24 protein-coding genes, 3 pseudogenes and 1 riboswitch are annotated in these 48020 nt (G+C 41.9%); of the genes and pseudogenes, 17 read left to right on the forward strand and 10 right to left on the reverse strand.

The window, feature by feature from the left end; genetic code table 11:
• The 4 genes and pseudogenes from I3254_RS04325 to I3254_RS04340 all read right to left on the reverse strand — a co-directional run.
• Positions 1 to 91 (reverse strand): annotated as a pseudogene (locus I3254_RS04325) (IS1595 family transposase); the annotation flags it as partial.
• A 207-nt stretch (positions 92 to 298) separates the two neighbouring features.
• Positions 299 to 1186 (reverse strand): annotated as a pseudogene (yghU, locus tag I3254_RS04330) (glutathione-dependent disulfide-bond oxidoreductase).
• Positions 1187 to 1256: 70 nt separating this feature from the next.
• On the reverse strand, positions 1257 to 1910 hold the full coding sequence (locus I3254_RS04335; protein ID WP_238051578.1) for a DsbA family oxidoreductase: 654 nt from the start codon (positions 1908 to 1910) through the stop codon (positions 1257 to 1259).
• 111 nt (positions 1911 to 2021) lie between these two features.
• Entirely contained in the window at positions 2022 to 2576 is a 555-nt protein-coding gene (locus I3254_RS04340; protein WP_179799683.1) for a carboxymuconolactone decarboxylase family protein, read from the reverse strand.
• Between the two features lie 595 nt (positions 2577 to 3171).
• Between I3254_RS04340 and I3254_RS04345 the strand changes: the two genes are divergently transcribed.
• The 3 genes from I3254_RS04345 (at position 3172) to I3254_RS04355 (ending at position 5895) form a co-directional block, all read left to right on the forward strand.
• Positions 3172 to 3852 carry a glutathione S-transferase N-terminal domain-containing protein gene (locus I3254_RS04345; RefSeq protein WP_238051580.1) on the forward strand — a complete coding sequence of 227 codons (681 nt, stop codon included), beginning with the start codon at positions 3172 to 3174 and terminating at the stop codon, positions 3850 to 3852.
• A gap of 186 nt (positions 3853 to 4038) precedes the next feature.
• On the forward strand, positions 4039 to 5193 hold the full coding sequence (tnpB, locus tag I3254_RS04350) for an IS200/IS605 family element RNA-guided endonuclease TnpB (RefSeq protein WP_269117501.1): 1155 nt from the start codon (positions 4039 to 4041) through the stop codon (positions 5191 to 5193).
• A 117-nt stretch (positions 5194 to 5310) separates the two neighbouring features.
• A complete protein-coding gene (locus I3254_RS04355; protein ID WP_238051592.1) occupies positions 5311 to 5895 on the forward strand; it encodes a TetR/AcrR family transcriptional regulator in 585 nt (194 codons plus the stop codon).
• A 116-nt stretch (positions 5896 to 6011) separates the two neighbouring features.
• Here I3254_RS04355 and I3254_RS04360 read toward each other — a convergent pair.
• Together I3254_RS04360 and I3254_RS04365 are read right to left on the reverse strand one after the other, a co-directional pair.
• Positions 6012 to 6928, reverse strand: a pseudogene (locus I3254_RS04360) (haloalkane dehalogenase).
• A 262-nt stretch (positions 6929 to 7190) separates the two neighbouring features.
• On the reverse strand, positions 7191 to 8486 hold the full coding sequence (locus I3254_RS04365; protein ID WP_238051593.1) for a siderophore-interacting protein: 1296 nt from the start codon (positions 8484 to 8486) through the stop codon (positions 7191 to 7193).
• 193 nt (positions 8487 to 8679) lie between these two features.
• Here I3254_RS04365 and I3254_RS04370 point away from each other — a divergent pair, with 193 nt between their 5' ends.
• The 6 genes from I3254_RS04370 (at position 8680) to I3254_RS04395 (ending at position 18329) form a co-directional block, all read left to right on the forward strand.
• Complete coding sequence (locus I3254_RS04370; RefSeq protein ID WP_238051595.1) at positions 8680 to 9444, forward strand: ABC transporter ATP-binding protein; 765 nt, start codon at positions 8680 to 8682, stop codon at positions 9442 to 9444.
• A gap of 113 nt (positions 9445 to 9557) precedes the next feature.
• Positions 9558 to 10469 (forward strand): ABC transporter substrate-binding protein, encoded by a 912-nt coding sequence (locus tag I3254_RS04375; protein WP_238051597.1) that lies wholly within the window; start codon positions 9558 to 9560, stop codon positions 10467 to 10469.
• Positions 10466 to 12661, forward strand: a complete 2196-nt coding sequence (fhuB, locus tag I3254_RS04380) for a Fe(3+)-hydroxamate ABC transporter permease FhuB (RefSeq protein WP_238051600.1) — start codon at positions 10466 to 10468, stop codon at positions 12659 to 12661. The genes I3254_RS04375 and fhuB overlap by 4 nt, the downstream gene beginning before the upstream one ends.
• A gap of 207 nt (positions 12662 to 12868) precedes the next feature.
• Positions 12869 to 14353, forward strand: a complete 1485-nt coding sequence (locus I3254_RS04385; protein ID WP_238051601.1) for an MFS transporter — start codon at positions 12869 to 12871, stop codon at positions 14351 to 14353.
• 639 nt (positions 14354 to 14992) lie between these two features.
• Positions 14993 to 17386: a TonB-dependent receptor gene (locus tag I3254_RS04390; protein WP_238051602.1), complete on the forward strand. Its 2394-nt coding sequence runs from the start codon at positions 14993 to 14995 to the stop codon at positions 17384 to 17386.
• A gap of 192 nt (positions 17387 to 17578) precedes the next feature.
• A riboswitch (yybP-ykoY riboswitch) is annotated at positions 17579 to 17746 on the forward strand.
• A gap of 7 nt (positions 17747 to 17753) precedes the next feature.
• Complete coding sequence (locus I3254_RS04395) at positions 17754 to 18329, forward strand: manganese efflux pump MntP family protein (protein WP_238051603.1); 576 nt, start codon at positions 17754 to 17756, stop codon at positions 18327 to 18329.
• Positions 18330 to 19014: 685 nt separating this feature from the next.
• On the opposite strand, the gene I3254_RS04400 is transcribed toward I3254_RS04395, so the two are convergent.
• From I3254_RS04400 to I3254_RS04410, 3 genes are all read right to left on the reverse strand, one after another.
• The gene (locus tag I3254_RS04400) at positions 19015 to 19881 is read right to left on the reverse strand and encodes a hypothetical protein (RefSeq protein WP_238051604.1); all 867 of its coding nucleotides are present in this window, start codon (positions 19879 to 19881) and stop codon (positions 19015 to 19017) included.
• A complete protein-coding gene (locus I3254_RS04405; RefSeq protein WP_238051605.1) occupies positions 19874 to 24619 on the reverse strand; it encodes an ATP-binding protein in 4746 nt (1581 codons plus the stop codon). Before I3254_RS04405 ends, I3254_RS04400 begins: the two co-directional genes overlap by 8 nt.
• A 489-nt stretch (positions 24620 to 25108) precedes the next feature.
• Positions 25109 to 25825, reverse strand: a complete 717-nt coding sequence (locus tag I3254_RS04410; RefSeq protein ID WP_238051606.1) for a 3'-5' exonuclease — start codon at positions 25823 to 25825, stop codon at positions 25109 to 25111.
• A 198-nt stretch (positions 25826 to 26023) separates the two neighbouring features.
• Here I3254_RS04410 and I3254_RS04415 point away from each other — a divergent pair, with 198 nt between their 5' ends.
• Positions 26024 to 26275: an AlpA family phage regulatory protein gene (locus I3254_RS04415; protein ID WP_238051607.1), complete on the forward strand. Its 252-nt coding sequence runs from the start codon at positions 26024 to 26026 to the stop codon at positions 26273 to 26275.
• A 229-nt stretch (positions 26276 to 26504) separates the two neighbouring features.
• Here I3254_RS04415 and I3254_RS04420 read toward each other — a convergent pair whose 3' ends face one another.
• Complete coding sequence (locus I3254_RS04420; RefSeq protein ID WP_238051608.1) at positions 26505 to 27206, reverse strand: IS1 family transposase; 702 nt, start codon at positions 27204 to 27206, stop codon at positions 26505 to 26507.
• Between the two features lie 126 nt (positions 27207 to 27332).
• Here I3254_RS04420 and I3254_RS14370 point away from each other — a divergent pair, with 126 nt between their 5' ends.
• The 7 genes from I3254_RS14370 (at position 27333) to I3254_RS04455 (ending at position 47769) form a co-directional block, all read left to right on the forward strand.
• Positions 27333 to 28394 carry an HNH endonuclease gene (locus I3254_RS14370; protein WP_238051611.1) on the forward strand — a complete coding sequence of 354 codons (1062 nt, stop codon included), beginning with the start codon at positions 27333 to 27335 and terminating at the stop codon, positions 28392 to 28394.
• A 407-nt stretch (positions 28395 to 28801) separates the two neighbouring features.
• Positions 28802 to 31699, forward strand: a complete 2898-nt coding sequence (locus tag I3254_RS04430; RefSeq protein ID WP_238051614.1) for a DEAD/DEAH box helicase — start codon at positions 28802 to 28804, stop codon at positions 31697 to 31699.
• Entirely contained in the window at positions 31696 to 36681 is a 4986-nt protein-coding gene (locus I3254_RS04435) for a hypothetical protein (RefSeq protein WP_238051617.1), read from the forward strand. The genes I3254_RS04430 and I3254_RS04435 overlap by 4 nt, the downstream gene beginning before the upstream one ends.
• Positions 36682 to 36707: 26 nt before the next feature.
• Positions 36708 to 37559, forward strand: a complete 852-nt coding sequence (locus tag I3254_RS04440) for a hypothetical protein (RefSeq protein ID WP_238051620.1) — start codon at positions 36708 to 36710, stop codon at positions 37557 to 37559.
• A 1-nt stretch (position 37560) separates the two neighbouring features.
• Complete coding sequence (locus I3254_RS04445) at positions 37561 to 38988, forward strand: DUF3482 domain-containing protein (RefSeq protein WP_238051622.1); 1428 nt, start codon at positions 37561 to 37563, stop codon at positions 38986 to 38988.
• A gap of 98 nt (positions 38989 to 39086) precedes the next feature.
• The gene (locus I3254_RS04450) at positions 39087 to 45572 is read left to right on the forward strand and encodes a DEAD/DEAH box helicase (protein ID WP_238051624.1); all 6486 of its coding nucleotides are present in this window, start codon (positions 39087 to 39089) and stop codon (positions 45570 to 45572) included.
• A 10-nt stretch (positions 45573 to 45582) separates the two neighbouring features.
• Positions 45583 to 47769, forward strand: coding sequence for a 3'-5' exonuclease (locus tag I3254_RS04455; protein ID WP_238051626.1), 2187 nt, complete (start codon positions 45583 to 45585; stop codon positions 47767 to 47769).
• Positions 47770 to 48020: the final 251 nt, after the last annotated feature.

Genomic DNA, 48020 nt, shown 5'->3' on the forward strand with positions numbered 1-48020 from the left:
CCGCGGCTGTTCTAGCAGTCACTTCAGCCGTAAAAAACTCTAACAGCCTTCGCTGTACTTTTTTACTTAGTTTACAACGGGTTATCTTCATAAAAGTAGTCTAGCATAGTGCTTATCTACTACAGCCCCTAATATTTTTATGGTTAGTTGGTATTTAACAGCCTTACATCAGCAGTCTTAAGTGCAAAAGTATTGGATGTTTACAGTCGTCCCAAGTAGTAACAGGAAAAGTTAACATTACCTTTAAAATCAATTAATAAGACTACTTAAGTAAGCTAGTAAGTCATAGACAAAGCGTCTATTTTTTTGCTTCTTCAGTTGTCTGAGCGTCTACTTTATCTTGAGTTTTTAACTCAAAATCTGACGCATCATGACGTTCGTGTAATTGCTCAGCAGGTTCACCCCAAGTGCGGTTTACCTTGCGACCACGTTGCACAGCAGGACGCTCTAAAATCTCAGTTGCTCAGCGGCGTACATTTGGATAGCTCTCAACTTGTAGGAACTCTCCTGCATTATATGCTTCGCCTAGTATTAAGTTGCCATACCAAGGCCAAGTGGCGATATCTGCAATCGTATACTCATCGCCACCTAGATAGCGATTTTCTGCAAGCTCACGTTCTAGTACATCTAATTGACGTTTTACTTTCATCGTGAATCGATTGATAGGGTACTCAAACTTTTCTGGCGCATAAAAGTAGAAATGTCCAAAACCGCCGCCTAAGTAAGGGGCAGAGCCTTGTAACCAGAAGAGCCAATTCATGACTTCAGTGCGTGCTGCTGCATCTTTAGGCAGTAGTTTTCCGAATTTTTCAGCAAGATAGAATAAAATGGCGCTACTCTCAAACACACGGCTACCAGTCTCTGTATCCAAAAGTACAGGGATTTTTGAGTTTGGATTTAGCTCAACGAAACCTGATGAGAACTGTCCGCCTTCACCAATTTGAATAAGGTGCGCGTCGTACTCAGCGTCTGTCACACCTAATGCCAATAACTCTTCAACCATAATGGTGACTTTTTGGCCATTAGGGGTGCCCATTGAGTAGATCTGTAACGGATGTTTGCCGCGAGGTAGATCCGCTTCATGTGTTGGGCCAGCGATAGGGCGGTTGACACTTGCCCACTTACCACCGCTTTCTGCATCCCATGTCCAGACGCTGGGTGGCTCGTAATGATTAGAGTTTGACATAATGATGATACCTTTTTATATACTGTGCTCAGTAGGGTGTAATTGGTAAATCAGATCCAGTTTATTGTTTTTATTCTGGCATGTCTGCTAGTTGCTTTAAGATGTTTTTGTAGTTTTCTACACCTTGTGCGCCGCTCACCAGATGACGACCATTAAAGATAACCGATGGTACGCTTTGAACACCTTGCTGCTTTGAATGCTGTACGGCTTCACGCATCACATTGGCAAAGCGTTGATCTGCGATAACGGCGAGTGCTTCGGTACGATCTAGTCCGATATCTGCTGCGACATCTGCCAGTACGGTACTATCAGCCACATTTTTATTATCGACGAAATGTGCAACGAACAATGCTTGTTTTAGGTCGTGCATACGTCCTTGCTGATCAGCCCAATGCAGTAACTGATGCGCATTAAAAGTATTGTAAGTACGAAAATCATCGGTAAACTGAAAATTAAATCCAGCTTCTGCACCTGCTGCTGTCATTCTAGCTCGGCTCTCTTTAACGTCCTCAGCAGTTGTACCGTACTTCTCCATAATATGCTCACGATAGTTTCGTCCTCCGTGCGGCGTATTAGGATTTAGTTCAAATGGATGCCAATGAATCTCATGCGGCGTGTTGGTTTGTTTTAATGCCTCGGCCAATTGACTATAACCGATAGCGCACCAAGGGCATACAATGTCTGACACGATGTCTATTTGTAAGGGTTTTTTTACCTGTTCCATAGGATCTCTCATTAGCGATGAATTAAAATGAAAAACTGCTGCCCGAAGATGTTTCGAACAACAGTATGAAAACATCAAATGGACGGTGTCAGCGCTAGGCTAGTGCTGCTATTAACCAGCTTTATGCCACTCAAACTTTTGGAATGGTTTGTCTACAGGTGTATCAGCCAAGTGGTTCGTGTAGTTGCTCATGACTTTTTGAGCTGCACCTAGAATAATTTCTAGGATTTGACGCTTGGTGTAACCTGCGTCCAAGAATGCTTGGACTGCGCTATCATCCACATTACCACGACCACGTACAACAGAAAGTGTAAAGTCGCGTAGCGCTTCTAGACGTGCGGTTGGTAGTGGCGTCTCATCACGTAGTGCATCAGTGATAGCATCATCTACCTTCATGCTTTTGGCGATACCAGTGTGAGCAGGAACGCAATAATGGCAGGCGTGCTCGACGTTGATAGTTTGCCATACGACAGTGGTTTCTTCATCATCAAAGCTGCTGTTCAAGAATAGTTCATGAAGACGTTGGTAGCCTTCTAGTAATCCTGGTGCTTCAGCCATAACAGCATGTAGATTTGGAACCATACCAAAAGCCTTGATAGAGGTATCAAGCAATGCTTTGCTGTCTGCTGGCGCGCTGTCTTTATCGTGTAGTGTAAATTCGGTCATAATATAATTCCTAGTAGTCGGTTTAAACTTAACTTGTTTTAGGGTTTTGAAATAGCCTAAAAGTAATCGTTGATTTGTTATCAATCATTATTTTGAATGGTTACTCAAAATTGACGATTTTGCTTAGTAAGCGATTCAATAGAGACCACTATAAATAATTATTGAGCAATCGCTCAATAATTATTTGAGTAATCGTTCAATTAAATTGTAATGGCTCAATTACATTTCTCTGCGTAATTCATACTACTCTATTAATATCAGTATCTTAAGAAGGTAACACTGTGTAAGTAGTAAGAGAAAATAACGGTAAAAAATATTTTTTAGCTTTAGTTCTTCTGATGATACGAACAAGACTTATCGAAATGAAGCTGATCGACTTTATCCATCGCATGTAGAGAAAATAGTATTGATATGATGTTTGTTATATCAATGTATAACATTACTTGAACGACCGTTCATTTGCGTCTATAGTGTATGTCAGACAATAAAAATGTGCTTCAAATCAGATGCTTGTTTTTGTTATCTCATTACAATTTTTATAGTTGTCAGCTTTTATAGTCATTAGACGACTGTCTTCATATAATAGGATAAAGTTATGCTTAAATTTTATTTTCATCAAACGCCAAACCCAATGAAAGTAGCATTGTTTCTTGAAGAAACTGGGCTACCTTATGAGCTTGTGGCAGTAGATACGCTAAAAGGTGAGCAGCATACACCTGAGTACCGTGCTATCAACCCAAACGGTAAAACACCTGCGCTAGAAGATGATGGCAAACGCGTGTTTGATTCTACGGCTATCTTGATGTATCTTTCTGAAAAAACAGGCAAGTTGGCAGGACAACCAGAAGATCGTAGTGAGATGCTGTCTTGGCTTATGTTTGTGGCATCTGGACTGGGACCTTTTTCTGGTCAGTCTGTTCACTTTAGACATAAAGCGCCAGAGAAAATCCCATATGCGATTAATCGCTACCTTCGTGAGGCCGAGCGTCATTATGAAGTGCTAGATACGCACCTAGAAGGTCGTGAATATATGGTTGGTGATAGCTATACAATCGCTGATATTTCTACTTGGGGCTGGATTGATAAGGCAGCGGTCGTACTAGGTGATGCAGGATTGGATAATTATCCTAATCTAAAGCGTTGGTTTGCAAATATTGATGCCCGTCCTGCGGTACAAAAAGCCCGCGATATCCCTAAAGGTATTGATTTTAAGACTGACTTTGATGATGTTGCAGCACGCGCACTTTATCCACAAAACTTTGATAAAAACAGTTAATCGAAGCAAAGGCGGTCAATAAGCCTTATAATATAAAAAGTGATTAAAACCAGTAACTAAGGTTGATTCTACAAACTTTGCCTTAAAATAGATTTTAATGACTATGTGCAGAATTCCTCTACCTTTAAAGTAGAGGGATGAGTATATCATTATTTTTTAGTATAGCTTAAGATGTTATCATACCTTATGCCCAAACAAATCTTAAAAGCTTATAAAGTGAGATTATATCCAAATGACGAACAGCAAGTATTCTTTGCTAAATCATTTGGATGTACCCGCTTTATTTGGAATAAGATGTTGTCTGATAAGGTTAATCATTATAAAGCAAATAAAACGATTCTAAACAACACCCCTGCTCAGTATAAAAAAGAGTTTGAATGGCTCAAAGAAGTAGATAGCTTAGCGTTAGCTAACGTGCAGCAGAACCTTCGCAGCGCCTATAAAAAGTTTTTCGAACAAGGCACAGGCTTCCCTAAATTCAAGAAAAAAGGTATCAAAGACAGCTACACCACTAACAACCAAAAAGGGACGGTTGCACTCACATATAACAGTGTCAAACTCCCTAAAATTGGTCATATCAAAGCAAAAGTACATCGCCGCATTAATGGGCTTATTAAAAGTGCCACTATCAGCGGAACTCCATCTGGTAAGTACTTTGTCAGCCTATTGGTTGAAACAGTAGTGGAGCCGCTACCAAAGACTTATTCTAATATAGGCATTGATTTAGGATTGACCAACTTTATTGTCTTATCAGACAGTACTAAAGTTGCTAATCCTAGGTTTCTATCGAAGCTGAAAGACAAGCTTGCGCGTGAGCAAAAGATTTTAGCCAAACGTAGAGAGGTTGCTAAAGCTCAGCAGCGTAAGCTGTCAGACAGTCGTAATTATCAAAAGCAAAAAGCTAAAGTCGCGAAGATTTACGAAAAAATAACCAACCAGCGTCTTGATTTTCTACATAAACTCTCATTCAATATCATCAAAAACCACGATGTCATTGCTATAGAGGACTTGAACATTAAAGGGATGGTTAAAAACAGAAAGCTTGCCAAAGCTATTAACGATAGTTCATGGTCAGTCTTTACAATTATGCTTGCTTATAAAGCAGAATGGTATGACAAAGCGCTTGTGAGAATAGACCAATGGTACCCGTCATCTAAAACATGCTCAGGCTGTGATTATGTCCTTGGCAAAGATGACCTTAAACTCAGCGATAGATTATGGGACTGCCCAAGGTGTCTGCAGACCCATGATCGAGACATCAATGCCAGCATCAATATCTTAAATCAAGGATTGATATTGGTTAAACAATCAAAAACTGTCGGTGCGATAGGGTTAGCTTAGTAAATTCGCTTAACCGCTGATACAGAATAGCGTATTAAGTAAAAGCGTTACCTAAGAAACCTCTACCTATAAGCAAGGTAGTGGATAGTTCATGGCAAAGATATTAAGGTGAAAATTATGAGTGCTCCGATAAAGTTCAATCGTGAGGATGTGATCGAAAAAGCAAAAAATCTCTATTGGGAGAAAGGCTATCACGCGACATCAATGCGCAATTTGCAAGATGTGGTAAATATGCATCCAGGTAGTATTTATGCAGCTTTTGGTAGTAAAGATAAACTATTTACAGAGTCACTGAATCGCTATGCCGCAGATGGTGCCAAGAGATTGGCCGACTGTATTGAGCAAAAAGACACAGTGTTAGATGGCTTAAAACATTTTATCCATACGGTGATTGTCTGTAATAGTACTACTGCGCCTAGCGGTATGTGCATGATCGTCAAGACAGTCGCTGAGCTTACTCAAAACGATAGTCCAGATTTGCTCGCACATGCAACGAATATATTGGAAGGTATAGAGGCATCGTTTGCCGTGCTCTTTGGACAAGCCATTGATAGCGGTGAAATTAGCGCAGAAAAAGATCCAGTTGAGCTGGCGCGTTATTTCCAAATTCAAATTATAGGTCTCAGGACTTATGCGCAAGTCACTAATGACAATGATGCAGTAGAAAAATATATCGATGATATTTTCAAAAATATCGTATAGCAAGGTTGTATAAAAAGCAGATTTTTTAGCATGTGATCATGTCGTTGACCAATTATCACGGCATTACTAAAAACCCTGATTGCTAGTACATTAGCAGTCAGGGTTTTTGTTATCTATTACTGTGCTTTCGGATTGTCATTGATGAACTTCAGCAGAAGCTCAGCCAACGTTTCGCCTTGGTCTTCTTGCAGAAAATGACCGCCATTAGTAATAGTCGTATGATTTTGGTCTTTGGTACCAGGAATTAGCTTTTGCATGATGCGATCACCGCCACCAGTTACGGGGTCGGAATCACTAAACAATGTGATGAATGGTTTGCTCCATTTGCTTAGCACGACCCAAGCTGCACGGTTGTTTTCTGAAGCAGGGTCATCGGGTGTCGTAGGCACCAGGATAGGAAACTGTCTGGCGCCTTCTTTATAATACTCATCAGGGAAGGGTGCATCGTAAGCATCCAGTACGGCTTGTGATAACGTCGTTGTGGTACCGCTTTTGATGGTGCCTGCTACATTGAACTGCGGCGTTTCCTGAGAGAACTTCTGCCACTTGCGAAAACCTTCGCCAGGATCATGATCCCCAGTCGGTAGCATCGTGTTGCCTGCTGCGACGCGATCGAATTTGTCAGGATGCGCTGCTACTAAACGTAGACCGATTAAACCGCCCCAATCTTGACAAAACAGTGTGATATTTTTTAAATCTAATTGATCAAGCACCGATTGCATCCAATCGACATGGCGCTGATAGTGTAGTCAGTACGTGATGCAGGTTTGTCTGAACGTCCAAACCCAGGAAGGTCTGGCGCAATAACGCGGTGTCCTGCTGCTGTTAGTATTGGAATGACTTTGCGGTACAGGTAAGACCAAGAAGGCTCACCATGTAATAACAAGATAGGATCAGCGTCGCTTGGACCTTCATCAAGGTAGTGTACGCGTAGCTCACCACCTTCTGTATCATCAACCATCAAATAGTTCGGTTTAAAATCGTAATCTTGCAAGTTAGCAAAACACGAGTCAGGTGTCCTAAGTTTTTTCATACATCATCCTTGGGTTAGAAAAATAACAGTGCATTCTGGCACAGGTGTTAGACATTCTATTAGAAGTGAATCTCTAAGTGCTACTCGACTATCACTGGTAATCCTAGCGATAAAACTATCTGCCGATATACTATGTTGATTAAACGTTCAAAATGAAAACTATACCCTACATGCATTCGTTGCTGCAAACATTAATAGTGGATGCGCCAGTAGCATCCACTATATATAGGATAGATTTTGAGTTTCATTTTATAAGGCTAAACTAATCGTGACGCCAGTAGACCTTTACCACGACATCGGTACGACTAAGATCGAGTCGGTCTTTCAGCAACGGGCGCAATGCTTTGGCAGTATTCGCTTCTAGTGCTCCCCAGACTTTATCAATCTGTAGAGGGTTATTAGTCAAATAGTCGCCTAACTCTCTGTCGATTAGCGTGGCTAACTCTGCTCCTGAGTTTGGTTGATTGGTTACTATAGGCAATACGGTAAAATGATCATCCTTGCGGCTTTCAGTTTCGCAATCAAGGCCACTGCGCATTTTTACCGTATCAAAATAGCTTTGATCGCCTGCATCTTGCGTCACACAAATGACTAATGGTGGCGTAGGGTTGTTCCATAGCTCTAGCAGTCGTGCTGCCGTTGGTATCGAGGTCTCATCGACAATCAGTACCGCTTGACCGTCTCGTAAGTGCTCTACCTTTTCTGGAAACTCTCGTTTTGTGACGACGGTCTCGCCTGCTTGGAGTGCTGCTGCCCAGTTGCCCCCCGGCGTATCCCCATGCAAAAAAACATCGATCCATGCTCGTATCTCATCATCAGCTTGCCATGCTTTTCTTAAAGTGTAATAGCAGTGAGGACGAGCAGGGCGTATGTTCTCCTTATCGCTACCATTAGTTTTATAGTCACCAGCTTTATAGCCATCAGTGCTGTCATTCATTAATGCATCGGTCATTGCATTGTGCTCTAAATCAAACAAGTAAGCGTAACCCGCTTCGTTGGTAGGTACTGACGTCGAGTTTTTTGCGCCCTTAGCATTACTTAACTGAGCGGTATTATTTAATGGCGTATCACTATTTAATGACGGCATGCTCAATTCAAGGCGCAGCATATTTTTGCTGGCTCTATAACTACTTTGTACATCAAATACTTGCTTGGTCAGTTTGATTGTTTTTTTGCCTAGCTTTTTATCTGCTCTTTGTTTTAGCAAGATATATTGGGCTTGCAAGTCATCAAGCTGGGAGATAGGGGCGGCAAAAGCGATAAAGAAAGTCTGGTTATGAAGCGAGGTATTTTGAGCGTCAGTTGATTGATTCTCTACGCCTTTTGGACAAGTCTGTATGGCAATACCTTCAGCATAAATATCAGTTATTTGGGCATCGACCAGATCCGATTCGGCGGTAGATAATGAGGTAAATGCACTCAAAAATCCAAGCAGTTCGTCGAGGTGCTCTTCATTAATATGAGCGACCACACTTGCTATTTCAGGATCGTTTAGAGAGGTGTATTGGCTGTTTTGGTTATCAGTGTTTTCTGTAGTAGCTAAAAGAAGGTTGGTCATATAAATACTCGCAATCAACAGAGCGTTGAAATTAAAGTGAATGATTTTATAGTTAATGATAATTGTTTTTGTTATCATTTACGAGTAAAATCAATTTTTATTGTGGTTTGATCGTCAAAAATTGGTCTACAACCGATGGCCGATGAACCATCATTTTTATGACATATTATTTTTATCAACAATGAGTGCTTATATGCTACGTGCAAACCAGCTGACTATCAGCCGTCAAGGAAATACTCTATTAGACAACGTGACTTGTGAGATTGATACCAATCAACTGGTGGCTCTGGTTGGGCATAATGGGTCTGGCAAATCGACCTTGATCAAAGCGCTAGCGGGTGAGATGGCAAGTAGTAGCGGCAATGTCACTTTAGATGAGCACAGTATCAATGACTACGCCAGTAAGGAGTTAGCGCGGCAAATGGCATATCTGCCGCAGCAATTGCCAGAAGCTGCTGGATTCACAGTGCGTGAGCTAGTCATGCTAGGGCGCTATCCCCATCAAAAATGGCTACAAAAGCCAACTCAAATGGATAAAGACAAAGTCGCGCAAGCATTAAAAGTGACTCAAACTGAAGCGTTTGCTGATCGAATTACTGCCACGCTATCAGGTGGTGAGCGCGCTCGTGCGTGGCTCGCGATGTGTCTGGCACAAGATACCCGTTACCTATTGCTCGATGAGCCACTTGCTGCGCTTGATATGCATTATCAAATCGAGGTCATTCAGCTCATTCGTCGTTTGGTGGATGAACAAGGATTAAGCGTGGTAATTATTATTCATGATATTAATTTGGCTGCGCAATATGCCGATCGAGTCATCGCGCTGAAAAATGGCCAAATATGTCACAACGGCGATATCGCCAGTACCATGCAACCTACCGTGCTACACGATATCTTTAATGTCGATATGCAGCTACTCAGTCATCCTATTACTGGACAGCCTGTCGCAGTCGCCTAACGTTTGGTTTTTGCTCCTTCTTTTTAATTCGCCTACAAAGATACGCTTCTATGCCTCCCGTTTTTTATACAGATAAATTATCAAAACATCCAATAGTTACGTCAGTATCAGTAATGACATCACTGAAATGGTTCGCCCTCGCATTGTGTTTGGTATTGACCGCCTGTAATAGTCAGACATCCACTACCTCAGAAGTAGAAAACAGTCATAGCGATAGGATGAATATCGTGTCTCCTGACTGGGGTAATGCAGCGACTTTAACAGCGATGGGGCATGCACCAATTGCGACAGGTGATGTCAGGGTTTGGGACAGATGGGTGGGAAGCCCCAAACTACCAACGTCGATCACAGACTTAGGCATCCGCTATCAGCCCAACGCTGAGCTAATCGCTCAACTGCCTGTCGATATGGTCATAGATAATTATTTTTATGAGCATGCACGCAACTTATACGGCGATGTCCCTGCGGAGTCTGTGATGTTTGCTGCCAAAGGAGAGACGGCAACGTGGGCTGACTATACCGAACCGACGCGGGAGCTTGGCGTACTGATCGATAACCCGAAGATGGCTGAAGACTATATTGTACAAAGTCAGAAAGACATACAGCTGGCCAGTCAGCAATTCAAGGAGCGTTATCCAAAAGCCAAGAAATTCGCAGTGGTACAGTTTGCGGATGCTAATAACATGCGTATGTATGTGGCAAACAGCTTATTTCAGCCTGCGTTAGAGCAGATGGACAGAGAGCTTGTGGTATTGGGCAAGGGCAATCAGTGGGGGTTTGTGCCAATACGAATGGGAGATTTGGCGCAACTAGATGATGAGACTTGTCTATTAATTATCGATCCACTAAGCCCAATTACTAGAGCTGAAATTGATGACAGCTTAATTTGGCAGCGCCTGGGTTATGGTAATACCCGCTGTGTGGGCGAGCTACCACCAGTATGGATTTATGGTGGGATGTCATCATTGGTTAGCCTAGCAAATAACTTGTCAGAAGTTTCATTAAAAGGCGGGGAAGTACTATGAGCGCCAATGTAGACACTCACAACAAAAACAATAATATCAATAACCACACCGACAGTTCTCATAACGACAGTGCTCATACGATGACATCAGCCTCTCAAGCAGCAATAGTTCCAAAACCCTCATCAACGTTATCATCTTCGCAATCATTGAAACAGTCATCATCACCACTGAATCAGCCACCGAACCAACCCAAACCACAGACTTCTTTATTTGCCAATTTGTCTTGGCGACTGTGGGCCATGCTCATCGGACTAGCGGCTTTGTCGTTATGGAGTAGTTGGGTACTGATAGATCAGCAGTGGACGCCCCCACTTCGTGATTTGTTGATACCAAGCTCGCAATTAGATATTGCCAGTATGGCGACACAGCTACATATAGTGGCAACCAGCGTAGTGGCGTTGTTGGCTGGCGGGCTATTAGGCGTGGTCAGTATTTTATTACAGCAATTGGTAAAAAACCCACTAGCATCAGATACGACGCTAGGTGTGGGCGTGGGTGCACAGTTGGCCATGCTTATTGTCACGTTATTTTTGCCAAGCTTGGCTATTTATGGCGGACTTTATGTAGCCTTTGTAGGAGCTATCATTAGTATGGGTCTGGTATTTGCCTTATCATCACCCAGTCGATTTAATCCATTGATTTTAATATTGGCCGGTTTGGTGGTCAATATTTTGCTGGCCGCAGTAGCCAATGTACTGGTGTTGTTTTTTGCTGAGCGTAGTAATGGCATGCTGTCGTGGGCGGCTGGGTTTTTGGCACAAAACAGCTGGCATACCAGTATCGCGTTAGTTATCACTGCTATTTTGATGGCGGTCGTATGTCTACCATTACTAAAACCATTAACGCTGATGAGTCTAGATGACACGCAGGCAAAACGTTTGGGTGTACCTATTAATGGGATTCGCGCACTTGTTGTATTGGTGGTAGCCGTTGTGACCGCTTTAGTGATTAGTGAGGTTGGCTTAATTGGTTTTATTGGTCTTGGTGCGGCAAGTTTGGTCAATGCGCTGGGTATTTCCGCTATTGGTAAGCGTTTAGCCATTGCCTTTGGTTTAGGAGCACTGCTGTTATTATTGACTAGCAATGTCGCGTTATTGCTTGAGCCAATACTTGATATGCAGATTCCAGCTGGTGCCATGACAGGTATCTTGGGTGCACCGTTAATTATTTGGCTGATTTTGCGTCAGCGTCGCGAGCGGATAGAGACAGTGACACCGATGCTTGCAGGTAAGCATACATCCATTGCCTTTTGGCGATGGGGCGTTGGCGTGCTCGCTATTATCATGTTTGCCTGTTTATTTGTACAAGATATCAATGGTTGGGGGTTAAGTACGGACTGGGCGCTTACGCAGCAGTACCGCTTACCTCGCAGTTTGAGCGCTGCGGCCACAGGCTTGATGTTGGCGGTCGCCGGTGTGCTACTGCAAACTTTAACGCGTAACCCCATGGCCAGTCCTGAGGTGCTGGGGGTCAGTTCAGGCGCGGCACTTGGGGTTATTTTAGGGTTTTTATTATTACCAAGTTTAGGACTATCTGCAGGAGCAGGAACGTTGCTGGTTTCAGGACTGTCAGGGGCGATGGCCGTGCTGCTATTGATTATTTGGCTAGCACGCAGGGTCAGCTCAGGTTATTTATTATTGGTAGGTATAGGCATTGCCGCCATGATGGATGGGGTGATGCATATGGTCAAGCTCTCAGGAGATCCGCGTCTAGAAGCGATGCTCAGCTGGCTTTCAGGGACGACTTATAGCGCTCAGCCTAGTACAGTATGGTATCTCATTGGCATTGCCGCTATCTTATTTGTACTCAGTCTATTGCTGATTAAGCCTTTGCGAGTTCTTGGGCTAGGTACAGGTGTGGCGCGTAATTTGGGTGTGGCGGTTACGCCAGTGACTTTGTCGTTATTGGCATTAGTAGCAGCACTTAGTACGGCCAGCACGCTTGCCGTTGGCCCATTGAGCTTTATTGGTTTGATGGTGCCGCATTTGGCTACTTCACTGGGAGCTGTGAAGCTTGAACGACAATTGCCACTAGCTGCACTTTTAGGGGCAGGGGTAATGGTGATAGCGGATTGGATTGGCCGTTATGTTATTTTCCCTTATGAGCTGCCAGCTGGTACGATTGCTGCCATTATCGGTGGTGGGTATTTCTTATGGCTCATTCGTAAGGTACCAGCCTCAGCAAAAAGGTAGCTCATGTCTGCAAGCATTGAATTTGAATAGCCGACAATTTTGACTTCATTCAGCAGAGGCTTATCTAACCTTATTTGATCAGTATTTTGATAAGAATAATGATGCTAAGTTTCAGCGAGATTGGATGACGTGCTCGGCAGGCTAGCAAAATAATAACTAGGAGCAAGTCATGCTGACCATCACTCAATTTTATGGTGCCACTGCTTAATGAGCAACGCCCCTATAAATAAGGCATCTACCAATGAGTCGCCTATAAACGAAGCCTCGAATAGTAGTGGTAATGGCTTTACCGACAAACAGGTACAGCAGGTGTTACTGACACTACTGCTCGGCGGTACGGTGGTCAGCTTTAGTAATAGTGCGCTCAATCCAGCGATTCCTGTCTTTATGTCGGCGTTTGATGTCGATATCGTGATGGGGGGCTGGGTGTTAAATGCTTATGTCTTGGCCATGAGTGTAGGGCTAATGCTGAGTGGCTACTTAAACAAAAAGTTTCCGTTTAAGCATGTTTATTTGGCGGCAATTTTTGGATTTATGCTGGGCTCAGTCATTGGCATGCTGGCGTCTAGCATGAGCTTTGTCATCATTGCCAGAGCCATACAAGGACTGAGTGGCGGTCTGATTATCCCGCTGTCTATTGGTATGCTATATCAGATTTATCCGCAGAAACAGCACGGCAGAGTAATGGCGCTATGGGGCATCGTTATTATGATGTCGTTGGCGTTTGGCCCTTTGGTCGGTGCTTATTTGGTTGAGCAGTTTGCGTGGTGGACACTGTTTGCCATTACCTTACCACTCAGTGCGGCGGTCATGGCGATGGTGTGGCGATTGATACCTGACATACGCTCACATGATGAAAAAAGCCCTTTCGATATCATCGGGTTTATCAGCTTACTCATTTGGCTATTGACCATGATGGTTTGGCTGAGCACGCTGAAGATAGACTTCACTGGTGGATTATTCAGCAGCGACGGGTTATTAAAGATAGCCACGTTGGGTTTATTGTCTGTCGGATTTTTACTGTCCGCGATGGCTTGGTGGGCATATGAGCGGCGGCAGAAACATCCATTATTAAACGTACGCTTGTTTAACAATAAAACCTATTTGCACAGTAATATCATTAGCATTAGCCAAACAGTCGGTTTGATGCTGTGTCTCTTGCTATTGCCCGTGTTAATCCAAGATGTAATGGGTGAGAGTGCCTTATGGACAGGTATTGTCCTGATGGTAGCGACGCTCGTGGCCAGTATCACCACGCATTACGCTGGCAAGATGGTAGATAAGCAAGGTGCCCGAGGGATTGGCATCGTAGGAATTGCGATTAGTGCGCTGTCTACTTTGATGCTGGCATGGTGCTTGTATCAGCCTACGCTTTGGCTATTAATGCTAATTATGAGTGTGCGAGGTATTGGGGTAGGTTTGGCGTATCTGCCGACCACTACCGTTGGTTTTAGCAGCTTACCCAAAGACGCGGTCACTGAGGGAGCCGCCCTTAATAACATCAGTCGCCGTATCATCTCTACTATATTTATCACGCTGTCCACCCTTTATATAGGCAGTCGAAGTGCGCAGTTATTAGCAGCAGGTAGTAGTGACGGCATGGCAAGCGCGATCCAAGAAATACTGGTGGTCATCGCGGTGATGCTATTGTTCACACTTCCTTCTGCCTGCAAATTACCACGATCCCCATAAACGAATACCCCCTATCGGGGTTTACTTTAACTTATCAAGACGGAAATATCATTGATTTTTGGCACTAGGCATTAATCGCCGCAGAACAGTGGGCATCATTAATCAATTGTCCTTTTCACCCACTGGATAAAAGTAAGTTGGGTTTCCCTGTATTTATGCAGAGTATCAGCGCTGTGACTATGTGCAAGAGTAACTAAACACAAGGCACGCTAGCACCCAATATTTGCTATCGCTTCGGTGAGCAGATAGCGATTATTCGTTCAGGCGATATTGCCATTATGGATAGTGATGGTGTATTTATATTATCTGTGATGTAGCATAGCAGCTATTATCAGGTCGTCAAAATAAGTATAGAGAGGATGAGATGGAACTCCAACGCTTCTTTAAGGCCTATCATAACAGTGAGCTAGATAAATTATTCAATGACTAATGAAATTATCAAAGATTAAATAGCCAACTATACCTGCGAAAACAACACAAATAAACGCTACTAACAAGATATAGATACATATGGAAATAAAAACGATTATCATTTACAATGCTCTTCACAAAGTTAGTACACACAGTATTATTAGCTAAATATTACTCATATCACTGTTTATTTATCCAACTAAGTGAAATAACCTAAGTGAAAAAATTATGAAAAGCCATCATCAAGTTGCTCTATCTGTTCTTACCCTCTGTATTAGTCAGCAATTATATGCACAAACCGACAATGCAGTAGACGTTTCATTAGATGCGCAGGATTCAGCGGAACTGGCTTCAAGTACTGTGTCTAACGATACACCTAATGTGACTTTAGACACTATCAATGTCACTGCTAAAGCTAGAACGGGCACGGCGCTGGCACAGAAAATTAGTGAGATGCCAGCAGTTACTCAAGTAATTACTGAAAATGAGATTCAGATGCAGGCAACGGGTGACCGTACTACTGGTGATATCTTGGCACAGTTGATACCGAGTTTGGGTGCCAGTAGTGGTTCTACCAGTAACTATGGTACGACCATGCACGGACGTCCTGTACAGTTCTTGTTGAATGGTGTGCCTTTAAGCAGCTCACGCAGTCTTTCACGCGAGCTAAATAGTATCGATCCTGCGCAGCTTGAGCGGGTAGAGGTACTCTCAGGTGCCACCAGTATTTACGGTGCTGGTGCAGCAGGTGGCCTGATTAACCTTGTGACCAAATCTTTGGTAGGTTATGGCCCTATCAGACAGACTAGAGTCGGTGTCAGTAGCAGTCGTGGTTTTGAGTCAGACTCATTGGGTTATCATGTAGGACAAACCTTAGGATATGGCGGCGAGCGAGTGTATGGTCGATTAGATGTTGATTATGATAATAAAGGCGGCAAGTTTGATAGCAAAGGCAATCGAATCAGCCCAGATGCCAACCAAACTGACCAGCAAGATACCGAATCGCTAAGTGTAAATGGTAGCTTGGGTGTAGAGCTCACTGACAGCCAACGTCTTGATCTTGCAGTGACTTACTATAAAGATGAGCAAAACACCGACTATGGCCCGGATTATGGTGATAATTTACAGGTTTTGTTAAAACCTAAGGATGCACCACCGTCTTTAAAAGCCATTGATGGTGCCAACGTAGAAAATGAGCCATATACCGAAAAAAGCTCAGTAAATTTAAGCTATAGCGATGATGACTTTGTAGGCTCAGGGTCTAGCTTAAGCTTGACAGGCTATTATAGAGATGAGAAAGGCCGTTTTTATCCTTCTGGTAAAGATTTCCCTAAACAAGCGGGCAAAGTCTGGGTAGCTAATGGTCTTACCGATAAGAGTACGCTAGAAGAATTATTGGGCGGGGCTGTCGTCGTCACTCAGTCAGAAGCTGACATCGAAGTAATGGGCTTACGTGCCGCCATGCAAACCGAGAAGGAAGTCGCAGGCAAAAAGACTCTACTTAGCTATGGTGCTGATTTCGAGCGCGAAAACAGTGAGCAAACTTACTATGGTCAAGACCTAAATACGTTCCTTGCTAGCAATGGTTTAAGCGCCCAAACCAATGGGCTTACCTACAATGGTGGACCAGATACCACTATCGATAAATGGGGTGCTTTTGTCAATGCAGATGTAGATCTAACCGACAAGTGGCATACTAGCGCTGGTGTGCGTTACCAAAAGCTAAAATCTGAGACTGATGCCTTTACGCCTATCTATGAGCAACTGCTTGAAGAGTATTTTAATAGCCCTGCTATCAGTGGGACAAGCGCAGCTTATGGTATTGACTATCAAGCAGGCGACGTAGAAAAAGGCAGCACAGATCACGACAAAACCTTGTTCAATCTCGGCACGAGCTATCAATTAACCCCAAATGATCAAATATTTGCTAATTTTTCACAAGGGTTTACGACAGCCGATATCCAACGGGCGCTACGTGATGTACGTGCCGGTTTCGTGGTTAACTCAGACAACGTACAACCGATTACAACCAATAACTACGAGTTTGGCTGGCAAGGCAAACATGGCGATACAGCAGCACGCTTGAGTGGCTTTTATAATGAGTCAGATAAAGTGGTGCGCTTTACTGACAGCTATACCGTAGAAGTTGTCGATACCGATGAGCGCGTCTATGGCGTGGAAGGGTCACTCAGTCATGATATCAGTGACAAATGGCAAGTAGGCGGCAGTGTGGCCTATACCCGTGGTCAGTATGACAAAGATGGCGATTGGCTAGAGCTCGATGCAGTACGTCTAACACCGTTAAAAGGTACTGCATTTGCTCAGTATAACTTCGATGAAGGCAGTAACATACGTCTGCAAGCATTAGCAATCGGCGGTGATGATAAAGCCTTTAAAGACCAACAAAAAGACCCTGACTCTAGTGCCTTACCTGTCACTGGTTATATGACCCTTGATGTGTTGGGACAAGTAGAGATGCCAGTAGGCCGAGTAGGTTATGGGGTTTATAACTTGCTCAATAAAGACTATTTAACAGTCTATCATCAAACCACGTATGGCGATCTGAACCGTTTACCTGCATCAGGCACGACTTATGGCCTAAGCTATACCGTCGATTACTAAAAAGCGCAACACATTAAAAAACCCTTCAGGCTATGAAAAGTTAGCGTGAAGGGTTTTTTAATGTTCATAACTCTCTAAAGTATTCATCTGCTCCAAAAGTATTTGTCAACGTTTTCCATTCTATATTTGATGAGGTGCAAAAAATTATTTTTTGGCATTTTATGATTGACTTATAGCGTATCAATGCTAATCTAACCTCTCTTTGGGGAGTAGCCTGCTTTCGTACTGCGAAAGCGTTCGTATCAACATACTTGGCCACATGCCATGGTGCGAACACCTCTCGGTTGGCGAGACCATCGATATATCTACACTGCAGGTCGGGGGTGTGGCTATGTCGTGGACTCTATACTCGACCAGAGAAAATCACATGAATCCTATCGCACTTCTATTACTTGCGCTTTCTATGTCTACTGATGCCTTTTCTGTGGCAATCAGTAAAGGAGCAATTCTTAAAAACCCTCGTTTTACCGAAGCCTTCAGAATGGGTGTTATTTTTGGCACCATTGAAGCGATCACGCCGATTATTGGTTGGTTAATTGGTCACTCTGCCACATCCTTTATAGATGCGTCTTTTATTGAGGCATGGGATCATTGGGTCGCGTTTGTCATACTTTTTACGCTCGGTCTGCACATGCTGTATGAGGGACTGAAGCCAAGTGATGAAACGGCAGAAGTGCTATCGAGACATTCTTTTTTCAAACTTGCTTTGACTGCATTTGGTACCAGCATCGATGCCATGGCTGTCGGTGTGAGCCTAGCATTTGTAAAGGTCAATATTTTACTGGCGGCAGGTCTTATTGGCTTGGCCACTACAGTAATGGTCACGCTAGGGGTGATGTTAGGAAAGGTATTGGGCTCCCTAATCGGTCATAGAGCTGAAGTATTTGGTGGTGTGATGCTCATTGCCATCGGTGCATGGATTTTATTAAGCCATCTTCAATGATGATATAAAAACTGTCTACTACGAATAGATGGTCATTACGTGTATAAATTTATTACTAACTTGTAGAGGCAAGGCACTTGTTTATCTAAGAAAAGCCTATCTATATTAATAGTTAGGCTTTTTGGGTCCAAAACTAGCACATTACGCTATAGCGGCTCGCAAGAGGTCTGAAAAACACAGCACTACAAAACTATCAATGATTATCCGTGGTCAGCGAAGAGGCTTGAATAAAGTGCCTATATCTATGCTTATAAACATGGTTGTTATTTACTAAAAAAACAGTAGACAATAAAAAAGACCTCCAATCTCTTGAAGGTCTTTTTTATTAAAACTCAAATATGGTGGGCCCAGTATCAACCGAACTATATGTTTAAGTTATTGATATTAAAAGTTATTATGTATTAAGAAATATATTATACCAACCAATATACCAACATTGATTTTATGTTTTTTACACTACCCGACAGATATTGATGCCTCTACTAATATTGTTATTGTTTGTAATTATTATTAATAATTTCAAGTACAAGTGACTATAGAATATAGAATCTGATAACTTGGCGGGATTCCCCTTACTTTATATATGGGTTTAACATTAAGGCTTGACCATACATGTGTGCATGCATATTTTCTAAGTTAAGATTGCGTAAGAAAGTAATTTAAATAAAATATTTCAGTTTTATCGTTAATTAAGAAGAAAAGTGTAAAACACTACATTGGGAAGGATGTTTTTTAATTTTTGATAGTAGTCTTCTCTCAATATTAAATCACATCCTTCCAATCTTGCGATATTAGCATCAGTGCCCACAAATGATGCACCGTTACCAATAAGTTCTTCTCTCCATTGTCTATAAATCAATACGGGTTCTTGATTGCAGTCTAAAGCTCTTAAGCCATGCTTATAAGTGTCTAAGGTCAAACCAAGCATCTGTAATAACTCACTATCCAGCCACAGAATGTTGGGAGCTTCTATACTATGCAGATTAGGATATAGACCTTGAATTCTTGGCTCGCCTAAGCAGAATGTATTATTCCAAATATTGTCCGAAGTATGTTGACAATATAGAGGATTGATTTGCATTACTATCGGGAGTAAGCCTTCAAATAAAACATCTCCTCGTTTTGAGTCATTAGCATTATAATCTCTTTTTGCTAATTGTTGTTCAAACCTAGCTATCCTTATAGAGCCATCAAGATTTTCTGGCTCTTTAAATCCGATATTACTTTCAGATGGTGTTAGTAGGCTTGGACGTTGAATTAGAGATTTAGAGTGAGCAATAATACTTTTGATATCGAGCTTACCGTTATCTTCAAAAACAAAGGAATCTGCGTAATGTTCATTAAGATATTTACAGACTTCGGTAAAAACAAGGTTTTCGATATATATATTTGGTGAGAGTCTCTGCTCGGAGCGATTAATGAAAATATCAAATGTACTTCTATTGAACTCTGAGAGAATAGTGCTTTTGATTATATCAGTCTCAATACCAATATCTTCGAGATACTTATAGTGCGTACTAGACTCTAGTATTGATAAACAATAATTATCCATTATCCATATTTCCTAGTAAAGCAGTAACTGTATTCTTGATATATAAATTATCTAGAGTTAAGGTTTGAAGTAATTCAGGCTTTATACTTACCAAAATCTGATGACAACTTTCTTTTTCAATCCATAAAAGCTCTAATATACTAGCAATGGATAAAGCATAAAATCTTTCAGTATTTGCAAGTAACCACTTCAACGGTTTAACTAAAAGCGTTTTATCGTAGTCAATTAAATAACTAATGGCTTCCAGTATTGTTCTTTGAATATAAGCATCTTGATGCTTGGTTTTACTTAGCATCAGCACAACGGCTAACTCATCTTGACTCATATCAGATAATAAAGTGTCTTCTACATCTTCCCATCGGAAATCACTTGTGTCAGGTAGTCTGCTTTCAATAAAGCTGTAGGCTCTTTCGTACATATTTATAATTGTTTCACTATCTATATCTGCGTATTCAAAAGCAATGATGAGGTTTGAAGTTGAATCTGCCATATAATCATTTGTTGGGTATATTGAAGATATCAAATGAGAAAGCTCTTTAAGAGTTAGATCCAAGTCTATTTCCACTGCTTTTTTGAAGGATTCTTTATTAATAAATCTTTGAAGCCATCCACCTGTTGAGTAAGCAAAATTGTTAACAAACAGAATAACTTTTAATAGATTATCCAAATTCAATCGATCAATTAATGAAAATATTTTTTCATAGTATTTGCTTGCTTCCCTAGGACTCCTTTTTTTAATCAGATTTAGAACCAAATTTCTTACAGTATTATCATCATTGTGCTCTTCAAGATAAAAGTAGATACAATTCAAGTCGCTATCAGACAAATAGCTCTTTTTATCATAAAACTCTATTATTTTTTCTAATGATTTATGCATAACAGAATCATTAATACCTAGCTTTTTATTCAGGAATTCTATTAAATCATTATTAAAATCCATTGAGTAGGCATTGGTATCTCGAGATTTTCCGTTATTTACGTTATATATTAAGCCAAAATTATTTACTATAGATTTGAACCTTATTTCAGTTTGGGCTTCTAAAGTGTTATAACTATTATTCCAGTCTCTACTTAGCAAGTTAATCAGAGACGATTTAGCTAAACTCGTATCAATATCTTTAATAGACGAGATAATATCTAAAAACCCACTTAAATATTCATCTCTATTATCAGTAGGCAATAATTTGTATAAAAAGTTCAGTATTAAAGGACTGATACCTCTATCAGTCTTTAAAACCTCTACAAACATGTAGTCAAGTTTCCAAAAATACGGCTCTTCAATTAGTTGGTCTATAAGGTACTCTACAGCTAAAAGATAATCGATGTTTAATAGTTCTTTAAACCAAGCTATGACTAGCCACCTAATACCCTTCCCATCCTCTGTATGTTTCATTACTGCATCGTTTAAGTATTTTAGTTTTTTGACATACTTTAAAGCTACGTTTGGGTCAATTCTGTTAATAGCAGTGAGGGGATCGATTAATTCTGATAGCGTAGTATCTTTTCGGGAGGTGTATTTAGTTGTATACTCGGTAGCTTTCTTCAATTCTCCTTTAGCTTCTTTTAATTTCTCTGACTTAGCGTAGTAAATTGATTTTTTGAAATAATTCTCGACATACTCGTAGTAATCCGAATCTGTTGACTCACCAAATCTATCATAGGCTTCGATAATGAAAGGTATATTATCTTCATTAATAAAATCTCTTTCTACTATTGCCAATGCTGGAAACGGGAGTCTTACTATGTCCTCAATAACTTCTTTCCAGTAACTTTTTGACTCTATATGTTGCAAGGATTTTCTAATAGTTCGGACTAGTAATTCATGAATATAATGATCCAAGTGCAGAGCTCTAGGAGTACCTTTAAAATGATCTACATCGCTTGCCAAGAAGCTAAGATTAGCGACAATTTCTCTTTCTTGATCTTCCTTTAGAACAGTATGCTCAATAATAAATATATTAATAAAATACTTTAACCAATTGTAGAAAAAGTTAAGCGAAGGAATAGTTTTTTCAAACTCTATTAGCGCTTCTATATCATTCTTAGCATATTGACTGACATTGACATAAAATTCATTTAAGTCAACGCTATTAATATGATCCTCAATGAAATCTATACTCAAAGGTTGATTATCAAAAGGCTGGACATTAGCGGCATTTTCTAAACCAAGTCTTTGTGGAAAACTACGTACCTCTAATAGATAATTAATTCTTCTGGCAACCTGCTCATCTTTATCGCTAGTAATAGACTGATAAAGCTCTAAAATAGTATCTATTTGATCTATTGCTATGAGTGCAACTATAAACTCGTCTAGAAATTCTTTATTTTCATGCTTAGCTACAGAAATGAAAACATCTTCTAGCTTTTCAGAGCCTATTAGACTGTAAGTGTAATATTTAAAATGCTCTTGTTTGATTGGTCTAGTTATTATAGAGCTTACTTCTTGCCATCTAGGGGTATACCCATTTTTCTGTAGAATAGTAAAAGCTTTAGCGGTCAATTCATCATCGAAGTTCTTTTCATCATTAAAAAACAACAGTGAGTTGGCTCTTTCTGTACCATAAATCAAGCAAATAGCTTCAAAATAAAGCTCAAAATTCTCTAAAAACTGGCTGTGATGCTCTTCAGTATTAGTTGTGGAGATCGTCCGATTCAACTCACTTAAATAAATAAAAAGTGACCAGTCTTGCAAAGCCTCCGCTACTCTCAAAAAATTTTTGAAATTGTTTTTTATAACTCTTTCTGGATGACCGTGATAAAGGCTATCGGCTAGAAAGTCATTATTTGTGTATTCTAATACATCTTTGTGCCTATCAGACCTTATGTAATAATTTAATAAATACCGATAAGATTTCCCATTATTATAAAAGCCTTGTTTTTCGAGCCACACAATAATGAATTGGTAGAAATCACTTAAATCGGTAACTGAAGATAGAGTTTCAATATTGAATCTTCTAAAACTATCATGATACAGACTAATACCACCTCTGGCGGTATTCTCAGAAATGACAGGATTTAACACTTTTAAATCTTGATCTACAATGTATGTGAAAGGTGCGATTTCTTTTAGTTCAGTTCTAGTAACGGCAAATTCTAGACAGGCTAGAATCCCAGAGGTTGTATTGTTTTCAAGTTGGTTAGATAAATATTCATAATAGCTTTGTAAGTTGAAATCGTAGGGGGGTAAGCTATCTAAAGTCTCTATTGAAATACTCGGTTGGTTAGTGATAGATTTGAGAATGTAAGTTAGATAAAGGGGGTTACCTTGGCTCTTTTGAGTGAGCAGTATCGATAAATACTGTTCTTCTAGTTTGATATCATCGACACTAAACCTTTCCATTAGTAGCTTAGTATCGTCTTCATCCCAGCAAGGTAGGTCTATCCTTGTAAAGCTGTAATCCTCTATTAAGATTTGAACTTCATTTACAGGCTGAGAACCTAAGATTATTGAAACGTTGGAAGGTAATACAATTTGAGATATATAGTTAATAATTCTAGTCTTGTCTTGTGAAAGTGAAGCTGAATTATTTAATACTCTTTCAACATGGTCTAATCCATCTATGATAATAACTAATGGCGTGTCTATTTTTCCTAGTAGCAGGTTCAACTCATCAAGATCAGCCGTTAGTAAACTTGTCTTTTCCATTATTAATTCGGGAAAGTAACCTACTATACTACTAATTAGATTTCCGAAAAATACGTTTGATGTGATTCTATCTTCGTATAAATCATCTTCTGTGCTAGTAAAGCAGTAATGACGGATGACCTGACTGTCATTGGTTTCTAGGTATGTGATAAAGTTAGTTAAAAACCATGACTTTCCAGCACCGGGTTCACCAATCAATAAGCTTTTATGGCTATCTATTATCTGGCCTAAGAATTCTTGATATTTACTTGATATCACTATATTTTTAGAAGTATCTATTTTGAACTTTTGTTCAATTGCTCCATAGTCAGTTCTTAATCTTAAGTCACTAAGTATATCTTGTACGGAAACCTCCTTTGACTTACTTCTATAATCTCCTACTAACTTGGCAAGTCTTACCAGAAAGTCGATAACGTATATATCATCGTTGGGATACTGTTCTATTCCTAGCTTCTTCGCTTGTTCTATAAGTATTTTTTCCAAATAACTAGGATTAGTAAAGTCTAAGCTAGCTTTTGGTAGCTCTAACTCGATGACTAACTCGTCACAAAAGTTTTGAAAAAGGTTTCGATCTACCGATTTTTCTTTAATATACTTACCAAAGCTATTCCAACGATTGAAGTTTTCAGGGTTAGTTTCCCAAATATTATCTAAATTTATTTTAAATAATTTGGTAGGGTAATCATTAAATGAAGAACTATTATTCTGAATAGTTAAAACACGTCTAATGTCTTCATTGATAGGTGCGTTCCACGCTAGGCATAACCTGAACTCTGTTTTAGGTGTTCTAAGGTCGTTCCATGCTTCAAACAACTTATAAATAGCTAACCCATAGCCACTATCATTAGCAAGATCATCCTTTACTAACGTTTTATCAGTAGAGTCATTACTATATTTTATTTGCTTACGCTGTATTTCTGTACCATTCGTGATAACTAAATCGTCGAACTTATCAAGCACACCTGCTGAAGTGTTTTTTTTATCAATGGTAAATACACTTGTAAAATGACCTTCCAGTATTTCTTTTAATATAAAATAACTGGTAAGTAAGTCTTGATAGTCGTAGCCTTCATGAGCACTATTCAAACTCAAGATTTATTTCCTTATAAAAAATATGTTGATGACTGAGCTTGTCTGTGTTCTAGTAAATAAAACTTAGACGGTTAGACTCTTAAAAATATTAAAATATAAGTTGCTGACGCCCTAAAACATGCAGACATATGTAACTAATAATACTCTTTGATATAGCCGTAGACCCCATCGAAAAGCTCTTGGTCTTTGTGTAGCTTATACTTCAAACCCCGATATTAATAGCGTCACCTAAGAAAAGCAAATTTCATACTCCAGTCTTCTACACTATATAGATAATAGGATATAGAGCTTTTCTGGACTTTCAGAGTAAGATTGATTCATGGCATATGCAGATATTGATGATATTTTAAATACCATAATATTGAGGGGTTTACCACCTAATAAGTTATAGTTTCAATAATAAATTAATCTACTTTAGCGTTAACCATTTCTAGTATCAATCTCAATTTTCAGCATAGCTCGACTATAAAACCGACTACATCAGTGTATTTATATGGACTCTAATGCTTGCTGGCATGCTTGAGCCAAATAAGGATCAACCGTATCTTGTTTAAGCAGCCATTTAATATAGCCAATACCTTCAGAGTTCGCAGCTAAATTCGCAATAGCCTCACCCTTATGCTTACCAAAACTTAAATGCGTGGGTACGCGGGCTATTTGGCTAAATTCATATAGGCTTTCCACATCATTTATCTCATGACCTTGGCTATTGGCCAAATCAATCAAACTACCAAGCACCAGTTCAGTAAAATAAATGTCAGAAATGGCAGCATGTGCATCCTTTGCTTGAGCACGGGCTATATCACGGTGAAAGTGATAGAGGAGGGATACTAGCTTATGGCTCTCTAATGTAGGAAGCAGGAAGTTAGCCATCGCATTGGTACATATTAATTTAGGTAAATGGGTCACGCCAGCATTTTTCAGAACGGCCATATCAAAATCAATATTGTGACCAATTAAGTATTTGACACTGCTAGGCAGTCTAAAATCTGTATGAGGTGGCTCATTCGCCACATCCTCATCACAGATATGTGATATCGCCATAGAACCCAAGCTAATTTCTTTGAGAGGGTTAAAGCGCTTAGCTCGCGGAGCTTGTAATATAAATACCTTACCATCGTTTATTTCAACAATAGAATAGGCTGCTTCAGTCATATGCGGTTCAATAAGTCCCGTCGTTTCTGTGTCGAGTATATAAGTAGTCATAATTTTATTTGTAGTTCTTATTTGAGGATGAAATTTAAAATAGTGAAATATTTGATTTGATTAGCATCGGCTTAGAGGGCTAGTAGTAAATGATAAATTAACATATAAATTGGTAATAGCTATCATTTATCAGTTTTCTTGATCAAGTAATCGCTAAGTGGTGAAACTATATATGAAAACTAAACTAAGGATTTAATAATGAGAAATTTATATCAACAAGACCCAATACTCGAACGATGTAATAATATCCCCCAACTCCTTAGCATTAAGGATGTCGTTAATTATACTAGCCTTAGTCGTTCTACCATCTACGAGATGATTAATGAGGAGTCTGATCGCTACGATTCAACATTTCCGAAAAAAGTACAACTTACAAAAGTCAGAGTAGTGTGGGTAGCGAGTGAAATAGCCGAGTGGATTAATAATAAAATCGGGGAACGCTTAGCATAAACAATAAAAAGTCTATTGAGTAAAAATATGGTTCTAGCTACCTTAGAATGAGCGCTAGCTGAACGTAATAATTAAAAACATGTGATTCGTTGGAAGTTGATTTATATAACAAGTTAGTCTAGCAGGGCTGGCTGGATAAAATAAGATAGCTTCATTGATAGGCCAAGCATTACATACTCAAAGGCTTAGTCGTATAAGTCTGGGTGGTGTTCTAAAAAGTATGCTGGCATCAGACATAGCCATAATTGACATAGAAGAATACCAAATCAAACACCTTAAAGTGGTTATCAAACTTCTTTGAGAAGCAACAGGTCTTTCGAACGGCTCGTCGCAATCGGTGTCTAAGGCGACAGTTATTACCTTCAATGCCTACCGTATGAGATTTGCCAACTCGTTTGTGGTCAAATTTAAAGGCGGTTTTAAAGCTATCCCAGTTATCCATGCTAATAGAACCATAGCTGACTTTCAGTTGTTTAAGACGGGCTCTTAGCTTCTTAGCTGTTTTCAGGTCACGTTTGCCCCAAACATAAGCAACAATCTCATTAGTAGCGCGGTCATAAGCATAAATAAGCCAAACTTTACGCTTTTTGCGATACACGTAAGTCCAGAATTCATCAATCTCTAAGCGTTCATAATAGCGCTTTTTAGGTGTAATCTTATAGACCGATGAGCCTATGGTGCTAAGGACTTTACCAATACTAATAGAGGCTATAACGGCTATGTCTCTGACGCCGCAACCTCTAACCGTCATTAGCCGTATGATGTCTTCTATTTTAGAGTGACAGCCGTTATAGGTTACCGCATGATCGCCAATAAACTGGCGTTTGCAGTCCTTGCACTGGTAGTTCTGCTTGCCATAGCTTTTTTTGCCGTGTATCGAAAAACTGGGACTGTGACAGTCGGGGCAATTGATCTGTATTTGTGTCTTCATAACCTCAAATATATCATCTTGCTCTGGCTGTCACTCCTCCTTTTATTTCCTCAGCATACTTTCTGATACACCATCTAAGTCTGAATTACAGTGAATTAATTAATCGTACCTCTAAGGATACTTATAGTGCCTACAGCAGAATTTCAGCTTAACTTTCTAAGACGTATTCAATGGTTACTTGAATCTAGCTCTTATACCTCGACCTATAAATTTGCATTATTAATCGCAGTAACCAATCTTTCTATAGAGTCTAGTACTAGTGATAACAGTGAATGCGTTATTTTTTATGAGCAGTTGGCAGAGCAGTTTATTCAGCTTTATTGGACACAAGCATTACCGTTCTCAGATCAGTGTGGTGAGTCTATACTGAAGCAAAGCACTACAACAGGCCAAGCTAAGGTCATCACTAGTATTTTAACTCTGCAAGAAGAAACTAAGACTACCAACCTAAATATAGCTCGGACACGTCATATCAAAAAGTGGCAATCGACCATTAAAGAAATAGCTCGAACGATTAAAAACAACCCTGCCAAGTATCTACAAAGTGCAGAAGATAAAGTTAGCCGTGAATTCTTTTATATTTATAACTCAAGAGAAAAAGCAATCATACTAAGGTCTGGGATCGCTTACTGTTTCGCACGTTTTAGTCAGATAATTCATAAGCTTTGCCAACAATACTGGACAGAGTTTGTACGTAACAATCGTCACAACCAATTATATTTTAGTGATGACATTGATTTACAAGGTTTTTTGTTTAACCAATCGCGTCAAGATTTAAGCTTGTTAGTACCTATACTAAATGAAACTCAGCAGGGTCAGTGCTTCTACTGTCAAAAACCATTAAAAAAAGACATCGAAGTTGATCACTTTGTCCCTTGGTCGAAATACCCCAATGATACGACTCATAATTTTGTACTGACTGATCATAAGTGTAATAACAGTAAACGTGACTATCTTGCTGAAGAGAGGTTTTATGAGAAGTGGTTGAGGCGTAACCAACAATATGGACAAGTTATTGAACAAGAAACAGACGGTATTGGCTTCATAAGCAATCAAAAGCGTTCAGAAACTATTAGCCAATGGGCTTACCAAGTAGCTGTAGAGCATGAAGACCTAGTCTGGTCACCAGAGTTAAATATGAGGCTACGTACTATCAACCCTGAGCTATTACCCAGATTGAGAGGCTGATACTTTAATTATATCGATTTTATGATCAATCGCTTGTTGAGAATTAATGTAAAACTAACCATGCGCAAATCTTGTCTGATCACCTTGATAAAGGTTCTACTAAATATGCTTATCGTTATGAATCAATTACGCTATAATCATCGGCGGATAATATGGCGCAACAATTTCTTATAACAATATTACAAAAAGTTTGAGTCTTATACTCATTTAATTTTAACTCATTCCATGCAAATATCGAAAATTGAGATTATAGGCACGAATCTAAATAGTAAAAAATAATCATTCTTCTTTATATTTAAAGTCAAAATATTACCAAGCTCATAGTTTCTATCGTATTTACTAATGAAGTACTTGTTAGACACTATCATAAATATCTATTAAGTTTAATAAAGGTAAGGAAAGCCAATATGTCGCAACGTTATGCACCCGGTATTCGTGTAGAAATTCGTGATGCTGAGTGGCGAATTAAACGTACTGATCACACTTCTGATGGTGGCTATCTTCTGACCTGTGAAGGGCTGTCTGAGTTAGTTCGAGGTCGTGAAGCGGCATTTTTAACTAAGATTGAACCTAATATTCGTATTCTGGCACCGGAAGAGACAGATCTGGTGGATGATATCAGTAGTGGCTATCGCGCAAGTCGTCTGTATTTAGATACTTTAATCAGACAAGCGCCACCAGTTGATGAAAAAATATATCTAGGTCAAAAAGCAGCATTAGATGTGATGCCGTTCCAGTTTCAGCCGTCACGCCAGGCCTTGCAACAACCTCGGCAGCGTATTTTAATCGCGGATAGTGTGGGTCTTGGTAAAACACTTGAAGCGGGCATCTTGGTCAGTGAGCTGATAGCGCGTGGTAAAGGGAAGCGCATCTTGGTATTGGCCGTAAAGTCTATGTTGACTCAGTTTCAACAAGAGTTTTGGAATCGATTTAGCATTGGCCTGACCCGCCTTGACTCACAAGGGTTACAACGAGTCCGTAACCGAATTCCCACTAATCACAATCCCTTTCACTATTTTGACCGCTCGATTATCTCTATTGATACCATTAAGCAAGATATTGATTATCGTCATTATCTAGAGCAGGCATACTGGGACATTATCATTATTGATGAGGCGCATAACGTAGCCGAGCGAAGCAGTCACTCACAGCGGGCTCGCTTAGCCAAGCTATTGGCCACACGCTCTGATACGCTCATCATGCTCTCTGCGACACCGCATGATGGTAAGCCAGAAAGCTTTGCAAGCTTGATGAACATGCTGGATCCTACAGCAATTGCTAATCCCTCTGATTACGCAAAAGAAGATTTTCGTGATAAAGGTTTGGTCATCCGCCGCTTTAAAGAAGATATTCGTGAGCAACTTAGCAGCAATTTCCCTGATCGTGACATTGCTACGCGTATGTCGACAGCAAGTGTGCCAGAAGAGTATACCTATGACACTTTATTAGAGACAGAGTTTAAGACTCTCAAGAGTACTGGTGCTGGGCAGCTGTTCCGAACCACATTAAGTAAAGCGCTATTCTCAAGTCCGGCTGCGCTGCTAAGTATGATTGCTAACCGCTCACAGCGTCTTAAATCAAGGTTAGAAAAAGAGACAGCTGCCGATAAGAGAGAAGATATTCAAAGTGACTTAAACCAACTGCATACGTTGCTAAAAGCAGCAGAGAGTATTGATGCTAAAAGCTTTAGTAAGTATCAAAAGTTGGTAGAGCTGCTAAAAATGGATACCGAAGAGGGGCGAGGTTTTGATTGGGATCCGAAAGACGCGTCAGACCGTTTGGTTATCTTTACCGAGAGTATCCCAACGCTTGAGTTTTTAGAGACGCATCTGCCGAAGGATTTGAAACTCAAAAAAGACCAAGTGCTCATCTTACGTGGTGACATGAGCGATAAAGAATTGGCGCAAACGGTAGATGCATTTAACCAAAAGAATCATCCTGCTAGATTGCTGCTGTGTTCTGATGTGGCCTCAGAGGGTATTAACCTGCATCACTTGAGTCATCGCATGGTGCACTTTGATATTCCTTGGTCATTAATGGTATTCCAGCAGCGTAACGGTCGTATTGATCGCTATGGTCAAACGCAGCAACCTCTGATTCGTTATTTACTGACCGATAGCAGTAACCAAAAGATTAAGGGCGATAATCGCATCCTAGAAGTGCTTATCGAAAAAGATGCTCAGGCTGGCAAGAACATTGGTGACCCCAGTGAATTTAACAAAGAAGAGGGCGAGGCGATTACCGCGGAGCTGATAGAGCGTGATAATAACATCGATGATTTGGATGATCTGCTAGGAGACTTTTTTAGTGGTACAGATGACGGTGATAGCGAGCCTGTAGATATTGTTGAGGCATTCACCCCAACCAACGAGAGCTTGGCAGTTGATGAGATGCTGGGTATCCGCCCACAGATATTCGATAACGATATGGACTATGCTACGGCCGCAGTTAATTGGCTACAAGAAGATGCGAGTGTTGCGCTACAAGTTAGTATTGATGGCGATATGCTGCGTTTAACTGCGCCTAGTGATCTCAAGCAGCGCCGCCGCTTTTTACCAAAAGAGGTGTGGCCGCAAGACGATCGCTTTGTATTAACTAGCGACAGTCAAAAAATCAGTGATGAGCTCAAGCGTTGCCGAGAAGAAGACACCCCTTGGCCTAATATTCACTATCTGTGGCCCCTTCATCCTGTTGTGCAGTGGCTATATGATCGCTCGCTCAATGCGTTTGGTCGTCATACGGCTCCTGTCATCCGTATTCCGCAGCAGCTGGAGCAAGATGAGCATTGGTATGTGCTACATGGCGGTTTTCCCAATCGCCGCGGGCAGGTACATCTACAAAGCTGGTGTGCCGTGCATATCAAAGACAATCAAGTTACTGACAGCTGCGATTTGGAAGAGTTCTTACAGCGGATAAACCTAAATAAGCTGGTTAACCCAGGTCGCAGTAGTGATACCAGTGCGTTATCTAAGCTGTTACCTATAGCTATAAACCACGCCAAGCAACAGCTGGAGCAAGAGCGCATACAGTATGAGCAGACCAGTAATGCTGTACTAGACGAACAAATAGATGCGCTAAATACACTAAAGAGCAAGCACATTAGCCAGTTGGAGCTTGACCTAGAAGGCTTGAGCGGTAGCAAGCAAGATACAAAACGTTATAGCCGAGAAAGTGAAATTAATCGTATTTTTGATGATTACTTTGAATGGTTAGAAAATACGCAGCTCATTGAAAAACAACCTTACATACAAGTCGCCGCTGTCTTTACCGGCATGCCCCATCAGGATACAGGAGCCGTGCTATGAACTTAACCGGAATCAGTAACGAAAACGAATTTTATAGCCAGCACTATATGGCAGAGATATTTGCCGGCGATAGTGATGTAAAAGGGCTTCAGGACAGCTGGTTGCAGCAAGAGACCACGGCTCGCGAAGTGGCATTGACTGAGCAAGATAAAAAGAACGCTTGGCGCACCCCATGGAGTCAAATGAGCCGAAATGCTCGCGAGACACTGCTGCTACTTGATGAGTATGGCCATAAGCAAACTGCTGCAGACAGACTGACATTGGGCCGTGAGGTGTTACGCAGTTTGCTGTCTACCTTTGAGCTGCCTTATGCGCCGCGTGCACAGTATATTGAACATACTGACAGCTATGTGCCGCTACTGGGCGAGATAAAAAACAGCCAAGGCGAGCCACTGTTATGGATCTTAGAGGCTCAGGCATTAAGCGGTGACTATGATGCTGATAGTGACCCTCTGGCGCTACCTATCCATACCGCACAGCTAAAAGGCTTGGAGGGTTATCCGTCATTTGAGCAGCAATCAGAGCAAGCATCAGAAGACAATTGGCAAAAGCTGCTCTCTAGCACCGTATTTAGTCAAACCCTGCCGCCACGCTGGGTCATTCTCGCCAGCCCATATCAGTGGCTGTTAATTGACCGTAGTAAATATGCCCAAAACCGCTTAATCCGCTTTGACTGGAAAGAGATATTCAGCCGCCGTGAGATAGATACCCTAAAAGCGGCCAGTGTACTGCTGCACAAAGAGGCTCTGCTAGATGCTAAGGGTCAAACGTTACTAGATACGCTCGATGAAAACGCGCACAAACACGCTTATGGTGTATCAGAGGACTTAAAATACGCCCTACGTGAATGTATTGAGCTATTGGGTAACGAAGCCTCACAGCAGCTGATTGCCCGAGCCAGTCAGTACAAAAAAGGTATTTTTAGTGGTGAAAACAAACTAGACCCTGATGACTTATCACGCCAATGCTTGCGTTATATGTATCGCTTGCTGTTCTTGTTTTATATCGAGGCGCGTCCTGAGCTTGGCTATGCGCCAACTGGTAGTGAGGTATATCTAAAAGGCTATTCATTAGAGCACTTGCGCGAGCTTGAACTGATGCCGCTAACCAATGAGCAAGATATTCAAGGTCGATACTTTAACGATTCTCTGAATATTCTGTTTGCACTGGTATCAGAGGGTACGCCTTATCAGCATGGTGATATATTTGGCGCAGCGCAGCAGACAGGCCGTGATGCCTTTACCATGACCGCGCTCAAGTCACACTTATTCGATCCCAAAAAGACAGCGTTACTTAGTAAGGTTGTCTTCCCGAACCATTTATTACAGCGTGTGATTCAGCTGATGTCGTTGAGCCGTCCGGCCAAAAGCAAGCGTCGCCGTGGCCGTATCTCATACGCACAGCTGGGTATTAACCAATTGGGGGCGGTGTATGAGGCATTGTTGAGTTATCGCGGCTTCTTCGCTAACGAAGACTTGTATGAGGTAAAAAAGGCAGGCGATAAGTACAATATCCTAGATACTGGCTATTTTGTGAATGCTGAGGCATTAGAGCAATATAAAGACGATGAGAAGGTTTATGAGAAAGAGGCCGCTGATCAATACGGCAATACACAGCTGAAAAAATACGCTAAGGGTACATTTATCTACCGTATGGCAGGCCGTGACCGTGAGAAGTCTGCGTCTTACTACACCCCAGAGGTGTTGACCAAAAGCTTAGTGAAATATGCGCTAAAAGAGCTGTACGCCCAACAGTTTGAACCTCTGGCCAATGACCGTGAACGGGCTGAAAAGCTATTGCAGTTTACGGTGTGTGAGCCGGCGATGGGTAGCGCAGCGTTCTTAAACGAGGCAATTAACCAGCTGGCTGAGAAGTATCTAGAGCTGATGCAAAGCGCAAACGATGAGCGTATTGCCCAGCAGGACTATGTCAAAGAGCTCCAAAAAGTCAAAATGTATCTGGCAGACAACAACGTCTACGGGATTGACTTAAACCCAGTAGCAGTTGAGCTGGCAGAGGTGTCTTTATGGCTAAACGCCCTATCTGCAGACCGCTTCGTGCCTTGGTTTGGGATGCAGCTGTATAACGGTAACTCATTGATTGGGGCGCGCCGTGAGGTGTATAAGCTGACTCAGACCGGTGCCAAAAAGAACGACTCCAAGCAGTGGCTACAAAACGCGCCAGAAGCGGTGGCTATGAATAAGCCACGTGCAAAAGATGAGATATGGCACTTCTTACTGCCTGCAGAGGGCATGGCCAATTATAAAGATAGGGAAGTAAAGAGCTTATATCCTAAGCAGTTTGACACCATCAAAGAATGGCGCAAAGACTTCTTAAAGCCGCTCGATGGTGACGAGCAGCGCCGTCTAATGGCACTCAGTGAGAAGGTCGAGGAGCTATGGCAACTGCATACCAAAGAGCAGCGCAATATCCGTAAAAAGACCACCGACCCTTACGATATCTACGGCATGCCCAGTACAGGCCGTACTCAGACCTCTCTGGATTATAAAGATCAGGTATTGACTCAAGAGCTGTATGCCGAAGGTCTAAGCAACAGCAGCGCCTTTGGTCGTCTCAAGCTGGCGATGGACTATTGGTGTGCGTTATGGTTTTGGCCGATTGAGCAAGCCGAAGAGCTGCCAAGTCGTGATGAGTGGCTGTTTGAACTTGAGAGCTTACTGCTAGGTGATACCATCGGGGTGCAGACAGGCAATCAGCAGGACCTATTTGCAGAAACGCAGAACTTAGAGGAAGGTAAGCGCTTCGTCAGTAAATATGGCGTGGTCGATACCAAGCTACTTAAGCAAGCCTTCCCACGTTTGGCACTGGTTGAAGAGCTTGCTGATAAGCATAAGTTCTTCCACTGGACGCTACAGTTCGCTGATGTGTTTGCACAAAATGATGGCTTTGACTTGATGTTGGGTAATCCGCCGTGGTTGAAAGTTGAATGGAAGTCAGGCTCGGTGTTAGGTGACTTTGAGCCGCTATTTATTTTGCGTAAGTTCTCAGCAACAAAAATGGCTAAATTGCGTGATGAGAGGTTTGAACAAAATCCAGCTATTATAAGCACTTGGCTATCTGAGTACGAGCAAAGTGAAGGCACTCAGCTTTTTTTAAATGATGTGTGTAACTATCCGTTATTACAGGGCGTACAAACTAATTTGTACAAGTGTTTCTTACCGCAAGCGTGGAATAATACTAGCGAGCTAGGTGTTAGTGGATTTCTGCATCCGGAAGGGATTTACGATGACCCTAAAGGTAGGGAGTTAAGAAAGGCTGTATATCCAAGATTAAGAGCTCATTTTCAATTTGAAAATGAGCTCATTCTGTTTCCTATTGGTGGCACAAGACGCTTCGGAATAAATATATTTTCTATAGAACGTGATATAAATTTCATAAGTATTTCAAATATCTTTCATCCAAAGACTATAAATGATTCCTTTTTACCTGCTCATGGTGTTGTGTCGGGTATTAAAGATGAGTTTATCGATCCCAAAGGTGTAATGAAAAGTGAGTGGAGTGTTAAGGGTCACCCTGATAGGATTATTCAAATAACAGATAAAGAGCTAGCTCTATTTGCTCAGCTTTATGATGAGGAGGGCACTGAGTATTTGGCTGCTCGTTTACCTGCTTTGCATGCAAAGCAACTACTAGCTGTCTTAGAGAGGTTAGCTGCACAGCCCAAGCGATTAGGAGACTTAGAAGGTGAATACACCTCAACCGTTATGTTTGATGAGACATATGCACAACGTGATGGCATTATTCGCCGCGAGACAAGTTTTCCGGCCGATGCCAGCCAGTGGGTATTATCTGGGCCACATTTCTATGTTGGTAATCCTTTCTATAAAACCCCACGTGAATTATGCACAGAAAAAGGTCATTACGACGGTATCGACCTACTCACCATCCCCGATGACTATTTACCACGCACTAACTATGTGCCAGCTTGCAGCCTAGACCAATACCTCGCCCGCACACCCAAAGTCAGCTGGATAGAAAAGGGAGAAACAGAACCAAAAAGAGTGACGGAGTATTATCGTTTGTTTGCACGCAGCATGCTTTCGCAAGCAGGAGAAAGAACGCTAATACCAACGCTTATGCCTAAAGAAGTAACGCATATTGATCCAGTAGGAAGTTGGACTTTTAAGTCAACATCTAGGCTGCTAACTTCATTCGCTTCTTGTACGTCATTAGTATTTGATTTTTGGGTCAAAACAACTGGGAATCCACGCTTTCGCGATAATTTAGCTAAATTCTTACCTATGGTTAATACGGATGAACAGTTAAATCCTAGGGCGTTAGGTTTAAGTACGGTAACGAACCATTACGCCGACCTTTGGCAAGCCTGCTGGAACCCAGCCTTCAATCAACAACGCTGGAGCATCGCCGCCGACAGCGACCACCCCGGTGCTAAAGTGCTACCCCAAGACTTTTTCCAACAACTCACCTGCAACTGGCAACGCAACAGTGCCCTACGTACAGATTACGCCCGCCGGCAAGCCCTAGTAGAAATCGACGTCCTCGTTGCCCAAGCCCTCGGTCTCACTCTCGATGAACTCCTGACCATCTATCGCGTCCAGTTCCCTGTCATGCGTCAGTACGAAGCCGACACTTGGTATGACCAAAACGGCCGAATTGTCTTTACGCCAAGTAAAGGCTTAGTGGGCGTAGGCCTACCGCGTAATGCCCGTAAGTCAGATCTAAATGACAGCATTAGCTACGCCATTACTCAATATGCCGATACTGAAGATGAGAGCGGTAATAAACCAGTCATACGTGAGGAGAGCGGCATTGCCTTAGGCTGGAATGACATTCAAGACCTAAAAGCAGGCGATACCGTGAGCAAGACCTATATGGATGACACCCAACCTGGCGGCCCAGTAGAGCGCACCATTGTGTACGAAGCGCCCTTCTTTAAGCCTGATCGTGAAGAAGACTATGCGATTGCATGGACGTTTTTTGAAAATAACAATAACGAATAAATAGGGTTACTAAATAGGAGAGTGTTATGTTTAATGGTGATTTTAAAAAAGAAGAAATAGCAAAACTTGAGAGCGCTCATGAGAAGTATGAAGCCAGAGCTGAAAAGGTTGCTAAACAGTCAATTGAACTGATGACACTGCGACAAGAGAGTTCAGAGACGTTGGTTACTGAGGTCGAAAAATATATCAACAGCTTGGCCAACTCACCAAAAATGCTTGATAAAAGCTTTGCTGAGTACAAGGCTGAGTTTTCAAGCTTTAGTCAAATCATTGATGACTTGCGTGAAGATGCCATTGATGCAGGTATTAAGTCTGGTATCAGTGCTGGTGCTAGCGTGGCGGCAGGTGTTGGTGTTGCCGCATTTGCACCGACTGCTGCAATGGGTGTGGCGACCACCTTTGGCGTGGCCTCCACAGGCACAGCAATTTCAGCACTATCAGGCGCTGCGGCGACCAATGCCGCGCTCGCTTGGCTTGGTGGTGGGGCGTTGGCTGCAGGTGGAGCAGGTATGGCTGCCGGTCAGACACTGCTTGCATTAGCAGGGCCAGTGGGCTGGGCAATTGGTGGTATCTCACTACTTGGAACCGGCGTGTTCTCAGCCCGTAAAAATAAGAAAATTGGCGAAGAGGCCATGGCGAAGCGCAAAGAGATTATGACATTAGATAAGTCATTAAAGGCTGCCCTAGTTGAGATTAAAGAGCTATTAGGGTTGACCAAAACTCATGTTAATGGCACCAAAGAGCTACTAGATCAGCTCAAAGCCATTCCTACTCAAGACTACTCAAAGTTCAGTGCCGAGCAAAAGCAGAAGCTGGGTGCGCTTGTGAATCACATCAACTCGCTATCAGCACTATTGAACAAAAAGGTAGATGCATAACATGTCAGCGACTTACGCCAAGGACCAGACCATTGGTGCTTTTGTGCATAATATTAATGCACAAAGGCAGGCTGATGAGTTTGCTAGCCTACTACAGCAAGATTTTCACTTCGCAAAAGCGATCAATGAAGTGGATAAAGTTAGACAGTTCGTTGGTAGTCCTGAAAGCATTTTAGGTAGTGACCGTACTAAGCATGGAGAGATCGCTGAGCAAGTAGAAGTCGGCATAAGAAATGCGCGCTCTTATCTGCAAGGAGGTGAGCAAATGGCGACATTTGAAGGTGTCGGTCGCCTCGCTCCTGAAGACTATCTGCTCAACGGTATTGAAGTACAGTCTAAGTTTTACAACGGTATCAACAATACCTTGGGTAAGGGTGTCGTTGGCCACTTAGATAAATACCCTGACTTTACGAGTAATGATGGGTTTTACCATATACCCAAAGACCAATATGATGTTATCAACAAAATCTTAAAAGGCGAGAATGTTGAAAATCTAAATGCGAAGACTATTTCAGCAATTAAAAACAATGTTGCTGAAATAGAGAAACGTACTGGTCAAGATTTTTATGAGGTAGTCAAACCTGGGGTGTCTGAATACGCCGAAATACAACAAGGCACTGTGCATGGGACGCTTGACTCTCATCAACAAGATCTCGATCAACAAAATCAGCAAATGAAAGAAGACATTATACGGGATCATCGACCTAGTCTTGCAGAAGGGATTAAAGCAACTAGTATTGCTGCAGCTGTTGGAGGGGGCTTATCTTTAGGTATAGGACTGTATAAACATCATAAAGAGGGTAAAAACGTCTTTAAAGGTGATTTGTCGGCCGAAGACTGGAAAGAGTTGGGATTGGATACTGCTAAGGGTGCAGCAATAGGTGGTGTGACAGGTGCCTCTGTTTATGCGCTGACCAATTACGCTAGCTTATCTGCACCTTTTGCCGCGGCCGTTGTAAGCGCCTCTAAAGGTGTTGCGTCATTATATAATGACTACCATAAGGGTGAGATAACCTTAGATGACTTTACCTCAATGGGGCTTATGATTTGTGCTGAAAGCTCTATTGTTGGGTTGGCCACAGCTGCTGGACAGATGCTCATCCCTGTCCCCGTATTAGGTGCTGTGATTGGTTCCTTGGCTGGTCAAATGATGGTGAACTTAATGGGTGTGGACTCTGGAGAGACGGTAGCTGCTTTAAACAAAAAGATGGGTGCGTTTACTGTAGATTTGGATGCTAAGTATCAGTATGTGGTAGAACAAATCCTGACAGAGTATGGAAAGCTGGGCGATTTAACCGTGGCTGCTTTTGATTTTGATTTGAACGTGAGCTTGTTAACTCGAAGTATTGAGCTAGCACGGGCTTATGGCATTGAAGAAGATAAAATTTTAAAAGACATTGATGATGTTGATGATTATTTCTTGAGCTAACTGCTAACCCTTGCTTATTGGTCAGTTTCTTGCTTAGTTTGTGTAGACCCACTTATGTGATACTAGATATCGGACTTGGTATCTAAAAAGGACCTTGTATGCTGCCGTCGTTAATTGCCCGAGAAATAAAAACTGAGTTGGAGAACTTCTTATCGAGTAGTTTTCCGATGACCACTGCCGGCTTCCAAGGGCAGGGGGAGCAGGGATTGATGGAGCATTTCTTACGAGATCCCAATCGTCCAAATAACCTGTTAAAAGGCCCCTGGCTTGAGGTGAAGCTGCCGTTTCGAACAGCCAGCCACTCAGCTGAGTCGCCATTAACTGAGGTCAAGCTTGGCTTTGCCCCTTATATGCACCAGCAGCGCGCTTTTGAGCGTTTAGCTACCTTGCAGCCGCAGTCGACACTGGTGGCAACCGGTACTGGATCTGGTAAGACAGAGTGCTTTTTATACCCCATTTTAGATTATTGTTTGCAAGAACGCCGCAAGGGTATCAAGGCTATCATCATCTATCCTATGAACGCATTGGCCACCGACCAGGCGCGCCGTTTTGCCAAAGAAGTATCGAGTCTGACTCCAAAGCTTACAGTTGGCCTGTTTACTGGTGACGGTGGCTCTGACTCTAGAGTGATGAGTCCTGATCAAGTCATTACCAATCAAGATACCTTGCGTGATAATCCGCCAGACATCTTATTGACCAACTATAAAATGTTGGACTTCTTATTAATGCGTCCTAAGGACCAAAGGCTGTGGAAGCATAACCTCAAGACTCAGGATTTGCTGCGCTACCTCGTAGTGGATGAGCTACATACCTTTGATGGGGCACAAGGGACAGACCTTGCCTGCCTGATTAGACGACTGCGTGACAAGCTGCATCTACAAGATAACTTGGCCTGTGTAGGTACTTCAGCGACTATTGGTGGGGAGAGTGCACGTAAGCAGCTAGCTGAATATGCCAGTGAGGTTTTTGCTACTGGCTTTGGCTTAGACAGTATCATCCTTGAAGACAGGATTACGGTTGAGGAGTATGTTGAGCAATTTCGCGAAAACTCCTTACTAAATGCAGAGCAAAAACCAGAGCTTATAGTCGATTGGCCAAAAGCACTTGAAAAAGAGCTGCTTCCAGGCGCACTGACACAAGGAGTTTATTTACGCCGCCAAGCCAATTTATGGTTTGGTGCTGATCTTGCTCTAGATGTTGATGACCATGATTCCCATGAGTACAAAGCGGCCTGTGTTGCTTTGGGTGAGTATTTGCATCAGCACACGGCCTTTTTGAGCCTATTACGGGCATCAAACCAGATAGTAGACTTGCGTCAACTGGCTGAGCAGTGGCAACAAGACTTTAATCTAAGCAGCACCGATTATGCGCTGGCTTTATTAGACAGCTTAACGGCATTGGTTTCTACAGCACGTATCTGGGCGGATGATTCACAGCAGAAAGTCCGTCCATTTTTACAAGTAAGGGTGCAGTTATGGTTGCGTGAGTTAAGGCGTATGTTGGTCAGTGTTAGCCCTGAGCCAAGACTGGTACACTCAGATGACTTGATTGACTCTACATCACCACTGCATTTACCTATCTTACATTGCCGTGAATGTCATGCTGCCGCTTGGGGTGCTATGTTGCCTCAGGGAGAGCATGCGATTAACCCAGAATTACAACGCTTTTATGCGGGTTGGTTCTCCCAATCACCAGACTCAGTTCTACTTTATCCCATTGTTGATAATGAAGAAACTCTAGATCAACAGCAAGCTCGCGAAGTGTTCAAATTATGCACCGAATGCTGCGAGCTGAATACGGTGCAACATAATCAATGCCAAAACTGTGAGCAGCCTTTGCTCAAAGTATGGGTGCCTTATCTAGTCAAGCAAGTTGAGCGAGCTGGTCAAACCAAAAATATCCGTACCGATGACTGCCCGCGTTGTTCTGCAAATGGCAGCTTGATGATCTTGGGTTCACGAGCAGCAAGTTTGGCCAGTGTGGCTATCAGTCAAATCTATGGCTCTCACTGCAATGATGATCATAAATTAATTGCCTTCTCTGATTCGGTACAGGATGCAGCGCATCGTGCTGGTTTCTTTGGTGCACGCACTTATATGCAGACGGTTCGTCAGGCACTGGCTCGTGTGGCTCGTAATGAAGGTGACAACATGGCGTTGTCACGGTTTATTGATGAGGTGCCAAAATACTGGCAACGAGAGTTCAATAATGATGCAGGCTTTATTGGTACCTTTATAGCCCCCAATATGCAGTGGCTGTCTGGTTATCAGGATTTAATAGAGTCTAAAGGTGCAGTCGTTAGTAAGTCTTTACTTGAATTGGTTGCTCAGAGGCTTCGCTGGGAGGCGCTAACTGAGTTTGGGCTGCGCTCAAGAATAGGACGTACATTAGAGCGCTCCTCGGTGGCTGTGATTCAGCCTGATCCAGATGCGTTAGAAGATTGTATAAATCAGATATTGCGTCACTGGCAGGAGGAGCTAGAGCAGTTTCGTTATTTAACGGTAGAGCAAGTTCGAACTTTCTTATTGGGTTTTTTCAATCGATTGCGTCAACAAGGTGCCTTTTATGATCCAATCTTAGACAGTTATGTAAGAGAGGGTGGCACAACCACCTATCTGTTGTCTCGTATTTCTTGGTTACCAGGCTTTGGGTTCTCATCAAGACCGCCTGCAGCACTAACCTTTACACATGTTAATAACAACTTCCAAAACCTAGTAGGTCAAGGCTCTCAGTGGTATCAAGATTGGTTCAATAAGACGATAGCTTTCGACAATATATTAGCCTCTGCTGAGTATGAACAAGCGGCACGTATTTTAATCAATACGCTTAATCATCATGACTGGTTGATAGAGAAAGATACTACCAAAGGAGAGAGCGCTTGGTTATTAAACACGGAATATTGGCAAGTAGTCACCTCGGTTGCAACGATTTCTTGTAATCGCTGTGGTAGCCGTCAGACCATCTCACTACAGCATCAAGCTAACTGGAATGGTATGCCTTGTTTGCAAAGTGACTGTAAAGGGTCTTATGTGCCTGTAAATAGCGGTCAGATAGGGCAGTTGGCTTATCGTACTTCGCCTAAGCGTTTGGTGACCAGTGAGCATACAGGACTACTAGAAGGTAAAGATCGTTTGGCCATTGAGCAATCCTTTATTTATGGAGAAAATGCTTGGGACGTTAACCTGCTATCGGCCACACCTACCTTAGAGATGGGTATTGATATTGGAGATCTATCTGCTGTATTACTATGTTCTGTGCCCCCTGCGCAAGCCAACTATTTACAGCGCATTGGTCGAGCTGGTCGTAGTAATGGCAATGCGTTAGCACTCACCATCGCTAATGGTAGTAATCATGATAACTATTTTTATGAAGACCCATTAGAGATGATTCAAGGGGATGTTGCTACCCCTGGTATCTTCTTAAATGCAATGGCGGTCTTGGAACGTCAACTCATTGCCTATTGTTTTGATCGGTGGGTCGCAACTGGAGTCAGTGAAGATGCTATTGCGCCAACGATGGGTGCAGTTTTGAACAGTTTGCAAGGTAAAGGAAAAACCACAGGCAATGGCTTAACAGTCCAAAGATTCCCTAACAATCTGCTTAGTTTTATCGATGAGCATCAAGAGCAGCTTTATAGTAGATTTATTCAGTTATTTAAAGAGCTGGACGAAGAGGGGCAAGCGCACTTAAAGGATTTCATTGGCTTGCAATACTCAGGTGATGGGCAGGGAAGAAAAGCGCTATCTGGAGAACAAGCAGAGCATACGCCGCTAAGCTGGCGTATCGTTAATAGGCTGAAAGAGTTATTAGACAGCCGTGAGAGCCATAAAAAGCGCGCTGCAGATCTGAAGAAGAATTTTGAAGTGCTTTCAAAGCAGCCGGCAGACGATGCACGAGATCAGACGCTTGGGGACTTAAAACGAGAACGAGATGCATTGCTATCATTAATGGGTAGTATTAATAAACAGCCAACGCTCAGTTTCTTTACAGATGAAGGGTTGCTACCGAACTATGCGTTCCCTGAAGAGGGTGTTACCTTAAACTCAGTCATTGTGCGTAAAGTCGACCAAAAAGACAGGACTGGCTCTGATAAGTCTTCTGAGAAAAATAGTTATGAGCAAGTCTCTTTAAAGTTCCAGCGCTCAGCACAAGCTGCGCTCAATGAGTTGGTTCCTGAAAATGTCTTCTATGTATCTGAACATAAGATTAGTATTGAGCAGATTGATCTGCGGTTGTCTGAGCCTAGCGAATGGCGGATGTGTCCTAGTTGCCACTACACTGAAGATATAACTTTATCAGGAGATAAGCACAGCGCGTGTCCGCGTTGTGGTGATCCTTACTGGGCAGATATCCAGCAAAAACACACTCTACTTAAATTGCGTCAAGTATATGCACGCGCCAACTCCCGCTATGACCGTATAAGCGATGACAGTGATCAGCGAGAACCTAAGTTCTTCCAGCGTCAGCTATTGATTGATATCGACCCTATGAACTGTCGCAATGCTATGCGTATTGATAACCCTGAGCTGCCGTTTGGTTTTGAATACGTCAGCACAGCTACCTTTAGGGAAGTGAACTTTGGCGAGCAGTTTGGAGAATTTAATAGCTTCTCTGTCGCTGGCAAGAGTAGTTCACGTAAAGGTTTTCAGATATGTAAGTATTGCGGCATGGTTCATCGTAAAAAGCTTAAGAAAGGGCAATTTGCTCATGCCTTGGATTGTAAGCTGGCACGCCCTGGTGCTACTGAGTCTGACGACGACTGGTTTGATAGCCTTTATTTATATCGTGAGCTTAAGTCAGAAGCCATCCGCATTTTATTACCTTTAGCTGATGTGGCTGAGTCAGAGCAGGCAAGGTTGTCTTTCATTGCTGCTATTAATTTAGGGTTAAAAGAATACTTCCATGGTGCGGTTCAGCATCTTGAAGTCACTGACATGCGAGAATCGAGTTTATCTGGTAGCAAGCAGTACTTGGTGATTTATGATCGTATTCCTGGTGGTACGGGGTATTTAAAGCAATTAATGGTCTCTCCCACAGCGTTATTTACAATGTTGGAAAAAGCGCTGAACCACCTAAGTACTTGTAAGTGTGTGAATGATGAGAATAAAGATGGCTGTTATAGCTGTATTTTGGCTTATCGCAATAGTCATCATAGACAGGATATCTCACGACAGGCTGCGGTCAAGTTACTGACACAAATTCTGCATAACAAAGATAAGTTAGTACCTATTGATGCTTTAAATGAGGTGCCGACCAATCATATCTTAGAGAGTGCTTTGGAAGAAAGGTTTGTTCAGGCGCTGGGCAAGCAGTTTAAAGTGATAAAAGAGCGTATCAATAATAAGCCTGGCTATCTTATTGATACTGGATCAAGTATGTGGCAACTAGAGCCACAGGTTGAGTTTGGTAAAGATGATGGGGTATTAGAAACCCGTGCAGACTTCGTGTTGCGTCCGCTCAAAGAGGCGGAACGTACTAAAGATAACGAGTTGATTATTTATACCGATGGTTATGAATATCACAGAGATATTGTGACAGACGACTTGCGGAAAAGACTCAGCTTATTACGTTCTGGTCGAAAAGTCTGGGTGCTTACTTGGGATGATTTGGACATTGAAAGTACGACCAAAACAGTCAGCCAGCCACATCTATTATTAGATTGTACAAAGGAGTCTAGCCCAGGTTGTCGATTATGGAACACGATTGCTCCGAGACACTCATGGAGAAACTTAAAAGAAATCCGTGGTCTATTAGAGCAAGGGAATTTTGAATGGCTGAAAGCATGGCTCACAAATTCGAAACAAACATGGCAAGAGCTGACCGAGTCTGCATTATGCTTGTCTTTCCTACAGCTAGTACCACGTCGACCACAGTTGGATGAGTTTGTTGCGAATCAGATAGCAAGTAATACCAATTGGTATGAGGCGGTTGTCGACAGCTTACCGAGTGATCCTAGTAATTGGGGCGTTGTTGCAGATAGAGATAACCATTCGAATGCTTGGCATCTGCTCAGTTATATTGAAAAAGATCATATAGAGTCATTAAAGACCGACCAGCCAATGTTACACATTTTTATGAGTATCAATGATGCTGTATTTAATAGTCAGCACGCTAAAGAAGTAAAAGAAACGTGGCGACGAATTTGGCAGGCTTATAACGTCTTACAGTTTGCGCCAAGATTTCATCCAGTCACAGAGTCAGGTCTGCAAGCTGGCTTATTTACAGATTTACTGGAAATGGGTACGGAGCATCAAGAATCTATTGGAAGTACTACCGAAAACTATGATGTAAATAGAAATGCTTTAGATAAAGAGTGGGTTGATGTTCGTGAGCTCAGCGAATTAACGAATGATGAGATTGCGTCTTTACAAAACCTTATAACAGTAGCGCCTGAAGTGGGAATTGACTTAACGAACGAAGAGGGTGCCACAATAGGTACCGCTGAATTAGCATGGTTTGATCGTAATACTGCTGTATTTATTGAACCAGTTAATGAATTGCCACAGTTAAAAGGTTGGTTACTTATTTCATTAGAGTCTGAAAACTGGTTAGAGCAGTTAGAAACGGCGCTAGGCGCTAATTAAGGAGTAGAGTATGGCTAAGGTACAGCCCAAAGTAGCGTTAGGGGACGGCTTTCTTCAGGCTTTTGCGAGCATTCCTCGTAAAAAGCAAAAAGCAGTAATGAACTTTGTCAGTAAGTTTCGTGCTGATCCTCGAGCATCAGGTATTAATTATGAAGTGATACGAAATGCTCGAGATCCCAACTTTCGGTCCGTACGTATTGATAGAGACTATCGCGGTATTGTACTTAGCCCAGAGCAGGGAAATGTTTATATCTTACTATGGGTAGATAATCATGACGATGCTTATACCTGGGCGGTGCGCCATCGTTGTCAGATTCATCCAAAAACAGGATCTCTACAATTATTTGAGGTGGAGCATGAATTAGAGAGTGTTGAGGAAGATCCACAATCCCCTGTTGTAGAAGCTAATGCCCTACAAAACCAGGCTGGGAAGATGAGTGCACCTGTTGACTCAGCACCATTGTTTGATTTAGAAGACGATGTGTTATTAAGTATAGGTGTCCCCCAGGAACGCCTAGCACTAGTACATTCTTTGACTAGCGAAGTAGAGCTAGAGAGAGTAGAGCGCCGATTGCCTATTGAAGCATTTGAGGCACTATATCTATTAGCAGCAGGTACCCCCTTAGAAGAGATTGTTCAAGAGTACTCAGTCTTGAAGTCCAAAGATCCTGTAGACACAGAGGATTTTGAGAGAGCGTTAGATAACCCAGCGACACAGCGTCGATTTCATGTTCCTGAAGATGAGCAAGAGCTAGGTCGTATGCTTAATGCACCTTTAGAGCGCTGGAGAGTGTTCTTACACCCTTCACAGCGTCAAGTGGTAGAGCGAGACTGGAATGGTCCAGTACGAGTTCTAGGGGGTGCTGGTACAGGTAAAACGGTTGTTGCTATGCACCGTGCACGCTGGTTAATTTCTCAGCCAGATTGGCCAAGAGACGCTCGTCTGCTGTTTACCACATTTACGAGTAATTTAGCTTTAGATATTGCAGATAATTTACGCAAGATATGTACGCCTGAGCAAGCCCAGCGCATTGAGGTAGTTAATCTTGATGCATGGGTCAGTCAGTTTGTTAAGCGTAATGGTTATCAATCTACCATTATTTACCCTGGTGGCAGAGATAGACAATATGAAAACTGCTGGAACAAGGCAATGGCTTTAGTTCCTGGCGAGCTTGACTACCCTGATAGTTTTTATAAAGAAGAATGGCAGCGGGTTATTTTGTCTCAGCAAGTCCGTAGTCGTCGAGAGTATTTTAATGCTAGTCGCATTGGTCGAGGTGTTGCGCTAAATAGGCGACAGCGAGCAGATATTTGGCCTGTTTTTGAGGAGATGCGAGAGCAGCTGGCGAGAGGTGGGTTTGTAACTGTAGAAGATGCAATGCACCATGCCTTAGATTTAATGCAAAGTGGTGGTGATAAACGTAGTTATCGTGCTGTCGTCGTAGATGAAGGACAGGACTTTACAGCTGAATCATTAAAACTGTTACGCGCACTGGTTCCAGAGAAAAAGAATGATATGTTCATCGTTGGGGATGCGCATCAACGTATCTATCAACGCAAAACAAGCTTTAGTCAGTGTGGTATTAATATCATAGGGCGTGGTCGTAAGTTGAAAATCAACTATCGTACTACAGAACTCATTCGTCGTTATGCGACTGCTTTATTAGAAAATGTAGATATTGACGATCTAGATGGTGGTATCGATAGTACAAATGACTACCGCTCATTGGTATTAGGCCAAGAGCCTGTTGTTCAAAATTTTACAGATATTGATAGTGAGATACAGTGGTTAGTACAGCAAATTGAACAGTTAAAAAATGAAGACGTTTCTCTTTCAGAGATATGTTGTGTTGCACGTACGAATCAATTATGCAAATCGTATGCAAGTATTTTGCAAAGTCACGGAGTGCCTACCCATACACTTTCTCGCCAAAAGTCAGACGATCGATCCAAAGAAGGGGTACGTCTAGCTACCATGCATCGTATTAAAGGGTTGGAGTTTAGATGCGTCATGATGGTGGGTATCAATAAGGGGGTAGTGCCATTAAGCATTGCAATAAATGCATCGGAAGATGTAGTAGAGCAGCGTCTATCAGATGTTAATGAAAGGGCTTTATTTCATGTTGCAGCAACTCGTGCCGTTCGATATTTATATATTTCTAGCCATGGTACGCCGAGTGAGTATTTAGGTAGTTGAACTCTAAGATAGGTAGTCTTAGGGTTAATTAGCCAGTTATATAGAAGGTTATACGAGTTTGTCAGACAAGGATATTAGTATGTACAACCCCAATATTAATCGAGTCACCTGATTAGTCTTAAGAATAATAGATTTTCGATAAGCTATAACAAACGACGATTAGTAATAACTTTATATAGTCACCTGACCATAAAAGTGTTATAAAATAAATCGACTAAACGATTATTAGTATAAATGACCATGACTTACTC

It is taken from the genome of Psychrobacter sp. Ps2 (assembly GCF_022129405.1).
Classification (GTDB): domain Bacteria; phylum Pseudomonadota; class Gammaproteobacteria; order Pseudomonadales; family Moraxellaceae; genus Psychrobacter.

What these genes read in the sequence shown, in the direction of transcription:
- I3254_RS04335 (WP_238051578.1), bottom strand. Translation starts at nt 1,910, where the DNA reads ATGGAACAGGTAAAAAAACCCTTACAAATAGACATCGTGTCAGACATT.
- I3254_RS04340 (WP_179799683.1), bottom strand. Translation starts at nt 2,576, where the DNA reads ATGACCGAATTTACACTACACGATAAAGACAGCGCGCCAGCAGACAGC.
- I3254_RS04345 (WP_238051580.1), top strand. Translation starts at nt 3,172, where the DNA reads ATGCTTAAATTTTATTTTCATCAAACGCCAAACCCAATGAAAGTAGCA.
- tnpB (WP_269117501.1), top strand. Translation starts at nt 4,039, where the DNA reads ATGCCCAAACAAATCTTAAAAGCTTATAAAGTGAGATTATATCCAAAT.
- I3254_RS04355 (WP_238051592.1), top strand. Translation starts at nt 5,311, where the DNA reads ATGAGTGCTCCGATAAAGTTCAATCGTGAGGATGTGATCGAAAAAGCA.
- I3254_RS04365 (WP_238051593.1), bottom strand. Translation starts at nt 8,486, where the DNA reads ATGACCAACCTTCTTTTAGCTACTACAGAAAACACTGATAACCAAAAC.
- I3254_RS04370 (WP_238051595.1), top strand. Translation starts at nt 8,680, where the DNA reads ATGCTACGTGCAAACCAGCTGACTATCAGCCGTCAAGGAAATACTCTA.
- I3254_RS04375 (WP_238051597.1), top strand. Translation starts at nt 9,558, where the DNA reads ATGACATCACTGAAATGGTTCGCCCTCGCATTGTGTTTGGTATTGACC.
- fhuB (WP_238051600.1), top strand. Translation starts at nt 10,466, where the DNA reads ATGAGCGCCAATGTAGACACTCACAACAAAAACAATAATATCAATAAC.
- I3254_RS04385 (WP_238051601.1), top strand. Translation starts at nt 12,869, where the DNA reads ATGAGCAACGCCCCTATAAATAAGGCATCTACCAATGAGTCGCCTATA.
- I3254_RS04390 (WP_238051602.1), top strand. Translation starts at nt 14,993, where the DNA reads ATGAAAAGCCATCATCAAGTTGCTCTATCTGTTCTTACCCTCTGTATT.
- I3254_RS04395 (WP_238051603.1), top strand. Translation starts at nt 17,754, where the DNA reads ATGAATCCTATCGCACTTCTATTACTTGCGCTTTCTATGTCTACTGAT.
- I3254_RS04400 (WP_238051604.1), bottom strand. Translation starts at nt 19,881, where the DNA reads ATGGATAATTATTGTTTATCAATACTAGAGTCTAGTACGCACTATAAG.
- I3254_RS04410 (WP_238051606.1), bottom strand. Translation starts at nt 25,825, where the DNA reads ATGACTACTTATATACTCGACACAGAAACGACGGGACTTATTGAACCG.
- I3254_RS04415 (WP_238051607.1), top strand. Translation starts at nt 26,024, where the DNA reads ATGAGAAATTTATATCAACAAGACCCAATACTCGAACGATGTAATAAT.
- I3254_RS04420 (WP_238051608.1), bottom strand. Translation starts at nt 27,206, where the DNA reads ATGAAGACACAAATACAGATCAATTGCCCCGACTGTCACAGTCCCAGT.
- I3254_RS04430 (WP_238051614.1), top strand. Translation starts at nt 28,802, where the DNA reads ATGTCGCAACGTTATGCACCCGGTATTCGTGTAGAAATTCGTGATGCT.
- I3254_RS04435 (WP_238051617.1), top strand. Translation starts at nt 31,696, where the DNA reads ATGAACTTAACCGGAATCAGTAACGAAAACGAATTTTATAGCCAGCAC.
- I3254_RS04440 (WP_238051620.1), top strand. Translation starts at nt 36,708, where the DNA reads ATGTTTAATGGTGATTTTAAAAAAGAAGAAATAGCAAAACTTGAGAGC.
- I3254_RS04445 (WP_238051622.1), top strand. Translation starts at nt 37,561, where the DNA reads ATGTCAGCGACTTACGCCAAGGACCAGACCATTGGTGCTTTTGTGCAT.
- I3254_RS04450 (WP_238051624.1), top strand. Translation starts at nt 39,087, where the DNA reads ATGCTGCCGTCGTTAATTGCCCGAGAAATAAAAACTGAGTTGGAGAAC.
- I3254_RS04455 (WP_238051626.1), top strand. Translation starts at nt 45,583, where the DNA reads ATGGCTAAGGTACAGCCCAAAGTAGCGTTAGGGGACGGCTTTCTTCAG.